Annotated in this window: 34 protein-coding genes, 1 rRNA gene, 1 pseudogene and 2 riboswitches; of the genes and pseudogenes, 24 read left to right on the top strand and 12 right to left on the bottom strand. The window is 47.6% G+C overall.

Translation table 11 applies throughout. From position 1 onward, the window contains the following. Positions 1-28: 28 nt before the first annotated feature. Together cysK and ade are read right to left on the bottom strand one after the other, a co-directional pair. Positions 29-946: a cysteine synthase A gene (gene cysK, locus EGV91_RS10750; protein WP_135503597.1), complete on the bottom strand. Its 918-nt coding sequence runs from the start codon at positions 944-946 to the stop codon at positions 29-31. Between the two features lie 89 nt (positions 947-1,035). Next, positions 1,036-2,760 carry an adenine deaminase gene (gene ade, locus EGV91_RS10745; protein WP_135503595.1) on the bottom strand — a complete coding sequence of 575 codons (1,725 nt, stop codon included), beginning with the start codon at positions 2,758-2,760 and terminating at the stop codon, positions 1,036-1,038. Positions 2,761-2,946: 186 nt separating this feature from the next. Between ade and EGV91_RS10740 the strand changes: the two genes are divergently transcribed. Next, complete coding sequence (locus EGV91_RS10740) at positions 2,947-3,429, top strand: OsmC family protein (protein ID WP_158290603.1); 483 nt, start codon at positions 2,947-2,949, stop codon at positions 3,427-3,429. 70 nt (positions 3,430-3,499) lie between these two features. On the opposite strand, the gene ppsA is transcribed toward EGV91_RS10740, so the two are convergent. Then, positions 3,500-6,115, bottom strand: a complete 2,616-nt coding sequence (gene ppsA, locus EGV91_RS10735) for a phosphoenolpyruvate synthase (RefSeq protein ID WP_135503592.1) — start codon at positions 6,113-6,115, stop codon at positions 3,500-3,502. 60 nt (positions 6,116-6,175) lie between these two features. Further along, entirely contained in the window at positions 6,176-7,654 is a 1,479-nt protein-coding gene (locus tag EGV91_RS10730) for a phytoene desaturase family protein (RefSeq protein WP_135503589.1), read from the bottom strand. Between the two features lie 193 nt (positions 7,655-7,847). Between EGV91_RS10730 and nhaC the strand changes: the two genes are divergently transcribed. The 4 genes from nhaC to EGV91_RS10710 all read left to right on the top strand — a co-directional run bounded on the left by nhaC (position 7,848) and on the right by EGV91_RS10710 (position 11,826). Then, positions 7,848-9,314, top strand: coding sequence for a Na+/H+ antiporter NhaC (gene nhaC / locus EGV91_RS10725; protein WP_135503587.1), 1,467 nt, complete (start codon positions 7,848-7,850; stop codon positions 9,312-9,314). Between the two features lie 265 nt (positions 9,315-9,579). Beyond that, entirely contained in the window at positions 9,580-10,377 is a 798-nt protein-coding gene (locus EGV91_RS10720) for a DUF4397 domain-containing protein (RefSeq protein ID WP_135503585.1), read from the top strand. 10 nt (positions 10,378-10,387) lie between these two features. Beyond that, entirely contained in the window at positions 10,388-11,008 is a 621-nt protein-coding gene (locus tag EGV91_RS10715) for a class F sortase (protein WP_135503599.1), read from the top strand. 155 nt (positions 11,009-11,163) lie between these two features. Next, positions 11,164-11,826 carry a ribonuclease H family protein gene (locus EGV91_RS10710; protein ID WP_135503583.1) on the top strand — a complete coding sequence of 221 codons (663 nt, stop codon included), beginning with the start codon at positions 11,164-11,166 and terminating at the stop codon, positions 11,824-11,826. A 102-nt stretch (positions 11,827-11,928) separates the two neighbouring features. Here the strand turns inward: EGV91_RS10710 and EGV91_RS10705 are convergent, their stop codons facing one another. The 5 genes from EGV91_RS10705 to EGV91_RS10685 form a co-directional block, all read right to left on the bottom strand. After that, positions 11,929-12,210 carry a hypothetical protein gene (locus EGV91_RS10705; protein ID WP_135503581.1) on the bottom strand — a complete coding sequence of 94 codons (282 nt, stop codon included), beginning with the start codon at positions 12,208-12,210 and terminating at the stop codon, positions 11,929-11,931. Between the two features lie 96 nt (positions 12,211-12,306). Next, positions 12,307-13,050, bottom strand: a complete 744-nt coding sequence (locus tag EGV91_RS10700) for an ABC transporter ATP-binding protein (RefSeq protein WP_135503579.1) — start codon at positions 13,048-13,050, stop codon at positions 12,307-12,309. A gap of 1 nt (position 13,051) precedes the next feature. Beyond that, on the bottom strand, positions 13,052-14,683 hold the full coding sequence (locus tag EGV91_RS10695; protein WP_135503577.1) for an ABC transporter permease: 1,632 nt from the start codon (positions 14,681-14,683) through the stop codon (positions 13,052-13,054). 74 nt (positions 14,684-14,757) lie between these two features. Continuing rightward, entirely contained in the window at positions 14,758-15,825 is a 1,068-nt protein-coding gene (locus EGV91_RS10690) for a Fe(3+) ABC transporter substrate-binding protein (RefSeq protein WP_135503575.1), read from the bottom strand. 187 nt (positions 15,826-16,012) lie between these two features. After that, complete coding sequence (locus EGV91_RS10685) at positions 16,013-16,894, bottom strand: LysR family transcriptional regulator (RefSeq protein WP_135503573.1); 882 nt, start codon at positions 16,892-16,894, stop codon at positions 16,013-16,015. 231 nt (positions 16,895-17,125) lie between these two features. Here EGV91_RS10685 and EGV91_RS10680 point away from each other — a divergent pair, with 231 nt between their 5' ends. Both EGV91_RS10680 and EGV91_RS10675 read left to right on the top strand, forming a co-directional pair. After that, positions 17,126-18,445, top strand: coding sequence for a GntP family permease (locus tag EGV91_RS10680; protein ID WP_135503571.1), 1,320 nt, complete (start codon positions 17,126-17,128; stop codon positions 18,443-18,445). Between the two features lie 21 nt (positions 18,446-18,466). Beyond that, complete coding sequence (locus EGV91_RS10675; protein ID WP_135503568.1) at positions 18,467-19,243, top strand: 3-hydroxybutyrate dehydrogenase; 777 nt, start codon at positions 18,467-18,469, stop codon at positions 19,241-19,243. A 39-nt stretch (positions 19,244-19,282) separates the two neighbouring features. Here EGV91_RS10675 and EGV91_RS10670 read toward each other — a convergent pair whose 3' ends face one another. Further along, positions 19,283-20,056: an alpha/beta fold hydrolase gene (locus EGV91_RS10670; RefSeq protein ID WP_135503566.1), complete on the bottom strand. Its 774-nt coding sequence runs from the start codon at positions 20,054-20,056 to the stop codon at positions 19,283-19,285. Between the two features lie 226 nt (positions 20,057-20,282). Between EGV91_RS10670 and EGV91_RS10665 the strand changes: the two genes are divergently transcribed. From EGV91_RS10665 to EGV91_RS10655, 3 genes are all read left to right on the top strand, one after another. Beyond that, entirely contained in the window at positions 20,283-21,515 is a 1,233-nt protein-coding gene (locus tag EGV91_RS10665; protein ID WP_135503564.1) for a cysteine desulfurase-like protein, read from the top strand. Between the two features lie 127 nt (positions 21,516-21,642). After that, complete coding sequence (locus EGV91_RS10660) at positions 21,643-21,879, top strand: hypothetical protein (RefSeq protein WP_135503562.1); 237 nt, start codon at positions 21,643-21,645, stop codon at positions 21,877-21,879. 308 nt (positions 21,880-22,187) lie between these two features. Then, entirely contained in the window at positions 22,188-22,628 is a 441-nt protein-coding gene (locus EGV91_RS10655; RefSeq protein WP_421958248.1) for a HEAT repeat domain-containing protein, read from the top strand. Between the two features lie 49 nt (positions 22,629-22,677). Here EGV91_RS10655 and EGV91_RS10650 read toward each other — a convergent pair whose 3' ends face one another. Continuing rightward, positions 22,678-23,601 (bottom strand): PhzF family phenazine biosynthesis protein, encoded by a 924-nt coding sequence (locus tag EGV91_RS10650; protein ID WP_135503558.1) that lies wholly within the window; start codon positions 23,599-23,601, stop codon positions 22,678-22,680. A 416-nt stretch (positions 23,602-24,017) separates the two neighbouring features. Here EGV91_RS10650 and EGV91_RS10645 point away from each other — a divergent pair, with 416 nt between their 5' ends. From EGV91_RS10645 to EGV91_RS10630, 5 genes are all read left to right on the top strand, one after another. Next, the gene (locus EGV91_RS10645; protein ID WP_135503556.1) at positions 24,018-25,280 is read left to right on the top strand and encodes a S8 family peptidase; all 1,263 of its coding nucleotides are present in this window, start codon (positions 24,018-24,020) and stop codon (positions 25,278-25,280) included. 90 nt (positions 25,281-25,370) lie between these two features. Next, positions 25,371-26,609, top strand: coding sequence for a helix-turn-helix domain-containing protein (locus EGV91_RS10640; RefSeq protein ID WP_135503554.1), 1,239 nt, complete (start codon positions 25,371-25,373; stop codon positions 26,607-26,609). Continuing rightward, positions 26,606-26,761, top strand: coding sequence for a hypothetical protein (locus EGV91_RS17135; protein WP_158290602.1), 156 nt, complete (start codon positions 26,606-26,608; stop codon positions 26,759-26,761). Before EGV91_RS10640 ends, EGV91_RS17135 begins: the two co-directional genes overlap by 4 nt. A gap of 100 nt (positions 26,762-26,861) precedes the next feature. Continuing rightward, the gene (locus EGV91_RS10635) at positions 26,862-27,527 is read left to right on the top strand and encodes a GNAT family N-acetyltransferase (RefSeq protein ID WP_135503552.1); all 666 of its coding nucleotides are present in this window, start codon (positions 26,862-26,864) and stop codon (positions 27,525-27,527) included. Between the two features lie 119 nt (positions 27,528-27,646). After that, complete coding sequence (locus EGV91_RS10630; RefSeq protein ID WP_135503550.1) at positions 27,647-30,814, top strand: bifunctional diguanylate cyclase/phosphodiesterase; 3,168 nt, start codon at positions 27,647-27,649, stop codon at positions 30,812-30,814. 50 nt (positions 30,815-30,864) lie between these two features. Here the strand turns inward: EGV91_RS10630 and EGV91_RS10625 are convergent, their stop codons facing one another. Beyond that, complete coding sequence (locus EGV91_RS10625) at positions 30,865-31,365, bottom strand: GNAT family N-acetyltransferase (RefSeq protein WP_135503548.1); 501 nt, start codon at positions 31,363-31,365, stop codon at positions 30,865-30,867. 260 nt (positions 31,366-31,625) lie between these two features. On the opposite strand from EGV91_RS10625, the gene ilvD reads away from it, so the two are divergent. The 9 genes and pseudogenes from ilvD to EGV91_RS10580 form a co-directional block, all read left to right on the top strand. Then, the gene (gene ilvD, locus EGV91_RS10620; RefSeq protein WP_135503546.1) at positions 31,626-33,347 is read left to right on the top strand and encodes a dihydroxy-acid dehydratase; all 1,722 of its coding nucleotides are present in this window, start codon (positions 31,626-31,628) and stop codon (positions 33,345-33,347) included. Positions 33,348-33,770: 423 nt separating this feature from the next. Further along, on the top strand, positions 33,771-35,240 hold the full coding sequence (locus tag EGV91_RS10615; RefSeq protein WP_135503544.1) for a nicotinate phosphoribosyltransferase: 1,470 nt from the start codon (positions 33,771-33,773) through the stop codon (positions 35,238-35,240). Between the two features lie 15 nt (positions 35,241-35,255). After that, entirely contained in the window at positions 35,256-36,083 is an 828-nt protein-coding gene (nadE, locus tag EGV91_RS10610; RefSeq protein WP_135503542.1) for an ammonia-dependent NAD(+) synthetase, read from the top strand. 223 nt (positions 36,084-36,306) lie between these two features. Then, positions 36,307-37,257: an AAA family ATPase gene (locus tag EGV91_RS10605; protein ID WP_135503540.1), complete on the top strand. Its 951-nt coding sequence runs from the start codon at positions 36,307-36,309 to the stop codon at positions 37,255-37,257. Continuing rightward, a complete protein-coding gene (locus EGV91_RS10600; protein WP_135503538.1) occupies positions 37,254-38,468 on the top strand; it encodes a DUF58 domain-containing protein in 1,215 nt (404 codons plus the stop codon). The genes EGV91_RS10605 and EGV91_RS10600 overlap by 4 nt, the downstream gene beginning before the upstream one ends. Then, on the top strand, positions 38,465-40,651 hold the full coding sequence (locus tag EGV91_RS10595; RefSeq protein WP_135503536.1) for a transglutaminase domain-containing protein: 2,187 nt from the start codon (positions 38,465-38,467) through the stop codon (positions 40,649-40,651). Before EGV91_RS10600 ends, EGV91_RS10595 begins: the two co-directional genes overlap by 4 nt. 32 nt (positions 40,652-40,683) lie before the next feature. Continuing rightward, a riboswitch (purine riboswitch) is annotated at positions 40,684-40,785 on the top strand. Positions 40,786-40,911: 126 nt separating this feature from the next. Then, positions 40,912-42,449, top strand: a pseudogene (gene guaA / locus EGV91_RS10590) (glutamine-hydrolyzing GMP synthase). Positions 42,450-42,574: 125 nt separating this feature from the next. Then, positions 42,575-42,676: riboswitch (purine riboswitch) on the top strand. Between the two features lie 121 nt (positions 42,677-42,797). Further along, entirely contained in the window at positions 42,798-44,135 is a 1,338-nt protein-coding gene (locus EGV91_RS10585) for an NCS2 family permease (protein ID WP_135503534.1), read from the top strand. 684 nt (positions 44,136-44,819) lie between these two features. Then, positions 44,820-45,072 (top strand): 16S ribosomal RNA (locus tag EGV91_RS10580); the annotation flags it as partial.

The raw sequence follows: 45,072 nt of genomic DNA, 5'->3' as shown, positions 1-45,072 counted from the left end.
GTTGCCGCGGCAACAAGGGGTATTTCAATCAATCAAAAAGATTCATGCTTAAATAACGTTCGCCGGTGTCCGGCGCGATGCACAGTACTTTTTTGCCGGCACCGAGGCGCTTAGCGGTTTCAATTGCCGCAAAAACAGTGGCTCCGGCTGAAGGGCCGACGAAGATGCCTTCCTCGCGCGCCATTCTTTTGAACATATCGATGGCGTCATCATCATTGATTTGCATGATTTCATCGTAAATTTTGGTGTTCAGAATATCCGGTACGAAGCCTGGGCTCGTGCCGACCAATTTATGCTTGCCAGGTTTCCCTCCGGATAACACCGGAGAGCCTTTCGGTTCCACCACAACGATATGCAGATCCGGCAAATGGTCTTTCAAGGTTTCGCCTGTCCCTGTAATAGTGCCGCCAGTTCCAGCGGAAGCGACGAAAGCATCAAGCTTGCCATCCATCTGCTCCAAGATTTCAGTAGCCGTCGTATGGCGGTGGGCATCGGGGTTTGCCGCGTTTTCAAATTGCTGCGGAATAAAGCTGTTCGGAATTTCTTCTTTCAGTGCGAGCGCTTTGCCGATGGCGCCCGGCATTTTGTCATCGGCAGGAGTCAATTCCACTTCGGCCCCGAAAGCTTTAAGCAAATTAATGCGTTCTTTAGTGGCGTTGTCGGGCAACACAAGAATCGCGCGATAGCCTCTCGCCGCTGCCACCATGGCAAGGCCGATGCCAGTATTGCCGCTTGTGGGCTCGATGATTGTCGCACCAGGCTTCAGGACGCCTTGTTCTTCCGCCATTTTGATCATATTGAACGCCGCGCGGTCTTTGACGCTTTTAGTCGGGTTGAACATTTCAAGCTTAACGTAAACATCCGCAGCGCCTGCCGGGACGAGTCGATTCAATTTAACAACCGGCGTATCGCCGATCAAGTCTGTAATGCTGTTAAAGGGTTTCATGCGTAACAACCTTTCATTTCTGAGATTCTATATGCATCCAATATCTATTCTAGTATAAAAAAGGTTCTGCCACCAAGGAAGAAAGCTTACTAGCCTTGTGCGGATACCGGGATATGCTTGAACGCTTTGACATCGAAAAGCCCAAGGTCTGTAAGCTTCAAGTCAGGAATGACCGGCAATGACAGGAACGATAGGGTGAGGAATGCATTGAAATGGGTAGGAGCACCGATTTCCGTCAGACTTTTATCAAGTTCTTTCAACTGCGAATACACATTTTCGAAGGGGGCTTCGGACATCAGGCCGGCAATGGAAAGCGGCAGTGTTGAGAGGACTTTGCCGTTTTCAACAACTGCCAGGCCGCCGCCGATTTGCTGCAATGTTTCCGCCGCCAGCAGGATATCGGCGTCATTCGTGCCGGCTGCAATGATGTTATGCGAATCATGGGCTACCGTTGTAGCAATGGCTCCGCGCTGCAAGCCGAGCCCTTTGGTGATTCCGAGCCCGACATTGCCGCTCGCTTTATGGCGTTCGATGACCGCAATCTTCAAGAGGTCCTGCTCCGGGTCGGCTGTGAAAAAGCCCGTACTTTGCGGAACTTCTTCTATTAAATGTGAAGTAAGAAGGCTGTTCGGATGGATGCCGATAATATGGGCTTTTGCGCCTGCTTGGAGCGGGATGCGCAAATCATCTGCCGATAATGCAGACATAAGGACAGTATCACGGACTTGGGCTGAGCTTGCACGTTCAAAGGAAGCCCCTGCATAGCGGCCGTTTTTTGCAGCGAGCTTGCCGCCTTTATAAACTTCGGAAATCGCAAAATCCTCAAGGCTGTCCAATAAAATGAAATCCGCGTCATAACCGGGTGCAATCGCTCCTTTGGAAGAAAGCCCGTAGCATTGCGCGGCATTGAAACTGCCCATCGAAATGGCGGTGATCGGATCAAGCCCAGAGGCGATGGCGACGCGGACATTGAAGTCGATGCTGCCTTCTTCGATCAAGTCATCGAGGTGCTTGTCATCTGTGCAGAACAGGCAGCGTGCGGAATTTTGTTCAGTGACCGCCCCGAGCAAGGCGTTGAGGTCTTTGGCGACCGAGCCCTCGCGCAGCATGACATACATGCCACGTTCGATGCGCGCCAATGCTTCCTCTTTTGTCGTGCATTCATGGTCGGTCAGAATCCCCGCAGACCGATAGACGTTGATGTCATTGGCAGATAGTCCGGCGGCATGGCCATCAATTTGGCTGGTGAGCAGCAATTTATCGAGCATGGCGCTGTCAGCGCTGAGGACAGCCGGGAAATCCATCACTTCCGCGAGCCCCAGAACCCGGCTCTTTGAAACGAACGGACGCAAATCTTCGGCACTTAATGAGGCGCCGCTATTTTCAAAAGGAGTCGCTGGCACGCAGGAAGGCAGCATGAACAAAACTTCGAGCATCGTGTCCGCCGAATCATCGAGCATAAAGTCGATTCCTGCTGCACCACGGACGTTCGCAATTTCATGTGGGTCAGTGATAACGGTCGTCACGCCATGAGGCAAGACGACTTCAGAGAATTGGTGCGGCGTAACCATCGATGATTCGATATGGACATGAGCATCAATCAGGCCAGGGGACAGGAAGCGTCCGGCAGCATCAATTTCTGCGATTCCTTCATAGTCGCCAATTCCGACAATGACACCGTCGACGATGGCTACATCGCCCGTTGACAGCCCTTTTGTGAAGACGTTGACAATGCGGGCATTGCGGATGACCATATCCGCCTTTTTGGTTTTATTGGCGGCTTGGATACGCGCCGTGAGCTGTTGCTTATTCATGGTTATCAGGCTCCTTTAGAGGGATTCGGTGGATTTTAAGTTAGTGGAAAAAAGCTGCATTGCCTAATTCTACAACTCCCGCCAGCGGAACACCAGTTAAAATTCCCTTGGTAATTGCTGATGGAATGCTCGAGGAAATGGGAGTATACTGTCGCTAAAGAAAGATTCAGAAAGGGGATGGCAGTAATGGATAATCATTCCGACACTCTGCATATAACAGCAGCGGCCATCACAATCGACGGCCCAGGCGGAGAGAGTTACATGGAAGACGGTTCGTTTTCGACGCTTGTGTCCTTGCCGCGGGAAATGGGGGGCAGCGGAGAAGGCTTTAGCCCGGCCAAGTTTCTGGCGCTTAGCTGCAGCAGCAGCTTCAGTTTCACTATGGCAGCCATCATGGAAGAAACCGAGCTTGCTGGCAGGACCCGCATAAGCTGCAAAGTATCAATGGTGCCGGATGGCGCAGTTGGGGACTCTAAGTTTGCGATTGCAATGGATGTAGCGGTGAAGGGATTGGAACTCGAGACAGTACAGACTTTGGCGGATAATGCATTTGAGAGATGCCCACTTTCAAAAGCGGTGAAAGGAAATGTGGAACTGAAGGTCCGGGTTGTGCCTTACGAAGAAAAAGAGCCGCCGATTTTTGAAGCGGACAGCAATTGGGCTATTTAAAAAGCGGAATAGAAAAGCCGATCCTGGACTTTAACGCATCCCAGGGTCGGCTATTTTAACGAGTATAAATTTAAGAAAGTACTTCAACATAGCCTTCCGAACCGTTGATGCGGATTCGCTGGCCGTCTTTGATCAGGCGGCTGGCATTTTCAACTCCTACCACAGCAGGGAGGCCGTATTCCCGTGCGATGACCGCACCATGGGTCATCAGGCCGCCCACTTCTGTCACGAGCCCTTTGGCGGATACGAACAGCGGCGTCCAGCTCGGATCGGTAAACGCCGTGACGAGAATATCACCTTCTGCCAAAAAAGCGTCTTCCATCCGCAGGACAACCCGCGCGCGCCCTTCTACAATGCCGCTTGAAACAGCAATGCCCGGAAGCGCACCTGGAGGCATATTTTCAGTATCGTATTCTCCGGTCAACACTTCACCCTCGGAAGTGATCAAGCGGGGCGGCACCATTTTGCTGTACTGGCGATAGGCAGCTTTCCGTTCTTCGATAAGCCGGTAATCCACGTGGCCTGTATGAATAAGCTCCTGCAGCTCGTCAAAGAATAAATAGTAGATATCCTCCTTTTCACGAATAGCTCCGCGTTCCTGCAGCAAACGGGCTTCTTCCATCAACGCCTCTTTGTAAATGCCGTAGCGTCTAATAAAAGCGAATTTCGGATATTCCCGGAACCCGAGGTAATTGTCTAAAATGCGGATGTGATTTTTCAGCTTTTTGATTTTTCTTGTGCCTCCGCGCTGGCGCTGGAGTCCGCTTACGAGTTCTTGTTCTTTCATCTCCGCTTTGAACTTGCCTTCCTGCAGTCGGGCTGCTTTTTCGTTCGGGTGGAAATTTTGGATGTTGCTGATGATTGTAGGCGCTAGAATGGAAGGCTGTTCTATCCAGCGTGTCTGGGTTATATCGATTTCGCCGGCGCAGCGCATGCCGTATTTACCAAGGAACTCCCGGTAAGCCGCACTGAACGTTTTGCCGCCTTCGAGCTTTTCAATCGATCCGAAAAAGTCATCTTTATCCGGATTCTGCAAAAAACGGATAACGGCGGGGGAGTTGCGGGCAGCGTCCGCCACATCCAGCAATTCCAGACCCATTTCAGACGTGACGTTATCGGGAACGGATTGTGACAAGGTATCGGCTGTATTTTTTTCCCCAAGCCATTTTTCCATGTTTTCGTTGATCCACATCATCGCGTAAATGCTGACCATGATAATCGCTAAACCTTGCGGATCGTAGACATTTTTTTTCAAATTCTCCTGGTCCCGCAACAGGAAGGCAATCAATTCATCACCGGAGAACAACCCGATTTCCTCGGCAGCCTGCCGAATTGAAGCCTCATTTTTGGCTACGACTCTTTTTACGATCGCCCGGTCGTTCTTGAAATAGACATTGAATAGCTCGAAAACGAATTTCCAGGAGAGCGCACCGGAACCGATTTTAAACGCTCTTTTGCCGCGTGGCAGCACTTCTTTTCTTTTAACGAAATCGGCAAGGGCACGGTGCATTTTGATATCGCTTTTGCGCATCGCATTGACGAGCATTTTTTTTCCGCTCCAGGAAGCCAAATCGTGTGAGATATCGAAATACAAGCGGCCGCCGATTGCATCCATCGGAATGTCCGGCATGAATCCGAAAAACGACATGCCCAGGGGATTGATGGGAGCTGTCATCATTTGCCGATGGCCGATGGACATATAAAGGCGAAGCGCATCGTCCTTTTTCGGCGGAAGCGGAAAAAGGGTGGTGATCGGGCGGCTCTGAAGAATGAAAATCTGCCCCTTATCAAGGCACCATTCGATATCCTGCGGATTATGGAAATGGGCTTCAATGTGCCTGCCGAGCTGTGCCAATTTCAAAATCTCACCGTCAGACAAAGCTTGGAGCTGCTGTTTTCCAGCTTCGACTGGCCGCTCTTCCGTGCCGCCGCCTGGAATCGGATACACTGCGACTTTTTTTGTAGACACCGTTTTTTGAACGATTTGTCCGTTCTGCACTTTGTAATTATCCGCGGATACAACGCCAGATACCAAAGCTTCGCCAAGCCCATAGCTGGCATCGATCGACAGCATTTTCCGATTTGATGAAACCGGATCCGCTGTGAATAAGATGCCGGACACTTGCGGGAAAATCATGCGTTGGACGATGACCGCAAGAAAAACGCTGCCATGCGCAAAGCCGTTTTGGCTCCGGTAAACAGCAGCGCGCTCCGTGAAAAGAGATGCCCAGCAGCGGCGGACTGCGTGCAGAATCTCCTGCGATCCTTTGATGTTCAGATAGGTGTCTTGTTGGCCGGCAAACGAAGCGGAAGGCAAATCTTCCGCAGTCGCGCTTGAACGCACAGCGTATTCGTCGTGCTCGCCGTATTCGGCATGCCGGCGCACAATTTCTTGTCTGATGTCTTCTGGAATTTCCACCGCTTCAATCAATCCACGGATCTTCCTGGCTGCGCTGCTGATGCCAGCAAAATCATCGGCAGGGCATGAGGAGAGGTCTTCGAACGCCTTTTGGATTTCCGGATTTTCAGCAATGATTTTTTTGAATGCCGCCGCTGTAATGCAAAAACCTGCAGGCACCCTCACCTCTGGAATTTTAGCCAGTACCCCCAGGTTCAATCCTTTGCCGCCGACAAGAGGCAGATCGTTGATTGTGATATCGTGAAAATCCAATGTATAATTTCGCAAAATAGCCGTCCCCTTTCTATTTTGTGTAATCGAACTTAAAGATTTTCAGTAGCAGAAACTTCAAACAAGCCGTTTTCCGGCAATCGACCGTGCGGCATGGATGCCGCTTGCTGCTGCGCCGATCGTGCCGCCGCCAGGGAAAATATGGTCGCCGCAAAGGTAAAGGCCGGAAATTCCCGAACGGTGTGAAATGGAATTGAATAAAGCGGAATCGAGTGTCTGCGGAAAGCCGCCGACATAGCCGTTCGGCCTGCCGGTAAAACGTTCCCAAGCCTTCGGCGCCCCTTTTTCTAGATGGACGATGGCGTTCTGGAAACCCGGGATCTGCTCTTCAATCGCACTCAGCATCTTCGCGGTCAAAGTTCTGCGGGTGGATTTGTATTTTTCTTTGTCATCCCAATGCCGCGCTTCTGAATGCGTGGAAACAGTCACAGTGCGAAATCCTTCAGGAGCCCGCAGCCGATCTTCCGCATGCGAAGAGGACATGAAGAAATGCCCGCCTTCTGCCATGCCGCCGCCTGTGGAAATCTGCCGGAACAAGGGCAGGGGTTCAGCCAGTTTCGATTCATCAACGGCAATGTAAAGCGTCAGAGTGGTCCAGGTTTCGCTTTGAATGCCTTCAGCAAGCGGCTTTTTCAATTGCTTCATGAGTTCTGGCTGCAGCATCTGCGGCAGCATCTGGATCGGGGCATTGAAGACTACAGCGTCCGCTTCGTAGCCATTGCCGCGGTGGTCAATCGCGTGCCAGCCGCTTTCGCTTTTTTCGAGTTTAAGGACTGTCCGCCTTTTCTTCAAGACACCGTTATTTGCTGCTAGGCTGTCCGCCATGACTTCGGCGAAACGGTAAAGCCCGCCAGGTACGTAAAAAGCCCCTTCATGGTAAATATCAAGCGCTGTTGCCGCGAGTAAATAGGAAACGTCTTCGCTGCCGGTCTGCATACTGTCGATCAAAAGGCCATCCAGCATGTGGCGGAAAGGGTGGAGCTGTGCCAGGCCGTGGTGCGCTAAGCGATGCCCGAGTGTCTGGTTAAGAAAAGGCAGGAGTTTGACATGGACCGGCCGGACAGCGGCAACGAGATAAGCCCATTCTTTTGGCGTTGAAGGGGGAAGGGCAGGGAGCGGACCCATCAAAGTACGGACAACCGCCGCGGTTTGCTGAATTTCCTGGTAGAAAGAACGAATCTGTTTATCGTATTCCGGAAAATGCGCCGCAATGCCGTCAACATGGAGCTTTCTGTCCTTCAGAAACTGATAGGTGGCTTCGGGATGGACCATTTCCATGACATGGTCGAGCGGTTCGATCGGCAGCGGCGCCTCCAGAAAACGGAATACCCGCTCATGGATGCCGCCTGCTTCCAGCCCCATTCCGAGCGTTGCGCCAGCGGGAAACAGGAATTTATGGCGCTTGAATTTGCCGGCACAGCCGCCAAGTTCTGAAGATGCTTCCAGCAGGGTGACAGCATCGCCATTTTTCGCAAGCAGGGATGCTGCTGTGAGGCCACCGATTCCAGCGCCGATCACCAATATTTTTTTGCCCATCCAGAACCCTCTTTTCCTTTTCAAGTTTATGGCGGGTTCTTCACGCCTGAACAAAGTATCGTATATTTAATAAAATAACATAATAATTATAAAAAGTAATTTTTGAAATTTTTTTGTTTTTATAAATTCTGATTGCGCTTACATTATTATAGTGGCAAAATAACTAATAGATTATAAAGTGAGGAGAGAAAGCATGAAAAAACATCAAGAGATACATACACCATTCTTTCTGGCAATCATTCCTTTATTGGTTATGATTACTGCAATGGCAGTCACAATCATTAAATTCGGAGGCAGCCCCCACATCCCGCTATTGATCGGTACCGCCACAGCAGCGATTATCGCTTGGCGTCTCGGATACAAATGGGACGATATTGAAGAAGGGGCTTATAAAGGCATACGTCTTGCACTGCCGGCAATTCTCATCATCATCCTTGTCGGCATGATCATCGGCTCATGGATTGGCGGAGGAATAGTCGCTACAATGATTTTCTATGGCTTGAAATTGATCACGCCTTCTCTCTTCTTGGTAACCATCTGCATGATTTGTGCGATTGTCACTTTGGCCATCGGCAGTTCTTGGTCAACGATGGGCACAATCGGCGTTGCAGGCATGGGAATCGGTATGAGCATGGGAATTCCAGCTGCAATGGTCGCTGGAGCAGTTATTTCAGGATCGTATTTCGGCGACAAAATGTCTCCGCTTTCCGATACGACGAATTTAGCTGCGGGCATTACGGGTACTGACCTGTTCGAACACATCAAGCACATGGTCTACACGACGATACCAGGTTTGTTGATTGCCCTCATCGCTTATTTCTTCCTTGGACGTAAATTTGGCGGTTCGGCTGTAGACTCAGGCGAAATCAACGCTATCCTGTCAACGCTCGACAGCAATTTCACTATTTCTCCGTGGCTTCTTCTTGTACCGCTTGCGGTTGTCGTTATGGTCGCGAAAAAAGTTCCGGCGATGCCGGCTTTGGCAATCGGCGTATTTCTGGGATGGGTTTGCCACGTGATCGTGCAGGGGGGCAACATTGGCGACGCGGTCAATACGCTTCATGACGGTTTTGCCATTTCTACAGGTAATGCAATGGTGGATGACCTCTTCAACCGCGGCGGCATCGATTCGATGATGTTCACCGTATCACTGACTATTGTCGCCATGGTCTTTGGCGGCATCATGGAACAAGTCGGGATGCTGCAATCAATCGTCAACCAGATCTTGAAAGTGGCGCGTTCTGCCGGCAGCCTCATTGCTGCAACGGTTGTTTCCGCGTTCTTCACGAACGTAACTGCTTCTGAACAATACATCTCAATCTTGCTTCCGGGGCGCATGTACGCAAAAGCCTACCGGGATAAAAAGCTCCATTCGAAAAATCTGTCTCGCGCTTTAGAAGACGGCGGGACCATCACATCTCCGCTCGTTCCTTGGAATACATGCGGTGTCTTCATTCTTGCGACACTGGCGGTGCACCCATTCGCGTATGCGCCATACGCAATATTAAACTATACGGTGCCGATCATTTCGATCATCATGGCTTTCCTCGGCATCAAAATCGAATACCTCAGCGACGAAGAAATCAAAGCACTCGAGCACAAAGAAGCCCTTCAGCTTAAAGGCGATCAAGCGGCAGCCTCGGGAACAGCAACGATATAAAGATGGAACGGCGGCAGCTTAGGCTGCCGTTTTTTTATTGCCATTAAATATACTTTCTCCAATGGAAAGGACGGCATTAAAAGAAAATATTAGTATTTTAAAGGGTGAGAAGAGCTGTTTTTATCAAAATTAAAGGGTTTATTGATAAAATAAAAGAAATTTATAAAAAATTCAGACTTTATCACTTGCATAATTTTTTTAGATGTATTATAAATAAGGTGTACAAATGTTATACAAATACTATACAGGAAAAGGAGAGGAAAAAATGAAGAAAATTTTTGCTTTAATTTCACTCGCTTTGCTGCTCGCCATGACGTTAGTGACAGGGGTCTCTGCAGATTCGCACACGGCTAAGGTCCGGATCGTCCACGCTTCACCAGACGCTCCAGCGGTAGATGTATATGTAAACGGGGATGCGGCATTGGAAAATGTTCCATTCAAAGCGGATTCCGGCTATTTGGATCTGCCGGCTGGAACACATGATGTAGAAGTTTTTGCAACAGGTACAGCATATGAAGAAGGTGCAGGGGTGCTGCGTGCAGACCTTGCAATCGAAGCAGGAAAAGCTTATACAGTTGCAGCTGCCAATACAGTGGATGCACTTGAGTTTGTAGTAGCAGAAGATTCTATGGAAGTAACAGAAGGTAAAACGAAAATCCGCGTCGGCCATTTGTCGCCGGATGCTCCAGCAGTTGATGTAGGATTGATCGGTGGAGATGCAGTATTCAGTGGAGCGGAATTCCCGGGAATCACTGATTATACTGAATTGGATGCAGGCACTTACGATTTGGAAATCCGTTTGCCGGATGGCACTCAGGTTCTGCCATTAGAAGGAACAGAACTAGCAGCTGATACAGTGTACAGCGTATTTGCTGTCAACACGGTCGATGCAATTGAAGTTCTGGCATTAGTGGATTATGAAGCGGCAGGATCGCCAGATGGCATGCCGACAACAGGATTGGGAACACCTAGCCAAGAACAAACTCCTTGGTTGTTGATCGGTGCTACGCTGGCATTGTTTGCAGCTGGTGGACTGGTTTGGAGAAGACGATTTCAGGAATAAGTTTCTATTGATGCTCGGCCTCCTTGGCGTCCTTGCTGGCTGCCAAGAAGCGGAGGATGAAGTGAGCGTGCGCAGCGAGAACGTCGGATTTGCCGCTGAACAAACAGAGAAAGTGGAAGTAGAAGTGAATGTGAAAGCGGCAGTGCCTGCACCTGCGGGCAATCCAATCAATGCAAGCGCAAGGACAGGCATTAAACCTGAGTCATTGAAAATCCCCGCTATCGGAGTCAACACGTCGGTGCAGCATCTGGGAACTACGGAGAACGGTGAAATGGCTGTGCCAGATGATATAGATGAAGTCAGCTGGTTTTCCCCCGGCTACCAGCCTGGCCAAAACGGCCGCGCTGTCATAGCGGGGCATGTAGACGGCATTGACGGGCCCGCTGTATTTTGGGATCTGTCAGAGCTGCAGCCGGGAGATGAGATAACAGTAGAAGGAGAAGGACGCCAATTGATATATAAAGTCCACACGATGGAATCCGTTCCGCTTGATGAGGCGGACGTTCCAAACATCTTCGGCTATTCCTCTTCTCCGGAGCTGGTGCTGATCACTTGTTCCGGCACGTACGACTTTTCGAGGGGGACACGGGAGGAAAGGCTCGTGGTCTATGCGAGCTATGTTGGAGAATAATAGCCAAGGCGATTTCACACTTCTTCGTTGAAGAAAGTGAAATCGCCTTTTTTATGTATGAATAAAAGAATTCAGGTTTTCATTAAATCTGGCAGAAGTTTATAAGCTCGGCAAAAGGAAATAGGTAGGGTATAGAAGGTTAGGGGGACGGGGCAATGGAAATCCGCATCAAATGGGGCTATAAAACGCCGAAAGGGACGGAGACTGTTTTCCATTCAGAAGAAATGCCAGCCGCCAAAGCACTGCTTCTGGCTGAAGATCTAGAGCGTACCGGCAGGGTCAAAAACTTGGCGTTCATCGATCGCTATGACAGCAATTGGTCATTGAAAGAACTGAAAAAATATTTGAAAGGCATCGAAACAGAACCGCATAATATCACGGTCTATTTTGATGGCGGCTTTAACCCGGGCACAAACGCATCAGGGCTTGGCTGCGCCATCTATTACGAACAAAGCGGAAAGTCTTACAGGCTGCGGCGCAATGCCGCTGCAGCAGAGCACCTGTCGAATAATGAAGCGGAATACGCAGCGCTGTATTTAAGCCTGCAGGAATTGGAATTGCTCAATGTCCATGACATGCCGGTGCTTTTCGTGGGCGATTCCAAAGTGGTCATCAACCAGATGGATGGAGACTGGCCAGTCATTGAAGTCAACCTGGCAAAATGGGCGGACCGCATCGACGGCAAGATGAAAAAACTCGGCATCCAGCCTGAGTACGAACTGGTGCCTAGGAAAAACAACGCAGAAGCGGACCAGCTGGCAACCCAGGCATTGAATGGCATCCATATCACGGGAACGATTGAAATGCTGAAGGAATAACAAAAAAGCAATATCGATAATCACAATCTTTAAAAGGTTTGTCTATAATTTAGCTTTTTCAGCCACAAAGCAGGGCAGCCAATTCGGCTGCCCTGCTTTGTTTCAATTCTTATAAGGTTTACGGTCTTCGTCAAGATCATGGTAGGTCAACGGATAACCCATCGACACCCATTCAGAGCGGTGGGACGCATCCAATTCTGTCAGTCCTTTTTCAGCGGGATCAAGGCCGGCGTTCGGACTTTCTTTCAAGTCTGAACTTTGGCTCCAATTCGTGTCATGATCCGGATAGACCCAGAATTTTTTTCCGCGTTTTTTAATGTAGTTCACCAATAGGAAAGCACTGGCGCACGATGCGCACGCAAGAAATACACTTTTTTTATCCATTTGCTGTTCCTCCGTTTAATAGACGTTTTGCTATTAAATTCCCGATTCACTGAATGTTAATCCTTTTTCGGATGGCAAGCCACGAACGCTAGCGTATTAAACTGACATCATGTCGCGCTGTTCAACTAATGCAACTGCTTCAACGACCGCTTGGCGATTAATATTTAAGATATCACACGGGCGTCCAATAACTTCGATTTTGCCGTCTTTCAGCTTCACGATGCGGTCTGCAATTGCATGTGCATCATTTTCATCATGTGTCACGAAGACAGATGTAATATCAGCTTTTTTAAGGATATCACGCAGCTCTTTCCGGATTTTACCTTGCAGTTCGGCATCCAAGTTGCTGAAAGGTTCATCCAGCAGGATAAGATGCGGTTTGGGGGCAATTGCACGTGCAATCGCAACGCGCTGCTGCTGCCCGCCGCTCAACTGGTAAGGGTAGCGATCTGCGAAGCCTTCTAGTTCCACCAACTCCAGGACTTCCTGCAAACGTTCCTGCTTCGCCGCTTTCTTGAAGCGGAACAAGCCGAACATGATGTTTTCAGCGACCGTCATGTGCGGGAACAATGCGTAATCCTGGAATACCATGCCGATTCCCCGTTTTTCCGGCTGCAGGAATTTCTTTTCATTGAAGATGACGGTTTCTTGAATGTTGAAAGAACCGTCTTCCGGTTTTTCCAAGCCGGCGAGTAGGCGCAGCACGGTGCTTTTGCCGCTGCCGCTCGGTCCGAGGATCGAAATGACTTCACCTTTTTCGATCGTCATGGAAAATTGGTCTAAAGCTGCAGTTTTTGTATTGGAATAGGAGAAACACACGTTATCGATGGAAATAAACATATTATTTAGGCTCCTTTTCGATGAATTTATAAAAAACGATAATGGAAAGTGCGCTGATCCCGATAATGAGCAATGAAGCTTGGGAAGCTTCCATGATCTTTTCGTCACTGGCGTATTGGAATACTTTTGTTGATAAGGTATCAAAATTGAAAGGCCGCAAAATCAATGTCAGCGGTATCTCTTTCAAGATGTCAATGAAGACGATGATGAACCCGCTGATGATTGCGCCTTTGAGCATCGGGACATCGACTTTGAAGAATGTCTTCGTGATGCCCATTCCGAGAAGCCGTGAAGCATCTCGGAAGTTGGTGCCGATTTTGTCATATCCGGACTCGATCGAATTATAGCCGATGGCAAAAAAACGAATGATGTAAGCGGATATTAACATGATTAAACTTACACTTAATACTAAAGTCGTGTCAAATCCAAGAGCTTGATAGAGAGGGGCGAGTGAGCGGTCAAGCCCGATAAATGCGGTCACCACCGCTACGGCAATGACTGCACCGGGAATGGAATAGCCCAGTATGCTCAAGCGCGGCAGCAGTTTCGCCATCTTGCCGTGGACGAGCCGCCCAAAATTCCCGACTATCAATGCAAATGCGATGATGACGGTGGCTGCAATTCCGGCAACCGTCACCGAATTTCTTACATAGGACATGAATTCTGCCATTGGAATCGTACCGAAAGTCAAAATCGTCCAGTCAATCAATTGGATGACTGGGATGAAGAATCCGAGGCTCATGATCACCAATCCGAAGCCTGTAGCTCCTGCCGCTTTCCAGCCGGTCAGCTGAATCAGCGGCAATGGGCGGACTTTAGTTGTTGAATAGCTGTATTGGCGCCGCCCGCGCAGCAATTTCTCAATCATCAGGACCAGAATGACAAAGCCCATGAGTGAGGCGGCAAGTTTGATGGATGTCTCAATATCTCCCAGGCCGAACCAGGTTTGGAATATCGCGGTGGTGAATGTCTGGATGCCGTAATACTTTACGACACCATAATCATTCAATACTTCCAGAACGACCAAACTTGCACCGCCGATAATGGAGACCCGCGAAATGGGCACCACGACACGGAAGAAAGTGCCCCAGGGGCCTTTTCCAAGAACCCGTGACGTTTCAATCAACGAAGCGGATTGCTGGGACAGGAAAATTCGTGTGATCGTATAAACGTATGGGTACAAAAAGATCGTGTAGATGAAGATTGCACCCGGCAAATTCATGATGTCAAAATGGGAGGGGTTTACTTCCATCCCGAATCGGTCGCGCAGCGTTGTCTGGATGACGCCAGTATAATTGACGATCCCATGATACGTGTAAGCGCCGATAAAAGGCGGGATGGAGAGGGGCAAAATCAAAGCCCATTTCAAAAAATTCCGCAAAGGAAATTGATATTGGGCGATTAGCCACGCCAGGCTCAACCCAATGGAAATGGTCAAGACGGCAGTAGCCACAACCAGAATCAGAGAGGTGGAGACGAAGGACCAAAGAACGTGTTCCTTCATGTGCGCCCAGTTATCGTTTGTCGGAGTGAAGATTCCGCCGACAATGGTCAAATTCGGCAAAAACAGGAGTGCCATGATGGCCACTGCCGAAAAAGTCCATACATTGATATTTTTTAAACTTCGCTGCATCTTCCAAACACCTCTCTATTCCAATCGCAAGAAATCCCGTGCTGCGAAGAAACGCAACACGGGGATTCAGTTTATTATTTCCAGCCGACTTCGTTGAAGATCAAAATCGCTTTTGAGTTATTTGTTCCAAGAGCTGACAACGGGATGTCCTGCTCTTTAAACTCGCCCCATGATTTCAGCAATTCTGTCGCTTCAACTGACTCGTTTACGGGATATTCATAATTCGCTTCTGCAAAAGTTCCTTGTGCTTCAGGAGCAGACAAGAACTCAAGCAATTTGATTGCGTTGTCTTTGTTCTTAGATGATTTTACCACACCAGCGCCGCTGACGTTCACATGCGTGCCTGTAGTTTCCTGGTTCGGGAAGAAGATGCCAAGGTTTTCAGCAACTTTCACTTCTTCAGGGTCTTCCGAGTTAAGCATTTGCCCCAAGTAATATGTGTTCATGATGGCGATATCGCCAACACCGGCTGCGATTGCTTTCGCTTGGTCACGGTCTCCGCCTTCAGGATCGCGTGCAAAGTTATTGACCATTCCAGCTGCCCATTCTTTCGCTTTTTCTTCACCGTCAATTTCGATGAAGGAAGCCAGCAATGACTGGTTATAAACATTTTCAGATCCGCGGATCAAAATGCGGCCATTCCACTTGTCTTCTGTCAATGCTTCATAAGTCGACAATTCTTCAGGAGTTACAGTTTCTTTGTTGTAAACCATTACACGTGCACGTTTTGTCAGGCCGTACCACATTTGGTCCGTATCCTGGAAGTTCTCAGGAATTTGTTCGTCCAGCAAGTCACTTGAAACAGCCTGGAACAAGCCGTCGTCTTTAGCGCGGAATAAACGCCCGGCATCCGCAGTCAGGAATAGGTCGGCTTCAGTGGCATCGCCTTCACGCTTGATGCGCTCCAGCAATTCATCCGCTTCGCCTTTGATCAAGTTGACTTTAATGCCTGTTTCCTCTTCGAATTTCTTGTAGAGCTCATCATCCACGTCATAATGGCGGGCTGTATATAAGTTGACTTCTTTGCTTTCTGTATCTTCAGGCGCATCGCCTTCTGACGATTCGTTGCCAGCTTCCTGGTTTCCGCAAGCTGATAATAGAAGAAGCATCAAAACCAGTGCAGCGTATAGCATTTTTTTCATGTCTGTCTCTCCCTTTGATTGTTGTTTGAATCCAAATGAAAATGATTCTCAATATCGATTATAGGGGAATGAGAACGTTTGTCAACCGCCTATTTAAAAATAGATAAGGCAATTTAACGAATGAAATTATTCGGTTTTGCTATGGCCGTTTTGCCCCTGTACAAGCGAGCGGCAATAGCGATGCGAATCAGACTTTCGGCAATCCATTGACGAGGGTGATGAAAGAGCGTGAGATGTAAGGGACGTAGCGGTTTTTTGCCATGATGATGCCGAGGCTCCATGGGAATGTACGGCTCAGCGACAAAGTCTTGAACGGGCCGTCTTTGACGCGGTCGCAGATCAGTTTCGGCATCAATGTGACGCCGAGATTTTTTTCGACCATGCCGACGATGAAATCCCATTGCGAGCTTTCGTAGGCAACTTTTGGATTGAAGCCTTCGCTCAAGCAAAAGTCGATCGTTTTGCTGTTCAATGTAAATTCTTTACTTAATAGAAGGAAAGGGTCATCTTTGAAATCGATCAAGTCGACGATGTCGCGGTGTGCCAAAGGATGAGATTCATGCACCAGTAATTTGATTTCCTGGTCGACGAAAGGCTCAACATCAAACTTCTCGCCGTCAACAGGCAGCATGACGAATCCAAGATCGACAGCGCCTTCCAATACATTCTGTTCCACTTTGCGCGCGCCGTATTCGGCGATTTCTACAGTGACATCCGGGTAAGCCAGCTGAAACTCAGCGATAATCGTCGGGAAAAACAAGGTACTGATAACAGGCGGCAACCCGATTTTTATTTTCCCTTTTTTTAAGTGCATAACGTCGTATAAAGAAGCGGACAAATCATCCAGACTATTGACGATTTTATTGGCTTGCTCATAAACGACTTCGCCGGCGTCGGTCAAGGTAATCTGGCGTGCTGAGCGGTCAAATAGCACAACGTCCATTTCCTCTTCCAGGTTCTTGACCATTTTGCTCAAGGTCGGCTGCGTAACGTGAAGCGCGAGTGCTGCTTTCGTAAAGCTTTTATGTCTGGCTACTTCAATGAAGTATTTGAGCTGGCGAATGTCCATTTGATTGCTCCTGACTTATAACTATTTGTTATAGAATATATAGTTTTTATTCATTTTACCTATTCTGCAGGGCAGTGTACACTAAAAAAAGCCGCTCGCGTCTAAATATTGTGACAAATATTTGGATTTTTTCTTTCACATTCAGTAAGCGCTTTCACTTTGCAGGACGCAGAGGTGGTGAAGGTTTGGCCGGCTTGGTTAGCGGCAAGCAAAATCAAAGGGGGAAATAAAATGTTCAGTATGATCGGTTTAATCGGAGGTTTGGCGTTGCTCATTTTCTTGACAATGAGAGGCACAAACTTGTTGATTGCAGGCCCGTTGAGTGCATTGGTCGTTGCGTTGTTCAGCAGCTTGCCTTTGTTCCCGCAAATGGTCGGAGAAGGGGAAGTAAACTTTTTAGGAAATTATATGACCGGGTTTTCCGGATTCATCACAGCTTGGTTCCCGATGTTCCTGCTTGGAGCAATTTTCGGTAAATTAATGGAAGACAGCGGAGCTGCAGACAGCGTATCGCGCTGGTTGGTTGGCAAATTCGGCATCAAGCGTGCAGTACTTGCAATTGTCATCGCCTGTGCAGTTTTAACATACGGCGGAGTCAGCTTGTTCGTTGTTGCATTCTCGGTTTACCCGATGGCGCTTAGCTTGTTCAAACAAGCGGATCTTCCACGCCGTTTCATTCCAGCGGCATTAGCACTTGGTTCAGTTACATTCACAATGACATCAGCTGGTTCACCGGAAATCCAAAACTGGATCCCGATTGAATTTTTAGGCACAAGCCCATACGCTGGCTGGGAAGTCAGTATCGTTGTCGCAGTCTTTATGGCAGTATTCGGCTATTGGTGGCTGAAACGCATGATCACTAAAGCAGTAAGCAAAGGCGAGCATTTCGAGTCGCGCAAAACAGATCCGGTGGTGCCGGAACGCAATCTGCCAAACCCGATCATGGGCTTGATTCCGTTGCTAGTGGTTCTAGTCGTTTCTTTCATTTTCCATGATTCATTGAAAACATCCGCTTTGGTAATCGCATTGCTTGGCGGAGTTCTTGCAACATACATTTTGAACAGAACACATTTCCAAGATCTTGGCAAAGCATTGACTGATGGAACAATCGGCGCGTTGATCGCAATCGGCAACACGGCAGCGGTTGTTGGCTTCGGCGGCGTTGCAAAAGCAGTGCCAGCTTTCCAGACAGCGGTTGACGCAATGACGAACATCCCGGGCAGCCCGCTAATCGGCGGCGCGATCGCGGTCAGCGTCATCGCCGGCATCACAGGCTCATCTTCAGGCGGACAGGCAATCGCGTTGCCATTATTGGCGCCGCATTACTTAGATCTAGGCGTCAATGCAGAAGCGCTTCACCGGACAATTTCGATTTCTTCCGGCGCATTGGATTCGTTGCCGCATAACGGTTATGTTGTAACGACGATTCAAGGAATCTGTGGCGAGACGCATAAAGCGGCTTACGGTTCAGTGGGCGCTGTGACGGTTATTGTGCCGCTCCTTGGTACCATTATTGCAATCGTCCTGTTCTCATTCGGTATGGGAATCTAATATATAGTGGAGGTCATTCGGATGGTTGAAAACAAAGTAGTATTCATCACTGGTGCTGCAAGTGGCATCGGTTATGAAATCAGTGCCGATTTCGCAAAAGCCGGCGCGAAAATTGTGTTGACGGATATCAATGAAGAAGCGGTGCAAAAAGCTGCAGATACATTGAAAAGCCAAGGCCTTGAAGCAATCGGTTTGAAAGTCGACGTAACGAACGAAACAGAACTTGAAGGGGCGATTAAGAAAACGGTTGAAACTTACGGATCCCTGGATGTTCTGATCAATAATGCGGGCATGCAATTCGTTTCGCCGATTGAAGAATTCCCGACAGAGAAATTCGAGTTATTGATAAAAATTATGCTGGTAGCGCCGTTTGTTGCGACAAAACACGCGTTCCCGATCATGAAAAAACAAGGCAACGGCCGCATCATCAACATGGCATCGATCAACGGCCTTGTCGGGTTCGCAGGCAAAGCGGCTTATAACAGCGCAAAGCATGGCGTCATCGGCTTGACGAAAGTCGCTGCGCTTGAAGGCGCGGAGCACGGCATTACAGTTAATGCGATGTGCCCGGGCTATGTGGATACACCGCTTGTGCGCAACCAGCTAAGCGATTTGGCGAAAACGCGCAATGTCTCTTTGGATAAAGTGCTGGAAGAAGTCATTTATCCATTGGTACCGCAAAAACGCTTGTTGTCCGTACAGGAAATTTCAGATTACACGATGTTCCTGTCGAGCGATAAAGCGTCAGGCATCACAGGGCAAGCTGTCGTACTTGACGGCGGCTACACAGCCCAATAAACAAAGACGAACCCGCCGGGCATATGCCAGGCGGGTTTTTTAGTCAAGAAAATTATCGGTGATGCCGAGAAACAGGCGTGCCTGCTCGACATTGGGCGCATGGCCCGAATGCTTGAATTCCATAAACAGCGCATCGGGAATCCTTTCAGCGGTTTCTCGGCCTTTCGCGGGCGGATTCAATCCGTCGTGTGTGCCGCTGATGACCAATGTTTCCGCTTGAACTTTTGAAAGCGCTGGACGAAAATCAAAGTCGGCCAATGCAGCTGACGCGATGCTTTGTTCACGGCCTGTCAGCCCTTCACTGTTTTCGGCCGTCTCCTCTAGCCAGCGGCTGACTTTTTCCTGGTCATGGAACATGAACTGAGAGGATTTCTGGAGCTTCTCAACGATGTTAAGCCCTTCGAATTCCTTTTCGTAGCGGTCAAACAGCTCTTCCATCGAAGATTGTTCGCCGTGTGATTTTGTTGCAACAAGAATGAGCTTTTCAATCCGTTCCGGCAATTCGATGGCGATGCCCTGAGCGATATAGCTGCCCATCGATACGCCGATGACTGATAGCGACTGGAAATTCAAATGGCGGATGAGAGCAGCTGCATCCTGGATGTGGTCGTCAAGCGTAAATTCTTGCGGCTTAGTGGATTTTCCATGGCCGCGAGCATCTGGCGCGATGACCCGGAATTTCTTTTTAAAAAAATTAATTTCCCGGTAGAACATTGCGTGGCTGCTTGTCAGGCCATGCAAAAGAAGCAACGGCGGCCCTTCTCCGATGTCCTCGTAATACAAATCTATGCCGTCTGAATTGAAATATGGCATTAGGCTTCTTCCTTTCGGTGTTGATAATTGTCTTTACCCTTAATAGAAGGGGTTAATCCAGAAAGCGGCGGAGCAGACTGTGCTTTCTATGTTGCAAGCATCCATTTCTTTAATGAATAAATTTTCTGAATACTAGCTCTTTCCATTAGACACTTGCTGTCTAAAAATGGTTTAGTAGAGAGGATGGGGAATCTATGAAAATTGTAAAACAAAGGGGAGCGAATTAATGAAAGTTACTGAAACTGAATTTCCAATCCAAGCAGTCAGGGAGCAATTCCCGGCACTGAAACGTACATACCACGGAAAAAGCGTGGCGTATTTCGACGGGCCTGGTGGCTCACAAGTCGTCAAATCGGCCATCGATGCCATTGCCAGCTATATGGAGCGCGGAGGTGCGAATCTCCACGGCTCTTTCCCATCAAGCTGGGAAACAGAAGAAACGATTGCTGGATCAAAAGAGGCGGTTGCGGACCTTTTGAATGTCCAGCCCAATGAAGTCGCTTTTGGCGCAAACATGACAACGTTGACAATTGCCATCGCGAATGCGCTCGGCAAACAATTTAAAGCGGGAGATGAGATTGTCGTCACGGAAATGGACCACCGCGCCAACGTCGATCCATGGCTGATGATGGCGCAAGACCGGGGAATGAATGTCCGCTGGATCCCTGTGGATACCGATGCTTTGACGCTTGACCTGCAGGGCTTGGACGAATTGATCAACGACAAGACAAAACTTGTGGCGGTCGGACTGGCGTCAAACGCCGTCGGAACGATCGTTGACATCGAGCCGATTGTCCAGCGCGCAAAAAAAGTAGGTGCGTTGGTGGCGGCGGATGCTGTCCATGCAGCACCCCATATGGCGCTTGACCGGGAGCTTCAAGGCATTGATATCCTATTGTGCTCAGCCTATAAATTCTTTGGGCCGCATGTCGGTATTGCAGCTATCCGCGAAAGTATTTTCAAAGAATTAAAGCCGTATAAACTCGTCCCGTCACCGGATTATTATCCGGACAAGCTGGAAACAGGCACGCAAAACCACGAAGGGATTGCGGGCATCCGTCCAGCCATCGAGTTTTTTGCAAGTTTCGGTAAAGGAGATACGCGACGCAGCCGCATCGTGAATGGCATGGAGCATCTTGAAGCTTACGAAAACAGTTTGGCCAAGCGTCTGCGCGACGGCTTGAGAGGGTTGGAGAAAGTGACTTTGTTTGAAGCGGCGGCGGAAGTTCCAAAAACACCGACTATCGCTTTTCAAGTAGCGGGCACTGAACCGGCGGAAGTCTGCAAAATCATGGCCGAGGAGCATAGCATCTTTTTGGCATCGGGACATTTCTACGCATCCACGTTGGCGGAGCGGCTCGACATCAATAAATCAGGCGGCTGGATCCGTGCAGGGTTGGCGCCTTATAATACCGAAGAAGAAGTGGACAGGTTGCTCAGCGCAGTAGCAGCGCTTTAAAAAGGCAAGCAGCACCAATCGATTTTTGATAAGTTCATTGAATTATGTTATGATTGCCCTTCATCGAATTAATGGATTCTACGAGACTTTCTTTAGTCAATTTCCAAAAAGAAAGCAGGGATCGACTTTGAAATTCGACACTATCCTGGAACTATTGAAGACAATCAGTTTCTACAACACGGTTAGTATTACACAAACATTTGCAAAAAATGGCGAAGATTATTTAACTGCCAAATCTGCAGGCAATTCCACTTCCATTGTAGTCACACACATCGAGACGCAGGAAGACACGATTTACACGGACATAGAAACAGCCGCTGAAGCGATTGAACACATGCTCCATGATTATTCCATCGTTATGTAAAACTTCTGGATATCCAGAAGTTTTTCTTTTTTGGGCTTTTTTCATGCTGAGGCCTATATTCCGCAAAACAGCCCCGTTAAAACAGATGTTTTTTGATCCCTTTTACCGGCTGTTTGGAATGGAGGCATCCGACTCCTGCGGGGGACAGCGCGAGCCGAAAAGCCTGGACCGAAAATTAGCCGCTTTGATTCGATTGCAAGAAAAATCATGACCAAGCATACACAGAGCCTTCTTTTTAGGCCAGATGGTGGTACAATACATTAATAAGCTTTTCCGAAACGGAAATGAACAAAAGGAGATTGAATTTTTTGAGTCAACAATTTAACACGAAACTGCCTGAAAACTACGCCGAATTGAAAAGAGCCGCAAACCGCACAGCGAACTGGAAAGAACGCTTGGCTGCAGTCGAGGAGCTTGGCAATTACAAGCACAAACAAACAATCGACGTCTTATTGCACCGTTTGGAAAACGATCCGGTATATCAAGTGCAGGAAGCTGCATTTGAAAAACTGGTCGACCTTGGCGAAGATGTTGAAATGCCGCCACGCAGAAAATTCGACTTGATCAAAGACACGTCGAAAGTATTAGTGCGCATCAAAAAAAGCTTGCCGCGCGACCACAGCTACGAAGATTTCAAAGTGAAGCTTCAGAAAATGCGCGTCGACATCTATGACACTTATAAAGGTGACAAAGGTGATGACTTCGACCGCTGGCTGGAAGATACTTGGAAGTCGATTCCAGGAAAATAAACGCAAAAACGCCTCGCAGCTATTCGCTGCGAGCGTTTTTTATTGTGCATTAATCCGGCAAAAGAATTTCGCCTTGGCCCATGAGGACGGAAATGCCGCCGATTTTCACTTGCTTGAATGATCCGGCCGATTCGGTGACCGTAATGTCGATAAAACTCGGGCGTTTCATCTCGAAGCCTTGTTCACTTCGAATCCGATAAATACCGCTGGAATTATGGGGCACTGCTCCGTAGGCTACCAAATAGGCGCCCAATGGACCGCCTGCCGCTCCGGTGGCCGGATCTTCCGCAATGCCCATTGCTGGGGCGAACATACGGCTATGGACTGTAGAATGCCTTTCATGTGTTTCGGTCGTGAAAACAAAAATGTTTTGGGTGTCCGGATGCTTGCTGAAATGCCGTTCCCAGATATCCGTCCTGAAATTGATCCTGCGCATGGCATCGAGTGAGCGGATCGGTATGAAGAGGAAAGGAAGGCCGGAAGAAACCGTCTGAGCCGGAAAACGGCTGTCGAGGTCTTTTGAAGTCAAGGAAAGCAAATCAGCGACCAAACCGGCTTTCGTGAATTTTTCGCCGAACTCCGGGAGCGGCTGAGTCATTTCCACTTTTGCCGCTTTTCCGCCTTCAACGAAAACAGTCACCGGGACTGCGCCGACCAATTCTTCGAGCACCCACTCATTTTTGCCTTCTTGAGTTTTGACGAGCTGCCTGTCGGCCATCACAAATGCAGCTCCGACTGTTGGATGTCCAGCAATCGGCAATTCGACTGTCGGTGTGAAAATGCGAAGGCTCTTTTCGTGCCCTGAATCTTTGGGGGGACAGATAAAAACCGTTTCGGACAAATTCAATTCACGGGCAATTTGCTGCATCGTGTCAGCGGATAAATTCTCTTCTCCGTAAAAAACCGCCAACTGGTTTCCACCGAAACGCTTTGCTGTAAAAACATCAAGCAGCGTGTAATGCAAACTTTTCATAGCCAGCCTCCGTTCTTCTTATCTTCCGATTGAATCATTCAGCCTAAAACAAATTATTAAATCCAGTCCATTTAATTATAAAACTAAAATGTCTATTTGAGGCACTATTCTGTTAATTATTTTTATTTACCGAAATCCGCTTTGTAAGAAAGGCGTATAAATAATAAGAAAACATGGCATTTTCAACGGAATTTGGCTTTGAAATTAATCTTAGGTCTTGAGGAGTGGTTAGAAGGTCTTGTTCTATAGTAATAATGAATAAATGATGCAGAATTTTCCCAATTACGGAAAATATTCATCTCTGATAACGTTAGATGTGAGGCAAGGTTCTCCCATTCGTGGAGACGCGAAAGCATTGTGCGGGACGCCGCTCTGGCTTTAATTGCCAACTATTTGATGGAAAAGGGGATTGGACGATGAAAAGATCGGCAAAGTTTGTGACATCAGTTATGCTAGCGGCGACATTGCTTGTACCGGCAATGGGCGTTAGTGCAAATGGAGACTTCTCCACACAGAATACAAATGAGAAATTCCGGGTATTGGTCGATTCTGCCAACCAAAAAGAGTTGAAGAACGCCAAAGAGCGTTACGGCGTCCACTGGGATTTCCAGGCTGAAGGATTCACTACTAATATGAATGCCAAGCAATTCGAAGCTTTGCAAAAAAATAAAAACCTGACTGTTGAAAAAGTGCCGGAATTCTCTATTGAAGAAACTTCATCAAAACCGGAAGCGGCTTACGCAGCAATGGCAGCGTCGCAATCAACACCTTGGGGCATCAAAGCAATTTATAACGACAGTGCACTGACGAAGACTTCAGGCGGGGCAGGGGTCAACATTGCCGTGCTTGATACAGGCGTCAACAAAACACATGCGGATCTTGTGAACAACGTTGAACAATGCAAAGATTTCACAATTGGAACGAGCATCGTCAATGGATCTTGTGTGGACAGACAAGGCCACGGGACACACGTTGCCGGAACAGCGTTAGCTGACGGCGGTTCAGGTTCTGGTGTTTACGGCGTAGCGCCTGCTGCTGATCTATGGGCGTATAAAGTATTGGGCGATGACGGCTCAGGCTATTCAGATGACATCGCGAATGCCATCCGCCACGCTGCCGATCAGGCAACTTCTTTAAACACAAAAGTGGTCATCAATATGTCACTTGGTTCATCAGCTGAAAGTAGCTTGATTACGAACGCAGTGAACTACGCATACGGCAAAGGCGTGTTGATCATTGCAGCAGCTGGAAACTCAGGCCCTTACCAAGGATCAATCGGCTACCCGGGCGCTTTGCAAAATGCAGTTGCTGTAGCAGCTCTTGAAAATGTCATCCAGAACGGCACGTACCGCGTAGCGGATTTCTCTTCACGCGGCTATAGCTCGACAGACGGCGACTATGTAATCCAAAAAGGGGATGTGGAAGTTTCTGCACCAGGAGCGGCCATCTACTCAACTTGGTACACAGGCGGCTACTCGACAATCAGCGGAACTTCAATGGCTTCACCGCATATCGCAGGGTTAGCAGCGAAAGTTTGGGCAGCAAACCCTACGGTCAGCCATACGACAATCCGCAATGATTTGCAGAACCGTGCTTATAACTACGACATCCTTTCAGGATCGGGCGCAGGATACGGCGATGACTATGCTTCAGGATTCGGTTTTGCACGTTTGCGCTAAAGAATAGAACGTCCTAAACAGTTCCAGTATTATGCTGGAACTGTTTTTTTATGGTAAAATTTTAACTATTCGGATTAAAAGGGTGAGCTTATGAATATCGGGTCCGTCATCAAGTATTACCGTACGAAAAATAGCATGACGCAATTGAAGTTAGCGGATGGGATTTGTTCAATATCTCATTTGAGTAAAATCGAATCGAATGCTTACGTACCGCATGAATCAACGATTGAAGCATTGTTGGCGAAGATGGGCGTGCACTGGCAAAAAGAAGTGGAACGGCATAAGAGGCTCGAAAGGCAGCTTGGTGAATTTATCGATTCGTCGCTGCATTATGACTTGGAGAATATGCGAAAACTTTATTATCAATTGAAAATGGAGAACGATTATATCCAATCCACTGAATTGGTCAACCAATATGAGCTGTATAAATTCCGTTATTATATTTATGAAATCGACCAGCCGCAAGCAGAGCGGCAGAAGAACATGCTGGAGCGGCTGACAGGTTCTTTTTCGGCACCGGAAAAGTGGCTGTATAAATTCTTCTTATCGGTTTATTACTCAATGCTCAATAAAACGGAACAATCTCTCGACTGCCTCGAACTGCTTGACCAAGGCATCCAAAGCATCCCGCAAAAATTCGAGGGGGAGTATTATTACCAGAAAGCACGGTTGATGATCGTGCTGGACCGCTTCGAGGTGTCGGCTTATTACGCGGAACTGGCCGTCCAATTTTACCAGCTCCATCATAATTACATTCGGCTCATGCATGCCCAGCTGCTATTGGCCATCAATTACACGCGGCGCAATCTGCATGTTCAGGCAAACGGCCTTTATGAAGTGTTACAGCGCAATGCGCGCCTTACCGGACAGACAGAGTTATTCCACCAAACTTCTTATAATTATATTGAATTGCTGAAAGAGACAGGCGAATATGGAAAAGCCTACGACTTTCTGCGCGATTTGAAAAACAGTCTGCCAGAGGATTCGTATTTTTATAAAGCCGTGTTATTGAGCAAAATCGAAGCGGCCATCGAATCGGGGATCGATGCTTCCCATTTGATTGCGGAAGTGCGTTCATTGCTAGAGCAAAGCCCTGACGAACAAGTAGAAATATACTGCAACTACTTCGAAAAACGAAACTTTTCCCAACCAGACCTAATGTCCTATTGTGAAGTAATAATGTTTCCATTTTTCAGAAAAAATGGTTATATAAAAGAAAGTAAGAAAATTGCTGCTGATTTAGTAAACTATTACCAGCAGCAAAAAGAGTGGGAAAAAGCGAATTTCTACCGCTCATACTATAATCGCAATGGAGGAGAACTTTTATGAAAATGGGCAAAAAAATTGCTGCCGCTGCAGTTATCGCTGCAGTTTTGGTGGGCGCTATCGGTCAATTGGAAGAAACAGAAGTTAAAGCGGCAACTGCATCACAGGCTGAAGCTAAGCCGATGGCAGTACCGGTCATCTTGCCTCCTTTATAAGGAACGCAGCAAATCGAACCTCCCGGCGCAATCAGCCGGGAGGTTTTTTAATGGTTTCTATATAATAGGGGAAAAGGCAGAAAAGCTGGGAGGAATGAATATGTACCGCAAAGAGCAATATGTTATTCAAAGCGGCAAGCCGGTGAAAGCGGTAGTGCGCCCTTATACAGAACGGGATTTTGACGCATTGATCGGCATTCAGCGTGCAAGTTTCCCGCCGCCGTTTCCTGAAGAGTTGTGGTGGAGCAAAGAGCAATTGGCAAACCATGTAAAGCATTATCCAGAAGGTGCGTTATGCGTAGAGGTGGAGGGGGAGATGGCCGGATCTATTACAGGTCTGCTGACAGATTTTGATTCCGCTTCTCCACATCATAGCTGGAGCGAGGCGACAGCTGGCGGCTCCATAACGAATCACAATCCGACTGGCAACACGCTATACATCGCTGATATCTGTGTCAGTCCCGGTTACCGGAAAATGGACCTTGGAAGATTGTTGATGCAGTCCTATTATGAGCGAGCCGTCCATGATGGGCTCGAACGAGTCCTTGGCGGCGGCAGGATGCCGGGGTATTTCAAGCATTCATATGAACTTTCACCCGAAGCGTACTTAGAGGCTGTGGTATCTGGCGAACTCAAAGACCCAGTCGTCTCCTTTTTGCTGCGCTGCGGCAGGACTCCTGTCTGCGTCATCAGCGATTACTTGGAAGACGCAGATTCTTTGAATTATGCAGCTTTGATGGAATGGAAAAATCCGTTCAATCCATGATTCTGTAAAAGCAGCATCCCGCTGTTCCGCAATACTTGTTCTTCGTATATATTAATTCTTTGTTCTTCCACATTTTATTTAAGGTATAATAATCTATATTAATAAAGACAAAGTAGGAGATGAAGTCAGTATTGTTTGAATTTTTCAGTCCGTTTTTAGTAATTTTATCTGTTTTTACCGCCATCATCTCATCTTATATAGCATTGGTCTTAACGCAAAAGATAAATGGCGCAAACCGCGTCCAGAAAAGAACATTGACCATCTTTGCGGCATGGGCGGTTGGAGTTGGGATATTTACGATGCATTTCACTGGAATGGCGGCTTCCAATCCCACTATCAGGATAAGTTATAACCCCCTCATATTGGGTGGGTCGCTTGCGGCTTCGATTCTTGGAGCTTACGGCGCTTTCTATTTTTTGTACTTTAAAAATGAGAGCAAATGGAAAAGTGTTTTCAGCAGCCTGCTCTTAGGTGCAGGCATTTTTTTAGGGCACTACATTGCTGTTCTTGCTGTCAGAGAGCAGATGGATTTCCAGATCAACCTATTGAATACAGCGTTGTCTCTGATAATGGCGTTCGTTTTTTCTTCATTGGCTACACGGCTTTTCATCCTTGCAGCTTATAGCAAAAAATCGATTGCCCGAAAATCGATCAGTGCAGTGGTTTTGGGCCTCTCGGTTGCAGTGATGCATTATAGTTCCACTAGTGGATCGATGATGGAGCTGCAGACTGAGGGAAGGGCGTTGAATTACGCGGATTATTCCCTCTTGCTGTTCGTGCTGACAATGATTTTATTCATGATCTTTTTAGCCGTGTTTTTTGCGGTGTTGGATTATCGGTCTCTTGCCAGTGAAAAACAATTACAAGAGACGTTGAAAGAAAGCGAGGAGCGATTCCGAAGATTGGTAGAACTATCGCCAGAACCGATTGTTGTCCAGAGTGACGGCGACATTACTTTTGTCAATCAGGCCTGCCTAAACTTAGTAAATGCGCAAACAGAGCTTGACCTGGTTGGGAAACGCGTTCTTGATTTTGTTCCGAAAGAAAACCGGGAAGCGATTAAACAGCGCATCAGCAGTATGATATCAGGCGAAGATGAGACTCCGATTGAACAGAAACTTGTCGTTCCTGGAGGCAAGGCGCTGGAAGTTGAAATACGAGGCGCGCGGATGGAATTTGAAGGGAACCCCTCCATTCAGCTGATTTTGCGCAATATCACAGAACAGCAAAGAGTGCGGCGCAAATTGGAAGAAAGCGAACAACGCTACCAGTCGCTTTTCCTGCATAATCCCGAGGGTGTTTATTCAATGGATGCACGAGGGAAGATGCTGAATGTCAATCAGGCGTTGGTGGACATGCTGGGCTACACGAGAGCGGAGTTTGGGAGCCTCACTTTCCATGAAATTGTGAAGCCGGAATTCCTGCCGGAGACAATTCGGAATTTCGAACTGGCTTTGAAGGGAACGCCGCGAAATTACGAACTCGTCGGGATTCACCGCACTGGAGATTCTGTACCATTCCATATTACAAACCTGCCGATAATCGTCGACAATGAAATCATCGGCGTTTTCGGCATCGCGAAAAACATTTCGAAAGAAAAGAAAGCAATCCGGCTCTTAGAAGAAAACGAAGAAAAATACCGTTCGCTGTTTGAACAGAATCTGGACGCCGTATTTGAGCTTGACATGGACGGGAATTTTACCAACGTCAACCACAATGCGGAAAAATTGACTGGCTACACTAAACAAGAATTGCATGCAATGGCTTTTCCTGCGCTCATTGCTGAAAACCTTCAAGAAGTACAACAAACGTTCACATTGACAAAAAACGGCAAGTCTCTCCGGTCGGAGCAAAAGCTGGTCGATAAATTCGGCAAGCAAATTGAAGTGGATGTCAATGTCGTGCCTATGACGCGCCAAGGCCGAGTCGAAGGGGCTTTTTCGATTGCCAGAGATGTCACGGAGAAAAAGCGCATTGAGAAAAAAGTGAACGATTTGGCATTTACCGATCAATTGACCGGGTTGCCGAACAGGCATTGGTTCTACGAAAACTTATCGAAAACAGCCGAGCGCGCACAGCAGCTTAACCGCTCACTTGCTGTAGTGATTATTGATTTTGATGATTTTAAAGGTGTCAATGATTTATTGGGCCATCACGGCGGCGACCTTTTTTTGCAGCACGTATCGGAGCGCATTAAAAATTGTCTGCGCCCTTCAGACCGCCTGTCACGGCATGGAGGCGACGAATTCATCGTCGTGCTTGAAGATGCGGATGAGAATTACTTAGAGCGCCTCAGCCGAAAAATCATTAAAGAAATGAACCGGCCGGTCATTCTCATGGATCACGACTTGGTCGTGACCATCAGCATCGGCATCAGCTTCCAGTCGAACTGTACTTGTGATGCCGGGATGCTGATTCGCCAAGCGGACTTTGCACTGTATTCGGCGAAAGAAAAAGGCAAGAACAACTATCAGTTCTACACAGACGATTTAAATGAAAAAGCGACAAGGAAATTCCAAATTGAAAATGCTTTGAGAAAAGCGATCGATAATGGAGAATTCCTATTGTATTACCAGCCGCAAATCGATCTTCAATCAAATCGCTTGGTCGGCCTGGAGGCGTTATTGCGCTGGCAATCGCCGTTCGGCATGGTTCAGCCGAATGAATTCATTCCGATAGCTGAAGAGACCGGGCTCATTTTGCCAATCGGCGAATGGGTCCTTGATGAAGCATGCAGACAGCTGAAAGAATGGGAGCGGCTCGGATTCCCCTTAATCAAAGTGTCTGTCAATGCATCCGCCCGCCAGTTCCGGGACCCGAACTTCAGCCGCAAAGTGGATGGCATTTTGAAAAAGCATCAGGTGGATACCCGCTTTTTCGAAATTGAAATCACGGAAAGCGTCATGTTTGACGTCGAAGAGGCATCACAATTAATGGAAGAGCTCAGAAAGCTGGGAATTAAGATAGCGATAGACGATTTTGGCGCCGGCTTCTCGTCGTTGACAGTCATCAAGAACATCAGCATTGATACACTTAAAATCGATAAATCGCTGATTGACGACATTATCGGCAACCACCGCAATTTAGCGATTCTCTCCGCCATCATCCAAGTAGGCAAAAACCTTCAAACCGAGGTTGTTGCGGAAGGAATCGAAACCAAAGAACAAATGGAATTGCTGAAGTCATTCAATGTCACTGGACAAGGCTATTATTTCAGCAAACCCGCTTTGCCGGAGCAATTCGAGAAAGAGTGGCAGCAAGAAAAAGTGTGGAGCCAGCAGCGGTAAAAAAAGGAAAAAGGTTTCGGCACTTCGCCGAAACCTTTTTCCTTTTTTATCTATAAATTCAGCTTGAAAGCTTTGACGATGATCCCATCATCAAGCGGCATAAAGTCCAATGACGGAACCCGCTCGAAGCCGAAGCTTGTGTATAATTTTATGGCGTTTGCCATAAAGTCTGCCGTATGCAGGCCGACAAATGGAGCGCCGTCCGCTTTCGCTTGCTGGATGCAATGGCTGACGAGCGCCTTGCCTGCTCCTTGGGAACGCTGGGCTGGTTCCACTGCCAGCATCCGGATTTCAGGATGCTGCAGCGCTCTTTCATCCCATTCATAAGCTTTCGATTCCGCTGGGAACAATACGATGCTGCCAACGATAGCGCCGTTGCTTTCCGCAATAAAAACGCGAACTCCTGGGCCTTTAAAAGTATCGGACAATAAGGTGTTTTTTAGCAACTCCCAATGCGGGGCAGGGATCAGCTGTTCAAAAGGGCTATAAGAAGCCAGCCTTTGCCATTTTATAAATTCGTATTCATCTTCATGCGCTTCCCGGATCTGCATCCAAACCATCTCCGATCCCAATAAATTATCCAGCCGCATTGCGGCGTTCTTGCCGACTCATCATCACTAAAATAAGGAAGAAAATTGATGTGCTTTCAGTATAGCATCCGGTCCTTAAAGAAAAAAATATTAAGCGATAAGCTAAGGAAAAATAGGGACGTTTTTTCGAATAATTAAAAAATATTAAATAAAATATTTAAAATTCATTGAATTGAGTAAATATTTCTCTATAATGATACAAAAGAAAGGAAAGATGTCTGATGAAAAAAGATTTGCGCATAAACAGTAAAGTATTCGACGGAGCGATGAAAGCGCCGAACCGGGCAATGCTCCGGGCAGTCGGTGTTACGGATGAAGATTTCAAGAAACCGATGATCGGGGTAGCCAGCACCTGGAGCGAAGTGACGCCCTGCAATATACATATCCACGACTTGGCGGTCAGCGCGAAAAGTGGTGCGAGAGAAGCAGGAGGAGTGCCGTTAGTATTTAATACAATTACGGTATCGGATGGTATTTCGATGGGCACGGAAGGCATGCGGTATTCATTGCCGAGCCGTGATTTGATCGCGGATTCTATTGAAACGGTTGTCGGGGCTGAAAGTCTGGATGGGCTGGTAGCAATCGGAGGCTGTGACAAAAATATACCCGGCTGCTTGATTGCGATTGCAAATTCTGGCGTGCCAGCTGTTTTCGCATACGGAGGAACGATTGCTCCGGGTAATTATAACGGCCAGGATATCGATATCGTTTCTGTATTTGAAGGCGTCGGCCAGCATAATAACGGCGATATCAACGATGATTCATTGCGCAAAATCGAATGCGGGGCATGTCCAGGAGCAGGTTCTTGCGGCGGCATGTACACAGCGAACACGATGGCATCTGCTGCAGAAGCAATGGGAATGAGTTTGCCGGGCAGTTCTTCGAATCCGGCAGAGTCAAGCGTCAAACAAGCGGATTGCAAAGCAGCAGGGGCAGCCGTATACAATCTGCTTGAAAAAGGCATTTATCCAAAAGACATCATGACAAAAGAATCGTTTGAAAACGCCATAACCGTCGTGCAGGCCCTTGGCGGCTCAACCAATGCGATTTTGCATTTGCTGGCAATCGCGCATGCAGCGGAAATCGACTTGACGATGGATGATTTTGACCGCATCCAGAAAACAGTTCCGCATATTGCGGACTTGAAGCCAAGCGGAAAATACGTCATGCAGGATCTGCACCGCGTAGGCGGCGTGCAGGCAGTGATGAAGGTTCTTTGGAAAGCGGGTTATCTTCACGGCGGCTGTATGACGGTCACTGGGAAAACCTTGGCAGAGAATTTGGCAGAGGCACCTGATTTACTGAAAGGGCAAGTGGTCATCATGCCTTTCGACAACCCGAAACGCAAAGACGGGCCATTGATCGTCCTGAAAGGGAATTTGTCGCCAAGCGGCGCAGTTGCGAAAATGTCTGGCGTCAAAGTCACGCGGCACAGCGGTCCTGCCCGAGTCTTTAACACGGAGAAAGAAGCGACAGCGGCTGTTATGGCCAATGAAATAAACGACGGTGATGTACTGGTCATCCGCTACGTAGGACCAAAAGGCGGACCGGGAATGCCGGAAATGCTGTCGATCTCGGCAATTCTCGTCGGAAAAGGAATGGATGAAAAAGTGGCATTGCTGACAGACGGCCGCTTCTCCGGAGGTACGCACGGTCTAGTGGTGGGTCATATTGCGCCTGAAGCACAAACTGGCGGACCGATTGCGCTTCTCAAAGAAGGCGACATCGTCACGATCGATTCTGTATTGCAGGAAATCTCGATGGATGTACCGGCAGAAGAACTGGCACAGCGCCGCAGGGAATGGACTGCGCCGCCGCTTTATAAAAAAGGGGTGCTCGGCAAATACGCACATAATGTTTCTTGCTCTTCAAAAGGAGCAGTAACGGATTATTTAAACCGTGAACAAACAGCACCGGAAGAAACACTCGTTTTAAAAAGCTGAAACAATTGGAAAAGGGCAGCCCTCAATGTGAGGGCTGCCCTTTGTTTGTTTAAGGTAACATCTATAAGTTTTGACTCAATTTTTCAACCCGTTAAAAACGGGGAATCATTTCCATTGAAAGGTTTAACTTTCTGTGCCGCGGTCATTGTTCCACTGGGGCTTTCTAACTTAAGCAACGTAAACCCTGCCTTCTTTTACGTCCTTGCGATCCTTTAATCGCGCCAGTGTGAATAAGTATTCTCAAAAACATTATCGTAGAATGCCAGATTATCAAAATTACCAGTTACCTATATGTTAACTTGACTATTATTGCATAGAGAACATTCCGTGTCAACTTATTTCTTTCCTGGGCATTTCGTTTTTGAATTGTTTTCTTTAGGGTATAATTAGAGAAATTATTTAATGTGGAAGAAGGAGATTTTTATGCGCAATACATATGCAGACGACAGCTTGGCCTTACATACGGATTTGTACCAGATTAATATGACGGAATCCTATTGGGCGGATGGAATGCATGAACGGAAAGCGGTATTCGAGTTGTTTTTTAGAAAACTGCCATTCGGCAATGGCTACGCAGTTTTCGCGGGATTGGAGCGAGTGCTCGATTATTTAAGGGAGTTCAAGTTTTCGGAAAGCGATTTGGCTTATTTAAAAGAAGAAGTCGGCTACAAAGATGATTTTCTTGACTACTTGAGAACGGTACGTTTTACTGGCGATGTCTATTCGGTTGTTGAAGGCGAAACCGTTTTTCAAAATGAACCATTGTTGCGGATCGAAGCACCATTGGTAGAAGCGCAGCTTATTGAAACAGCGCTTTTGAATATCGTAAATTATCAAACCTTGATTGCCACCAAAGCGAGCCGCATCAAGCAGATTGTGAAAAAGGAACGGGTCATGGAATTCGGAACACGGCGCGCCCAGGAAATGGATGCGGCGATCTGGGGGACCCGTGCAGCTTTTATTGGCGGTTTGGAAGCGACCAGCAATGTTCGGGCCGGCAAGAAATTCGGAATTCCGGTTGCCGGAACGCACGCGCATTCGATGGTACAAGCTTATAAAGATGAATACGAAGCGTTTCATTCCTATGCAAAACGCCATAAAGACTGTGTTTTCCTGGTTGATACTTATGACACGATTAAATCCGGCGTACCTACTGCCATCCGGGTTGCGAAAGAATTAGGCGATAAAATCAATTTCATCGGCATCCGCCTGGACAGCGGTGATATCGCATTCCTGTCGAAAGAAGCACGGAAAATGCTGGATGAGGCTGGATTTACGGATACTGAAATCGTTGTCTCAAACGATTTGGATGAATACACCATCCTTAATTTGAAAGCGCAGGGAGCGCGCGTGGATTCGTGGGGCATTGGCACAAAGCTGATCACCGCCTACGATCAGCCGGCTCTTGGCGCAGTCTATAAACTTGTGGCGATAGAAAACGACCATGGGACAATGGAAGACACGATCAAGATCTCTGGCAATGCTGAAAAAGTGACGACGCCGGGCTTGAAAAACGTTTACCGCATTATAGATAGGGAAAATGGGAAATCAGAAGGTGATTATATCACGATGCATGATGAAGAACCGGCCAAAGAAGACCATTTGAAAATGTTCCATCCGGTTCATACATATGTCTCGAAGTTCGTGTCGAATTTTGAGGCTGTCAATCTTCATCAACAAGTGATCAAGGCTGGTGAAGTGGTTTATGAAAATCCGCCTTTGCCTCAAATTCAGGCATACGCTTCCAGCAGCCTGAACCTCTTATGGGATGAATACAAACGGTCACTGAATCCGGAAGAATATCCGGTCGATTTGAGCCAGAAATGCTGGGACAATAAAATGCGCAATATCCAAGAAGTGAAAGATGCCATCCAGCAAATGGCTGGGAAATAATAAGGAGGAAGATTCATGCCGAATTTGCAGCAGCAGATCATTAAAGAATTGAAAGTGAAGCCCGCCATCGATACACAGGAAGAAATACGCCTGACGATTGATTTCTTAAAACAATACTTGATCAAGCATCCCTTCTTGACCGGATTTGTGCTGGGGATTTCCGGCGGGCAGGATTCAACGCTTGCGGGCAAGTTAGCCCAAATGGCGGTTGATGAGCTCAACGGGGAAACTGAAGCAGGCAAATACACGTTCTATGCATTGCGCTTGCCTTATGGCACGCAATTTGATGAACATGACGCGCAAGACGCAATCGACTTTATCAAACCGACAAAGATTTATACGGTGAACATCAAAGAAGCGGTAGATGCGAGCGATAAAGCGCTGGAAGAAGTCGGCGTTGAATTGACCGACTTCGTTAAAGGCAATGAGAAGGCGCGTGAACGGATGAAAGTGCAGTTTGCGATTGCAGGGTCCCATAAAGCGGTGGTGCTCGGCACCGACCATGCAGCTGAGGCGGTGACCGGATTCTATACGAAATTCGGAGATGGGGCAGCCGACCTCACGCCGTTGTTCCGATTGAACAAGCGCCAGGGCCGCGCAATGCTGAAAGAACTTGGCAGTCCGGAGCACCTCTATATGAAGATTCCTACTGCGGATCTCGAAGAAGACCGTCCGGCGATTCCGGATGAAGTGGCATTAGGCATCACCTACGACATGATTGACGACTACCTTGAAGGCAAGAAAATTCCAGCGGATGCGCAAGAAAAACTGGAAGGCTATTACTTGCGTTCGCAGCATAAACGCCATTTGCCAATTACGGTTTTTGATGATTTTTGGAAATAAACTGGACAGAGACAGGACAAGCTGCGGATTCCGCGCCTTGTCCTGTTTTTGATTTCAGCGAAAAGAGTCCGTAAGCAGCGGCTTGTCATGGGACGTTCATTTCTACGGATAAAAACAATGCTAAAGTTACGGAAAGTTGAGAAATTCCTGCGAATTCGTTATGCTTGAAATAAGTTTTGGACAATTTAAAAAATTTGACGCACTATATATTGGGGGAATCAGGATGAAGTCAAAAGATCGTTTAAATGCAGTTATTGATAATATCGAAAAAGTGATTATCGGAAAACGCGATATTGCTGAATTGAGCATGGTGGCAATGTTGTCCCATGGCCATGTTCTGCTGGAAGATGTGCCGGGCGTTGGCAAAACAATGCTGGTGAGAGCGCTCGCAAAATCAGTAGGCGCCGAATTCAAAAGAATCCAGTTTACTCCTGACTTGCTCCCGTCCGATGTGATTGGCGTATCCATCTACAACCCGAAGGATATGGAATTCCATTTTAGGCCAGGCCCGATTATGGGCAATATCATTTTGGCTGACGAGATTAACCGAACATCCCCAAAAACGCAATCCTCACTTCTTGAGGCGATGGAAGAAGCTTCTGTGACCATTGATGGCGTAACCATGCCTATTCCAAAACCTTTCTTTGTTATGGCCACCCAAAACCCGATAGAATACGAAGGCACTTATCCACTTCCGGAAGCGCAGCTTGACCGTTTCCTTTTAAAGGTTAAAATGGGCTACCCGTCGCCGAAAGAAGAAATGGAAGTGCTCAGCCGCGCGCAGCTTTCCTCGCCAATCGAAGATTTAGAAGAAGTCATTTCACTCCAAGAAGTTTTGGAGCTGCAAGAAGAAGTGAAAAAGATCAATGTTGATGAAACAATCAGAAGTTATATTGTGGAATTGACCAGGCAGACGCGGAATGACCCGTATGTCTATTTGGGCGTAAGCCCACGCGGTTCGATCGCTTTGATGAAAGCTTCGCAGGCCTATGCCATGTTAAAAGGCCGCGATTATGTAACTCCGGACGATGTACAATATTTGGCGAAATTCGTCTTCGGCCATCGCATCATGCTGCGCTCCGAAGCGCGTTATGACGGCATCACGACTGATGAAATCACGGACCGTATCTTAGCGAAAACACGAGTGCCAGTCCAAAGGCTTGTTGGCCAATGAAAAAAACGGCCTCATTCGTGAATCTATGGGGACGGCTCCTATTTGTGCTGTTTATCCTGATTTTCACTTTCGCTTTCGCCATGTTCCAAGGCGGCTTTGTCAGCTGGTTCATTTTTTATATGGCGCTGCCTTTTGCGCTTTACTCCTTGCTGCTCGCCGTTTATCCGCTCCAGGACATGGAGTTGAGCCGGGAAATCCATACGCCGCAGGTGCGCAAAGGTTCGCCGTTCTTAGCGACTATCAAAGTACAGCGGAATATGCGGTTTCCGCTGTTGTATACCGTATTGACAGAACAAACGCATTCCCCGGCACTGAATGCCCGAACTGCAGGCGGCACTCAGAAAATGCTGGTGCCCGGGTTTTCTACCGGCATGTCTTGGAGCTATGAAATTCAGGATATGCCCCGCGGCGAGCACGTGCTGGAAGGGGTGAAGGTGGAAGTTTCGGATTTCTTCGGATGGGTGCGAAAGTCGAAATTGATACCGCTTCAGCAGAAAGTACTGGTATATCCGAATACGACTGAAATCGTTTACCGCCCTATGGAATCGAGGTACGACCAAGGAGCCATGGCTGCGCCTTTCACGTTAGTGAAAGATACAACAATGGCGACAGGTGTCCGCGACTACCGGCCGGGCGACCGCGTTTCGTGGATCCACTGGAAATCATTCGCACGGACCCAAACAATGCAGACAAAAGAATTCGAAGATCGCCAGTCGCAAGATTTGTTTTTGTTGGATGACCGTCGGAAGACGGATAAATTCGAGCTTCAAGTAGAATTGGTGGCGTCTATACTTCAATCGATTGTAGAGTCGAAATCGAGCGTCGCCTATTTGTCTGTGGGCGCGACCCGCAATTCGTTTCCAGTCATCCAGACGGAAGAACATCTTCACCGGGTCATGTATTTCCTGGCGAAAGTGCAGCCAGACCTTGAAAATCCTGCAGAAGAAGCAGTTGGGCGCGATTTGCTGAAAATCCAGTCATCAAGTCTGCTGTATGTAACAAGCAAGCTGACGATGGATATGGTTAAAGTCATCCAACGCAATGTTAAAAATTTAAATGCCTGTATGTGCCTGGTGGTCATGAAAAAAGGGGAGAGGCCGTCGCGAGAAGATGAACAAGCATTCCAATTCGCACGCTCGAAAGGCTTTGCCGTCAAATGGGTGTCGCCTGAAAACTTCTCCTCGGTCTTTATGGAGGTGAAGGATAAATGACTTCCATCCGAAAAAACAAATGGTTCATGGCAGCCCTGTATATTTTGGTCTTTTTCCTGCTGGCGGAATGGCTGACTCCTGTGATTGCATTGACAGAAACAGGGCATAAAAACCTGTTCTTGATTTTTATCGGCATGTCGCTGATTATGGCCTTGCTGCAAGTGCCTTGGTGGATTTCCGGTACAGTCAAAACGCTTTATGTCCTATGGTTTGCGGTTTACGTCTATACCGATGAAGTTTTTTTCACAGGAGATGCAATTCGATTTTTATGGGATAATTTTACAAATGACTTTTCTGCATTGCTCTCTCAGGATTGGGCCGGCACCACCGATATTTTCAGGACCGTGCTATTTTTCGCCTTGTTATGGATGGCCGTCTACCTCATCCATTACTGGGTCAGCTACCGGCTCAGCATTTTCCTGTTCTATTTGCTGACGGTTGTCTTTATCGCGGTATTGGATACGTTTAGCCCTTACACAGGAAATACTGCCATCATCCGAATCATGGTCATTGGCCTTCTACTGGCTGGTCTGCTTCATTTGGCGAGATGGCTTGAGCGCCACCATATCGAACTTAGCGGCAATAAAATCGCGGCGTACATAATTCCGTTGGTGCTGATGGTTTCAGCGGCAGCCGCGTTTGCTCTTTATTTGCCGAAATCGGACCCGATTTGGCCGGATCCTGTGCCGTACATCACTTCTTTTTCTGATCAGGCCGGAAGTGGTCCAGGCGGAGAAGTCGGGCGCATCGGTTATGGGGTGGATGATTCCCAGCTTGGGGGGTCTTTTATAGGGGATGATACGCCTGTTTTCAAAGCAACAGTCGCGAACGGACAATACTGGAAAGTTGAATCCAAAGACATCTATACAACAAAAGGGTGGGAGTTGACCGAAAACGTCGGTGATTCCTTCTTATACGGCAATGGGGATTTTATTTCGACTGATTTCCAGCCGGGTGAACCCGCTTTGCGGGACAATGCTTTGGTATCGATGGAACAATCTTTCCCATTTGTACTTTATCCTTATGGCACCGAGTCGATTCTGATGGATCAAAATGTCGATTATCAATACGATTCAGCAGACCAGCGCATTGAAACATATATAGAAGGCGCTGAAATCGAACCTGATGTATATGAGGTTGCCTATAGTGAACCGTTATACAGCTTAACCGCGCTTCAGGCGGCTAGTGATGAAGATTTGGCGGAGCTGCCTGCAGAATTTGACCGCTTTAAACAGTTGCCGGCGGAATTGCCGCAGCGCGTCCGGGACCTTGCCGCTGAAATAACGGCGGACGCTGACAATATATATGCAAAAACCCGTGCTATTGAACGCTATTTCAGCACAGCGGGCTTTGAATACAGCCAAGAGGATATCCCGGTGCCTGAAGAAGATCAAGATTATGTTGACCAGTTTTTATTCGACACGAAGACGGGTTATTGCGATAATTTTTCAACATCAATGGTCGTCATGCTCCGTTCGCTTGATATACCCGCTCGCTGGGTCAAGGGTTTCAATGAAGGTGAATTAGTAGATCAGAATGGCGAAGAAGAAATTTATCAAATCACCAATAATAACGCCCATTCATGGGTTGAAGCATATATGCCTGGCGTCGGTTGGATGTTGTTTGAACCGACAATCGGCTTTACAGGCGCATCGGCAATCGATTTCGATGTTGAAACCGAAACGGATGAATTGGAAGATCCCGTCATGCCGGAGCGCCCGGACCCGCTGGCAGCTGAGGAAGAAGAAGCGGCAGCGGATGCTGCAGACAGCGGCCCATCCCTATGGAGCCGATTCGAACAGTATACGGAAGAACACCGGAAAGCGATCCTGTGGTCTTTGGCGGGGATTACGGCAGCAGCTTTGATTCTGTTTAAGATGCGGCAAAAATGGCTGCCTGCAGTGCTCATTCCGTATTACCGTACACGCGGGAATAACGCGTCAACTTTCGAAAAAGCATATTTGCGCTTGTTGAAGCAATTGGATTTGTACGGCATTAAAAGGCGCGAAGGGCAGACCTTGAAGTCATACGCTTCATATATCGATTCGTTCTTCGGAACCCATGATATGACGAAATTGACGCAGGCATATGAACGGTCTGTCTACGGCGGCAAAGATGAAACCGTCCAATGGCAAGAGCTGAAAGAAAGTTGGGAAAATTTAATCAAACAGACAAGCGGTTGATTTTGGGAGTGCTACCTTGTACAATTGAGAAAATTATAAGTTACAGGTGCCCTCATATATGTCTGGTGATATGGACCGGATGTCTCTACCAAGTCCCCGGAAATGACTTGACTATGAAGGCGGATGACGCATGCGTTCAGACATGTGCATTCGCCTTTTTGATGTAGAGCAGAAGAACGCGAGGACTAGTTTTCGCGTTCTTTTGCTATTTTGAGGCCTTGAATTGAATAGAAGAGGTGAAGAGTGTGCCAGTCAGCCCGATGTTGAAAGAACAGAAGAAAGTAGTGGTTTTGGATTTCGGAAGCCAGTACAACCAATTGATTACACGGCGTATTCGTGAAATCGGAGTTTATAGTGAGTTGCATCCGCATACGATTACAGCGGAAGAAATCAAAGAAATGAATGCTGCCGGCATCATTTTCTCAGGTGGACCGAATTCGGTCTATGATAAAAACGCGTTTTCAATCGATCCTGCTATTTTTGAAATGGGACTGCCGATTTTGGGGATTTGCTACGGCATGCAGCTGATGGCGCTGCATTTAAAAGGCAATGTTGAAAAAGCCCAAAACCGTGAATACGGCAAAGCTGAACTTCAACTTGTAAAAGAAAGCACGATTTTTAAAGATCTTCCAAAAGAACAGATTGTCTGGATGAGCCACGGTGACCTGGTAACTGCAGCTCCGCCTGGATTTGAAGTGACAGGCACAAGCGCAGGATGCCCGATTGCTGCAATGTCGGATGAGTCGCGCGGATTCTACGGCGTGCAATTCCACCCTGAAGTGCGCCATTCCATTTATGGAAATGAAGTTCTGCGCCAATTCGTCTATGACGTTTGCGGCATGGCGGATGAATGGTCAATGGAAAACTTTATCGACCTTGAAATCGAAAAAATCCGCGAAGAAGTCGGCGACAAGAAAGTGCTTTGCGCACTGAGCGGCGGCGTTGATTCGTCAGTAGTGGCAGTTTTGATCCACAGAGCGATCGGCGACCAGTTGACGTGTATGTTTGTCGATCATGGTTTGCTGCGCAAAGGTGAAGCGGAGAGCGTCATGAAGACTTTTGCGGACGGATTCAATATGAACGTCATCAAAATCGACGCGCAAGAACGCTTCATGAACAAACTCGCGGGCGTTTCAGATCCTGAAACGAAACGCAAAATTATCGGCAACGAGTTCATCTATGTCTTTGACGATGAAGCCTCTAAGCTCGAAGGCATGGATTTCCTTGCCCAAGGCACGCTTTACACAGACATTATCGAAAGCGGCACGACAACGGCACAAACCATTAAATCGCATCATAATGTAGGCGGATTGCCAGACGACATGCAGTTTAAACTGATTGAACCGTTGAATACATTGTTTAAAGACGAAGTCCGCGCACTAGGCACAGAGCTTGGCATGCCGGATGAAATCGTTTGGCGCCAACCGTTCCCGGGCCCGGCTTGGGAATTCGCATCATGGGTGCAGTTACAGAAGAAAAGCTTGAAATCGTCCGTGAGTCGGATTGGATTCTGCGCGACGAAATCAGCAAAGCGGGATTAGACCGGGACATCTGGCAATACTTCACAGTCCTTCCGGATATCCGCAGCGTAGGCGTGATGGGCGATGCCCGCACATACGATTACGCGATCGGCATCCGTGCCGTTACATCGATTGATGGCATGACATCCGACTGGGCGCGCATCCCTTGGGACGTACTGGAGAAAATCAGTGTCCGCCTCGTCAATGAAGTCGACCATATTAACCGAGTATTGTACGACATTACGAGCAAGCCACCTGCAACAATCGAGTGGGAATAAAACATAAGCTGGAGCACCTTTAAAGGTGTTTCAGCTTTTTGAATATTTCACGAACTATAAAATAAAAAAACCGATCAATGTTCGTGTTTGGTCTTGTTAATTAAAAAGAAACGTGTTATTCTACGATAGAAATTAAATAACGTTGTCGTATAATGTCGGGGATATGGCCCGAAAGTTTCTACCGAGTTACCGTAAATGACTCGACTACGATTTTTGTCCGGCTTCAGGAAGCCGGGCCCTCTCTGGATTTATTTGCTTTGGAGGGGTAAATCGAACGCATACGGCACACCGCTGTATGCGTTTTTCTGTTTTTCAGCATTATTGCGGCGACACGCGGAGGAAATTACATTGAAGAAGTATTTTCAGTTTGAAGAATTAGGCACGAATTATCGCCAGGAAATTATCGGCGGTTTAACGACATTTTTAGCGATGGCCTATATTTTAGTGGTAAACCCGCTGACGCTGACACTCAGCTCAGTAACAGATCTGCCAGATGCATTGCGCATGGATTATGGCGCGGTATTCATGGCGACCGCATTAGCTGCGGCAGTAGGAAGCTTGATGATGGGGTTTGTGGCTAGGTATCCGATTGCGCTTGCTCCGGGTATGGGGCTGAATGCGTTCTTCGCTTACACAGTCATCTTGACTTACGGCATTCCTTGGCAGACAGCTTTGACCGGTGTATTGTTTTCTGGATTATTCTTTATCATTCTTTCATTGTCCGGGTTGCGCGAGCGCATCATCAATGCGATTCCCGCTGAATTGAAATATGCGGTTGGAGCGGGGATCGGATTGTACATCACGTTCATCGGTCTTCAAAATGCCGGCATCATCGTCGGCGATCCGGATACGATGGTCGGGCTTGGCGATTTGACGAACTCATCGACGTTGCTGGCGATTTTCGGTTTGGTGGTCACAGTAATCTTCATGGTCCGTGGCATTAAAGGCGGAATCTTTTTCGGTATGTTGATTGCGGCAGTAGTCGGCATGATTTTTAGCATCGTCGAACTGCCGTCTGCAATCATCGGCCAGGTGCCAAGCATGGCGCCGACATTCGGTGTCGCGTTAGAGCCGATCTTTAACGATCCGGGCTCATTGATGACAATTCAATTCCTGGTAGTTGTTCTTACGTTCTTGTTCGTGGATTTCTTCGATACAGCCGGTACTTTGGTGGCAGTAGCCAACCAAGCGGGATTGATGACGAAAGACAATAAATTGCCGCGTGCAGGAAAAGCGCTTTTGGCTGATGCGGTTGCAACAGTTGCTGGAGCGATTTTCGGTACTTCTACAACGACTTCTTACATTGAATCCACTTCAGGGGTGGCTGCAGGCGCGCGTTCAGGATTCGCTTCTGTAGTAACAGGAATATTGTTCCTGGTTTCAATTTTGTTCTATCCTTTATTGGAAGTTATCACAAGCGCAGTAACTGCGCCGGCTTTGATCATTGTCGGTGTGCTGATGGTTTCTGCACTTGGCAAAATTGATTGGACGAAATTCGAAATTGCAGTCCCGGCATTTCTGACGATGATTGCCATGCCTCTTGGCTACAGCATCGCAACAGGAATCGCGATCGGCTTTATCTTTTACCCGATTACAATGATTGCTGCGGGCAAAGGAAAGCAAGTTCATCCAATCATGTACGGATTATTCGTGATCTTCATATTGTATTTTATCTTCCTGGTTTAAATAGAAAAATCCCGCCAATGGTTTTGGCGGGATTTTTTTGCCGTTTGGCGCATTCGGGGTTTCAATGTAGAAGGGGGGATCCCAGTTGGCTGTCGCACGCACCGGGAAGTTCGCCTTCCTGTGGCAGCATTCAACATGCGTGTTGGAAGGGGTGCGTTTTATATATAGAAGAAAGTCGATTCAGGAGATGTCTACTGGAGGTGCTGGGGGTGGATTGTCTAGAGGCTGAAAGGCAAGAGGGGATCCGGCAACCAGGTGTTAGAATGTAAAGGAAAAAAATCCTTTCAAAAATGTCACAAACTTTGCTATTGTTTTAATTGAAAATTCGGTTATAATAAAAATGTGGATAATTTAATAGTATTTTATTCAGTTCTATTTTTTTCTCCAAATGTGTTGACTTAAAACAAGTAACTTGATATATTAGTAACTGTCCTCAAAACAACCAGATAAAGCAGTTGAGAAAAATGTTGACATCTGAAATGCTATGAGGTATATTAATAAAGTTGCTGTTAAGAACGGCACACAATGAACCTTGAAAACTGAACAGCAAAACGTCAACAACACGCAACGGCCGCGCAAAACGGCCCGCGCAAAAACTACTGATCAGCATCATGCAGATCAAAAGCGAATCGTGCGTCTTCGGACGGCGATGCGCCAGCAGTATTGAGCAATCAACACTACTCTATAATGGAGAGTTTGATCCTGGCTCAGGACGAACGCTGGCGGCATGCCTAATACATGCAAGTCGAGCGGAACGTCGGGAGCTTGCTCCCTTCGTTTAGCGGCGGACGGGTGAGTAACACGTGGGCAACCTGCCCTGCAGATCGGGATAACTCCGGGAAACCGGTGCTAATACCGAATAGTTTTTTGCCCCTCCTGGGGCAAAACGGAAAGACGGTTTCGGCTGTCACTGCAGGATGGGCCCGCGGCGCATTAG

This window comes from Planococcus koreensis (genome assembly GCF_004761975.1).
In the GTDB taxonomy this organism is placed as follows: Bacteria; Bacillota; Bacilli; order Bacillales_A; family Planococcaceae; genus Planococcus; species Planococcus koreensis.
The sequence above is the reverse complement of the archived record's forward strand: the minus strand, read 5'-3'. Positions and strand labels throughout refer to the sequence as shown.

What these genes read in the sequence shown, in the direction of transcription:
- cysK (WP_135503597.1), bottom strand. Translation starts at nt 946, where the DNA reads ATGAAACCCTTTAACAGCATTACAGACTTGATCGGCGATACGCCGGTT.
- ade (WP_135503595.1), bottom strand. Translation starts at nt 2,760, where the DNA reads ATGAATAAGCAACAGCTCACGGCGCGTATCCAAGCCGCCAATAAAACC.
- EGV91_RS10740 (WP_158290603.1), top strand. Translation starts at nt 2,947, where the DNA reads ATGGATAATCATTCCGACACTCTGCATATAACAGCAGCGGCCATCACA.
- EGV91_RS10730 (WP_135503589.1), bottom strand. Translation starts at nt 7,654, where the DNA reads ATGGGCAAAAAAATATTGGTGATCGGCGCTGGAATCGGTGGCCTCACA.
- nhaC (WP_135503587.1), top strand. Translation starts at nt 7,848, where the DNA reads ATGAAAAAACATCAAGAGATACATACACCATTCTTTCTGGCAATCATT.
- EGV91_RS10720 (WP_135503585.1), top strand. Translation starts at nt 9,580, where the DNA reads ATGAAGAAAATTTTTGCTTTAATTTCACTCGCTTTGCTGCTCGCCATG.
- EGV91_RS10715 (WP_135503599.1), top strand. Translation starts at nt 10,388, where the DNA reads ATGCTCGGCCTCCTTGGCGTCCTTGCTGGCTGCCAAGAAGCGGAGGAT.
- EGV91_RS10710 (WP_135503583.1), top strand. Translation starts at nt 11,164, where the DNA reads ATGGAAATCCGCATCAAATGGGGCTATAAAACGCCGAAAGGGACGGAG.
- EGV91_RS10705 (WP_135503581.1), bottom strand. Translation starts at nt 12,210, where the DNA reads ATGGATAAAAAAAGTGTATTTCTTGCGTGCGCATCGTGCGCCAGTGCT.
- EGV91_RS10700 (WP_135503579.1), bottom strand. Translation starts at nt 13,050, where the DNA reads ATGTTTATTTCCATCGATAACGTGTGTTTCTCCTATTCCAATACAAAA.
- EGV91_RS10695 (WP_135503577.1), bottom strand. Translation starts at nt 14,683, where the DNA reads ATGCAGCGAAGTTTAAAAAATATCAATGTATGGACTTTTTCGGCAGTG.
- EGV91_RS10690 (WP_135503575.1), bottom strand. Translation starts at nt 15,825, where the DNA reads ATGAAAAAAATGCTATACGCTGCACTGGTTTTGATGCTTCTTCTATTA.
- EGV91_RS10685 (WP_135503573.1), bottom strand. Translation starts at nt 16,894, where the DNA reads ATGGACATTCGCCAGCTCAAATACTTCATTGAAGTAGCCAGACATAAA.
- EGV91_RS10680 (WP_135503571.1), top strand. Translation starts at nt 17,126, where the DNA reads ATGTTCAGTATGATCGGTTTAATCGGAGGTTTGGCGTTGCTCATTTTC.
- EGV91_RS10675 (WP_135503568.1), top strand. Translation starts at nt 18,467, where the DNA reads ATGGTTGAAAACAAAGTAGTATTCATCACTGGTGCTGCAAGTGGCATC.
- EGV91_RS10670 (WP_135503566.1), bottom strand. Translation starts at nt 20,056, where the DNA reads ATGCCATATTTCAATTCAGACGGCATAGATTTGTATTACGAGGACATC.
- EGV91_RS10665 (WP_135503564.1), top strand. Translation starts at nt 20,283, where the DNA reads ATGAAAGTTACTGAAACTGAATTTCCAATCCAAGCAGTCAGGGAGCAA.
- EGV91_RS10650 (WP_135503558.1), bottom strand. Translation starts at nt 23,601, where the DNA reads ATGAAAAGTTTGCATTACACGCTGCTTGATGTTTTTACAGCAAAGCGT.
- EGV91_RS10645 (WP_135503556.1), top strand. Translation starts at nt 24,018, where the DNA reads ATGAAAAGATCGGCAAAGTTTGTGACATCAGTTATGCTAGCGGCGACA.
- EGV91_RS10640 (WP_135503554.1), top strand. Translation starts at nt 25,371, where the DNA reads ATGAATATCGGGTCCGTCATCAAGTATTACCGTACGAAAAATAGCATG.
- EGV91_RS17135 (WP_158290602.1), top strand. Translation starts at nt 26,606, where the DNA reads ATGAAAATGGGCAAAAAAATTGCTGCCGCTGCAGTTATCGCTGCAGTT.
- EGV91_RS10635 (WP_135503552.1), top strand. Translation starts at nt 26,862, where the DNA reads ATGTACCGCAAAGAGCAATATGTTATTCAAAGCGGCAAGCCGGTGAAA.
- EGV91_RS10630 (WP_135503550.1), top strand. Translation starts at nt 27,647, where the DNA reads ATGAAGTCAGTATTGTTTGAATTTTTCAGTCCGTTTTTAGTAATTTTA.
- EGV91_RS10625 (WP_135503548.1), bottom strand. Translation starts at nt 31,365, where the DNA reads ATGCAGATCCGGGAAGCGCATGAAGATGAATACGAATTTATAAAATGG.
- ilvD (WP_135503546.1), top strand. Translation starts at nt 31,626, where the DNA reads ATGAAAAAAGATTTGCGCATAAACAGTAAAGTATTCGACGGAGCGATG.
- EGV91_RS10615 (WP_135503544.1), top strand. Translation starts at nt 33,771, where the DNA reads ATGCGCAATACATATGCAGACGACAGCTTGGCCTTACATACGGATTTG.
- nadE (WP_135503542.1), top strand. Translation starts at nt 35,256, where the DNA reads ATGCCGAATTTGCAGCAGCAGATCATTAAAGAATTGAAAGTGAAGCCC.
- EGV91_RS10605 (WP_135503540.1), top strand. Translation starts at nt 36,307, where the DNA reads ATGAAGTCAAAAGATCGTTTAAATGCAGTTATTGATAATATCGAAAAA.
- EGV91_RS10600 (WP_135503538.1), top strand. Translation starts at nt 37,254, where the DNA reads ATGAAAAAAACGGCCTCATTCGTGAATCTATGGGGACGGCTCCTATTT.
- EGV91_RS10595 (WP_135503536.1), top strand. Translation starts at nt 38,465, where the DNA reads ATGACTTCCATCCGAAAAAACAAATGGTTCATGGCAGCCCTGTATATT.